At 75.4% G+C, this 56861-nt stretch carries 51 protein-coding genes and 3 tRNA genes (2 of these 54 only partly in view); 15 read left to right on the top strand and 39 right to left on the bottom strand.

Annotated elements, in window-relative coordinates:
• Positions 1-219 carry the 3' end of a dihydrofolate reductase family protein gene (locus ACFFKU_RS14475; protein WP_380138994.1) on the top strand. Its footprint begins 345 nt before the window's first position, so 219 of the gene's 564 nt are visible here — the last part of the coding sequence; its start codon lies off the left edge, out of view; the stop codon is at positions 217-219.
• A gap of 2 nt (positions 220-221) precedes the next feature.
• Here the strand turns inward: ACFFKU_RS14475 and ACFFKU_RS14470 are convergent, their stop codons facing one another.
• The 10 genes from ACFFKU_RS14470 to dacB all read right to left on the bottom strand — a co-directional run bounded on the left by ACFFKU_RS14470 (position 222) and on the right by dacB (position 9610).
• On the bottom strand, positions 222-689 hold the full coding sequence (locus tag ACFFKU_RS14470) for a DUF3180 domain-containing protein (RefSeq protein ID WP_380138993.1): 468 nt from the start codon (positions 687-689) through the stop codon (positions 222-224).
• Positions 686-1216 carry a 2-amino-4-hydroxy-6-hydroxymethyldihydropteridine diphosphokinase gene (folK, locus tag ACFFKU_RS14465; RefSeq protein ID WP_380138991.1) on the bottom strand — a complete coding sequence of 177 codons (531 nt, stop codon included), beginning with the start codon at positions 1214-1216 and terminating at the stop codon, positions 686-688. The genes ACFFKU_RS14470 and folK overlap by 4 nt, the downstream gene beginning before the upstream one ends.
• Complete coding sequence (folB, locus tag ACFFKU_RS14460; protein ID WP_380138990.1) at positions 1213-1626, bottom strand: dihydroneopterin aldolase; 414 nt, start codon at positions 1624-1626, stop codon at positions 1213-1215. Before folB ends, folK begins: the two co-directional genes overlap by 4 nt.
• Positions 1623-2423 carry a dihydropteroate synthase gene (folP, locus tag ACFFKU_RS14455; protein WP_380139351.1) on the bottom strand — a complete coding sequence of 267 codons (801 nt, stop codon included), beginning with the start codon at positions 2421-2423 and terminating at the stop codon, positions 1623-1625. The genes folB and folP overlap by 4 nt, the downstream gene beginning before the upstream one ends.
• 62 nt (positions 2424-2485) lie before the next feature.
• Complete coding sequence (gene folE / locus ACFFKU_RS14450) at positions 2486-3064, bottom strand: GTP cyclohydrolase I FolE (RefSeq protein ID WP_380138988.1); 579 nt, start codon at positions 3062-3064, stop codon at positions 2486-2488.
• Complete coding sequence (ftsH, locus tag ACFFKU_RS14445) at positions 3061-5073, bottom strand: ATP-dependent zinc metalloprotease FtsH (protein WP_380138987.1); 2013 nt, start codon at positions 5071-5073, stop codon at positions 3061-3063. The genes folE and ftsH overlap by 4 nt, the downstream gene beginning before the upstream one ends.
• 143 nt (positions 5074-5216) lie before the next feature.
• Positions 5217-5768, bottom strand: a complete 552-nt coding sequence (hpt, locus tag ACFFKU_RS14440; protein WP_380138985.1) for a hypoxanthine phosphoribosyltransferase — start codon at positions 5766-5768, stop codon at positions 5217-5219.
• Between the two features lie 26 nt (positions 5769-5794).
• Entirely contained in the window at positions 5795-6880 is a 1086-nt protein-coding gene (tilS, locus tag ACFFKU_RS14435; RefSeq protein WP_380138983.1) for a tRNA lysidine(34) synthetase TilS, read from the bottom strand.
• 1 nt (position 6881) lies between these two features.
• Positions 6882-8135: an Rv3626c family coenzyme F420 biosynthesis-associated protein gene (locus ACFFKU_RS14430; RefSeq protein ID WP_380138982.1), complete on the bottom strand. Its 1254-nt coding sequence runs from the start codon at positions 8133-8135 to the stop codon at positions 6882-6884.
• A gap of 53 nt (positions 8136-8188) precedes the next feature.
• Positions 8189-9610, bottom strand: a complete 1422-nt coding sequence (gene dacB, locus ACFFKU_RS14425) for a D-alanyl-D-alanine carboxypeptidase/D-alanyl-D-alanine endopeptidase (protein ID WP_380138980.1) — start codon at positions 9608-9610, stop codon at positions 8189-8191.
• Positions 9611-9808: 198 nt separating this feature from the next.
• Here dacB and ACFFKU_RS14420 point away from each other — a divergent pair, with 198 nt between their 5' ends.
• The 3 genes from ACFFKU_RS14420 to ACFFKU_RS14410 all read left to right on the top strand — a co-directional run bounded on the left by ACFFKU_RS14420 (position 9809) and on the right by ACFFKU_RS14410 (position 12096).
• Positions 9809-10309, top strand: coding sequence for an inorganic diphosphatase (locus tag ACFFKU_RS14420; protein ID WP_380139350.1), 501 nt, complete (start codon positions 9809-9811; stop codon positions 10307-10309).
• A 112-nt stretch (positions 10310-10421) separates the two neighbouring features.
• Positions 10422-10853 carry a MerR family transcriptional regulator gene (locus ACFFKU_RS14415; RefSeq protein WP_380138979.1) on the top strand — a complete coding sequence of 144 codons (432 nt, stop codon included), beginning with the start codon at positions 10422-10424 and terminating at the stop codon, positions 10851-10853.
• Between the two features lie 64 nt (positions 10854-10917).
• A complete protein-coding gene (locus ACFFKU_RS14410) occupies positions 10918-12096 on the top strand; it encodes a bifunctional transcriptional activator/DNA repair enzyme AdaA (RefSeq protein WP_380138978.1) in 1179 nt (392 codons plus the stop codon).
• 13 nt (positions 12097-12109) lie between these two features.
• Here ACFFKU_RS14410 and ACFFKU_RS14405 read toward each other — a convergent pair whose 3' ends face one another.
• Both ACFFKU_RS14405 and ACFFKU_RS14400 read right to left on the bottom strand, forming a co-directional pair.
• Positions 12110-13267 (bottom strand): cell wall-binding repeat-containing protein, encoded by a 1158-nt coding sequence (locus tag ACFFKU_RS14405; protein ID WP_380138976.1) that lies wholly within the window; start codon positions 13265-13267, stop codon positions 12110-12112.
• 181 nt (positions 13268-13448) lie between these two features.
• A complete protein-coding gene (locus tag ACFFKU_RS14400) occupies positions 13449-14330 on the bottom strand; it encodes an SMP-30/gluconolactonase/LRE family protein (RefSeq protein WP_380138975.1) in 882 nt (293 codons plus the stop codon).
• A gap of 80 nt (positions 14331-14410) precedes the next feature.
• Here ACFFKU_RS14400 and ACFFKU_RS14395 point away from each other — a divergent pair, with 80 nt between their 5' ends.
• Positions 14411-15658: an EAL domain-containing protein gene (locus ACFFKU_RS14395; RefSeq protein ID WP_380138973.1), complete on the top strand. Its 1248-nt coding sequence runs from the start codon at positions 14411-14413 to the stop codon at positions 15656-15658.
• Between the two features lie 127 nt (positions 15659-15785).
• Positions 15786-17573: a putative bifunctional diguanylate cyclase/phosphodiesterase gene (locus tag ACFFKU_RS14390; protein WP_380138972.1), complete on the top strand. Its 1788-nt coding sequence runs from the start codon at positions 15786-15788 to the stop codon at positions 17571-17573.
• Here ACFFKU_RS14390 and ACFFKU_RS14385 read toward each other — a convergent pair.
• Together ACFFKU_RS14385 and ACFFKU_RS14380 are read right to left on the bottom strand one after the other, a co-directional pair.
• Entirely contained in the window at positions 17549-18253 is a 705-nt protein-coding gene (locus ACFFKU_RS14385) for a response regulator (protein ID WP_380138970.1), read from the bottom strand. The genes ACFFKU_RS14390 and ACFFKU_RS14385 overlap by 25 nt on opposite strands.
• The gene (locus tag ACFFKU_RS14380) at positions 18250-20070 is read right to left on the bottom strand and encodes a sensor histidine kinase (RefSeq protein WP_380138968.1); all 1821 of its coding nucleotides are present in this window, start codon (positions 20068-20070) and stop codon (positions 18250-18252) included. The genes ACFFKU_RS14385 and ACFFKU_RS14380 overlap by 4 nt, the downstream gene beginning before the upstream one ends.
• Positions 20071-20135: 65 nt before the next feature.
• Between ACFFKU_RS14380 and ACFFKU_RS14375 the strand changes: the two genes are divergently transcribed.
• Positions 20136-21497 (top strand): cation:dicarboxylate symporter family transporter, encoded by a 1362-nt coding sequence (locus ACFFKU_RS14375; RefSeq protein ID WP_380138966.1) that lies wholly within the window; start codon positions 20136-20138, stop codon positions 21495-21497.
• Positions 21498-21586: 89 nt separating this feature from the next.
• Here the strand turns inward: ACFFKU_RS14375 and ACFFKU_RS14370 are convergent, their stop codons facing one another.
• The 4 genes from ACFFKU_RS14370 to ACFFKU_RS14355 form a co-directional block, all read right to left on the bottom strand.
• Complete coding sequence (locus tag ACFFKU_RS14370; protein WP_380138963.1) at positions 21587-23140, bottom strand: methyl-accepting chemotaxis protein; 1554 nt, start codon at positions 23138-23140, stop codon at positions 21587-21589.
• 53 nt (positions 23141-23193) lie between these two features.
• Positions 23194-24381, bottom strand: coding sequence for a homoserine O-acetyltransferase MetX (gene metX / locus ACFFKU_RS14365; RefSeq protein ID WP_380139348.1), 1188 nt, complete (start codon positions 24379-24381; stop codon positions 23194-23196).
• Positions 24382-24526: 145 nt separating this feature from the next.
• On the bottom strand, positions 24527-25888 hold the full coding sequence (locus ACFFKU_RS14360; protein ID WP_380138961.1) for a bifunctional o-acetylhomoserine/o-acetylserine sulfhydrylase: 1362 nt from the start codon (positions 25886-25888) through the stop codon (positions 24527-24529).
• Positions 25889-25963: 75 nt separating this feature from the next.
• Positions 25964-26104 carry a hypothetical protein gene (locus ACFFKU_RS14355; RefSeq protein WP_380138959.1) on the bottom strand — a complete coding sequence of 47 codons (141 nt, stop codon included), beginning with the start codon at positions 26102-26104 and terminating at the stop codon, positions 25964-25966.
• A 195-nt stretch (positions 26105-26299) separates the two neighbouring features.
• Between ACFFKU_RS14355 and ACFFKU_RS14350 the strand changes: the two genes are divergently transcribed.
• The 3 genes from ACFFKU_RS14350 (at position 26300) to ACFFKU_RS14340 (ending at position 28798) form a co-directional block, all read left to right on the top strand.
• On the top strand, positions 26300-26665 hold the full coding sequence (locus ACFFKU_RS14350; protein ID WP_380138957.1) for a hypothetical protein: 366 nt from the start codon (positions 26300-26302) through the stop codon (positions 26663-26665).
• A gap of 92 nt (positions 26666-26757) precedes the next feature.
• Complete coding sequence (locus ACFFKU_RS14345; RefSeq protein WP_380138956.1) at positions 26758-28206, top strand: DUF2079 domain-containing protein; 1449 nt, start codon at positions 26758-26760, stop codon at positions 28204-28206.
• Positions 28207-28210: 4 nt separating this feature from the next.
• Positions 28211-28798: a YdeI/OmpD-associated family protein gene (locus tag ACFFKU_RS14340; RefSeq protein ID WP_380138954.1), complete on the top strand. Its 588-nt coding sequence runs from the start codon at positions 28211-28213 to the stop codon at positions 28796-28798.
• A gap of 8 nt (positions 28799-28806) precedes the next feature.
• Here ACFFKU_RS14340 and ACFFKU_RS14335 read toward each other — a convergent pair whose 3' ends face one another.
• The 13 genes from ACFFKU_RS14335 to ACFFKU_RS14275 form a co-directional block, all read right to left on the bottom strand.
• Positions 28807-29238: a VOC family protein gene (locus tag ACFFKU_RS14335; RefSeq protein WP_380138952.1), complete on the bottom strand. Its 432-nt coding sequence runs from the start codon at positions 29236-29238 to the stop codon at positions 28807-28809.
• Positions 29239-29344: 106 nt separating this feature from the next.
• The gene (locus tag ACFFKU_RS14330) at positions 29345-29968 is read right to left on the bottom strand and encodes a hypothetical protein (protein ID WP_380138950.1); all 624 of its coding nucleotides are present in this window, start codon (positions 29966-29968) and stop codon (positions 29345-29347) included.
• A gap of 35 nt (positions 29969-30003) precedes the next feature.
• Positions 30004-31350, bottom strand: a complete 1347-nt coding sequence (locus ACFFKU_RS14325) for an RNA polymerase sigma factor (protein ID WP_380138948.1) — start codon at positions 31348-31350, stop codon at positions 30004-30006.
• Entirely contained in the window at positions 31347-31676 is a 330-nt protein-coding gene (locus ACFFKU_RS14320; RefSeq protein ID WP_380138947.1) for a YciI family protein, read from the bottom strand. Before ACFFKU_RS14320 ends, ACFFKU_RS14325 begins: the two co-directional genes overlap by 4 nt.
• Positions 31677-31874: 198 nt before the next feature.
• A tRNA-Thr gene (locus tag ACFFKU_RS14315) sits at positions 31875-31950 on the bottom strand.
• A 98-nt stretch (positions 31951-32048) separates the two neighbouring features.
• The gene (locus ACFFKU_RS14310; RefSeq protein WP_380138946.1) at positions 32049-33608 is read right to left on the bottom strand and encodes an alpha/beta hydrolase; all 1560 of its coding nucleotides are present in this window, start codon (positions 33606-33608) and stop codon (positions 32049-32051) included.
• A gap of 59 nt (positions 33609-33667) precedes the next feature.
• Positions 33668-34837, bottom strand: coding sequence for a DNA polymerase III subunit delta' (locus tag ACFFKU_RS14305; protein ID WP_380138945.1), 1170 nt, complete (start codon positions 34835-34837; stop codon positions 33668-33670).
• Positions 34834-37122, bottom strand: coding sequence for a dTMP kinase (gene tmk / locus ACFFKU_RS14300; protein WP_380138944.1), 2289 nt, complete (start codon positions 37120-37122; stop codon positions 34834-34836). The genes ACFFKU_RS14305 and tmk overlap by 4 nt, the downstream gene beginning before the upstream one ends.
• A 101-nt stretch (positions 37123-37223) precedes the next feature.
• Positions 37224-40115 (bottom strand): type I DNA topoisomerase, encoded by a 2892-nt coding sequence (topA, locus tag ACFFKU_RS14295; protein ID WP_380138942.1) that lies wholly within the window; start codon positions 40113-40115, stop codon positions 37224-37226.
• A 120-nt stretch (positions 40116-40235) separates the two neighbouring features.
• The gene (locus ACFFKU_RS14290) at positions 40236-41819 is read right to left on the bottom strand and encodes a DUF7059 domain-containing protein (protein ID WP_380138940.1); all 1584 of its coding nucleotides are present in this window, start codon (positions 41817-41819) and stop codon (positions 40236-40238) included.
• Positions 41816-44254 (bottom strand): sodium-translocating pyrophosphatase, encoded by a 2439-nt coding sequence (locus tag ACFFKU_RS14285; RefSeq protein WP_380138939.1) that lies wholly within the window; start codon positions 44252-44254, stop codon positions 41816-41818. The genes ACFFKU_RS14290 and ACFFKU_RS14285 overlap by 4 nt, the downstream gene beginning before the upstream one ends.
• Positions 44255-44458: 204 nt before the next feature.
• Complete coding sequence (locus ACFFKU_RS14280; RefSeq protein WP_380138938.1) at positions 44459-44884, bottom strand: ATP-binding protein; 426 nt, start codon at positions 44882-44884, stop codon at positions 44459-44461.
• Positions 44885-44895: 11 nt separating this feature from the next.
• Positions 44896-45264, bottom strand: coding sequence for an STAS domain-containing protein (locus ACFFKU_RS14275; RefSeq protein ID WP_380138936.1), 369 nt, complete (start codon positions 45262-45264; stop codon positions 44896-44898).
• A 247-nt stretch (positions 45265-45511) separates the two neighbouring features.
• On the opposite strand from ACFFKU_RS14275, the gene ACFFKU_RS14270 reads away from it, so the two are divergent.
• Positions 45512-48043, top strand: a complete 2532-nt coding sequence (locus tag ACFFKU_RS14270; RefSeq protein WP_380138934.1) for a DNA 3'-5' helicase SftH — start codon at positions 45512-45514, stop codon at positions 48041-48043.
• On the opposite strand, the gene ACFFKU_RS14265 is transcribed toward ACFFKU_RS14270, so the two are convergent.
• The 8 genes from ACFFKU_RS14265 to ACFFKU_RS14230 form a co-directional block, all read right to left on the bottom strand.
• Entirely contained in the window at positions 48019-48405 is a 387-nt protein-coding gene (locus ACFFKU_RS14265; protein WP_380139346.1) for an Rv3654c family TadE-like protein, read from the bottom strand. The genes ACFFKU_RS14270 and ACFFKU_RS14265 overlap by 25 nt on opposite strands.
• Before the next feature lie 23 nt (positions 48406-48428).
• Positions 48429-48803 (bottom strand): TadE family type IV pilus minor pilin, encoded by a 375-nt coding sequence (locus ACFFKU_RS14260; RefSeq protein ID WP_380138933.1) that lies wholly within the window; start codon positions 48801-48803, stop codon positions 48429-48431.
• Positions 48804-48807: 4 nt separating this feature from the next.
• Positions 48808-49071: a DUF4244 domain-containing protein gene (locus tag ACFFKU_RS14255; protein ID WP_380138931.1), complete on the bottom strand. Its 264-nt coding sequence runs from the start codon at positions 49069-49071 to the stop codon at positions 48808-48810.
• Positions 49072-49218: 147 nt separating this feature from the next.
• Positions 49219-49887: a hypothetical protein gene (locus tag ACFFKU_RS14250; RefSeq protein WP_380138929.1), complete on the bottom strand. Its 669-nt coding sequence runs from the start codon at positions 49885-49887 to the stop codon at positions 49219-49221.
• The gene (locus ACFFKU_RS14245; protein ID WP_380138928.1) at positions 49884-50543 is read right to left on the bottom strand and encodes a hypothetical protein; all 660 of its coding nucleotides are present in this window, start codon (positions 50541-50543) and stop codon (positions 49884-49886) included. The genes ACFFKU_RS14250 and ACFFKU_RS14245 overlap by 4 nt, the downstream gene beginning before the upstream one ends.
• A complete protein-coding gene (locus ACFFKU_RS14240; RefSeq protein ID WP_380138927.1) occupies positions 50537-51745 on the bottom strand; it encodes a TadA family conjugal transfer-associated ATPase in 1209 nt (402 codons plus the stop codon). The genes ACFFKU_RS14245 and ACFFKU_RS14240 overlap by 7 nt, the downstream gene beginning before the upstream one ends.
• Entirely contained in the window at positions 51742-52818 is a 1077-nt protein-coding gene (gene ssd, locus ACFFKU_RS14235; protein ID WP_380138925.1) for a septum site-determining protein Ssd, read from the bottom strand. Before ssd ends, ACFFKU_RS14240 begins: the two co-directional genes overlap by 4 nt.
• A 537-nt stretch (positions 52819-53355) precedes the next feature.
• The gene (locus ACFFKU_RS14230) at positions 53356-55386 is read right to left on the bottom strand and encodes a penicillin-binding transpeptidase domain-containing protein (RefSeq protein WP_380138923.1); all 2031 of its coding nucleotides are present in this window, start codon (positions 55384-55386) and stop codon (positions 53356-53358) included.
• A gap of 179 nt (positions 55387-55565) precedes the next feature.
• Here ACFFKU_RS14230 and ACFFKU_RS14225 point away from each other — a divergent pair.
• From ACFFKU_RS14225 to katG, 4 genes are all read left to right on the top strand, one after another.
• Positions 55566-55659, top strand: a tRNA-Ser gene (locus tag ACFFKU_RS14225).
• Between the two features lie 166 nt (positions 55660-55825).
• Positions 55826-55898: transfer RNA gene (locus tag ACFFKU_RS14220), tRNA-Arg, on the top strand.
• Positions 55899-56035: 137 nt separating this feature from the next.
• Positions 56036-56479 carry a Fur family transcriptional regulator gene (locus ACFFKU_RS14215; RefSeq protein ID WP_380138921.1) on the top strand — a complete coding sequence of 148 codons (444 nt, stop codon included), beginning with the start codon at positions 56036-56038 and terminating at the stop codon, positions 56477-56479.
• A 35-nt stretch (positions 56480-56514) separates the two neighbouring features.
• Positions 56515-56861 carry the 5' portion of a catalase/peroxidase HPI gene (katG, locus tag ACFFKU_RS14210; RefSeq protein ID WP_380138920.1) on the top strand. It continues 1894 nt past the right edge of the window, so only the first 347 of its 2241 coding nucleotides appear in the window; the start codon lies at positions 56515-56517; its stop codon lies off the right edge, out of view.

Below are 56861 nucleotides of genomic sequence, written 5' to 3'. Positions count from 1 at the left end.
CCGGGACAGGGGTTGTGGGTGGGCGGCGTGACGCTCCCCCGGGCCCTGGCCGATCTCGGGTTGATCGACGAGTTCGAGTTCCTCGTCCACCCGGTCCTGGCCGGACGAGGGCCCACGCTGCTCGCCGGCCTGCGCGAGCAGATCGACCTCACGCTGGTGGAACGACAGGAGTTCCGGTCGGGCGTGATCGCCGCCCGCTACCGGCCCACGGCGCGGTGACCTCAGGCCAGGGTGGTCGGAGGCGTGTCCTCGTCCTCGGGGACGCGGCACCACCGCTCGACGACCAGACCGGCGATGAGCAGCAGCACCGAGACGAGCAGGTCGACCAGCGCGATCCACAGCTGGTCGCGACGCGCGGCGATCGCGAACGTCGGGAGGAACTGGACCACGTACCCGGTGAAGAACCCGGCCAGGGCGGCTCCCGCGTGCGAACCGGCCTTGGCCAGCGCCGCCGTCCGGGCGGCGCGCAGCGCGTCGATGCGGCGCTGCTTCTCCCCGCGCACCCACTGCCGCACCGGCCATCCGATCCCGAGGACGGCGATCGCCAGTAGCGACAGCGTGACGACGGTGCGCCAGACCAGGTCCGGCTCGGAGCGGCCGGTGTCGACCCAGATGCGCAGCCCGGTCCAGGTGAGGACCCCGACCGCGAGGAAGAGGACGACCAGGACGACGGGACGGGTGGGCCTCACGAGGACGCCTCCGGAGCCGTCGCCGTCCGGACCGCGGCGAGCAGGTCGGCGACGCGGCCGCCGTGCGGGCCGGGCAGCACCGCGTCCGGGTCGACCTCGACCCACGGGGCCAGGACGAACTCCCGTTCGTGGGCGCGCGGGTGGGGCAGGACCAGGCCGGACCCGGCGCCGTCGCGGAGGTCCAGGACGGACTCGCCGTGGGTGACCACGTCGACGTCGATCACCCGCGGCCCGTCGACGACCTTCGTGCTCCGGTCCAGGCCCAGCGCGGTCTCGACGGTGTGCGCGACCTCGAGCAGCGCGGTCGGTCCCAGCGTGGTGCGGCCCAGGACGACCGCGTTGACGAAGTCGGGCTGGTCCGGGACGGCCCCGACCGGGCGGGTGCGCAGGAACGAGGACACCGCGGTGACCTCGAACCCCGGGGCCTCGTGCAGCAACCGGACCGCCGAGCGCAGCGTGCTCGCGGTGGCCCCCACGTTGGCGCCCAGGGACAGGACGACCGGGGTGCTCGCGGGTCCGTCGCTCACGGCCGCACCCGGCGGAGCACCAGCTCCACGTCGTCGAACGGGACCTCGACCGGCGCGGCCGGCTTGTGCAGCACCACGTCGACCGCCGCCACCAGCGGCGAGGCGTCGAGGCAGTACCGGGCGCAGCGCGCGCCGACGGTCTCCAGCAGGTCGGCCGGCTCCCCGGCGAGGATCGCCACCAGCCCGGCCGCCAACGGGCCGTAGTTGACGGTGGCGGTGAGGTCGTCGTCCGCCGCGGCCGCCCGCGTGTCGAGGTGCAGCGCGACGTCGAGGCGGAACACCTGTCCCAGCTCGCGCTCGGCGGCCAGGACCCCGTGCCGGCCGCGGGCGCTCAATCCGCGCAGCACGATGCGGTCCAGGACCCGACCCTGCGCGTCGAGGACCGGCCCCGCGGCCTCGAGCGCGCTCACCGGGCCGCTCCGCGCCAGGCCTCGGCGACCCGGACCGCGGCGACCGACGCGGCGACCTCGTGCACCCGCACCCCCCAGACGCCGTGACCGGCGGCGAGGGCGGTGACGGCGGCGGTCGCGTCGTCTCGCTCGGCGGGGGCCGGCGTGGTCCCGTCCGAACCCGTCAGCAGCGTGCCGAGGAAGCGCTTGCGGGAGGCGCCCACCAGCAGCGGGAAGCCGAGCCCGGCCAGCTCGTCCAGTCCCGCCAGCAGGGCCCAGTCCTGGGCACCGATCTTGGCGAACCCGAGCCCGGGGTCGAGCACGAGCCGTTCGGGGACGACCCCGGCCCCCAGCACCACCTCGACGCGGGCGGCGAGCTCGGCGCGGACCTCGGCGACCACGTCGTCGTAGACGGCGAGGGAGTTCATGACGTCGGAGAACCCGCGCCAGTGCGAGAGCACGTAGCCGCAGTCGAGGTCGGCCACGACGGCCGCCATGCCCGGGTCGGCCAGACCTCCGGACACGTCGTTGACCAGCACCGCACCCGCCTCGACCGCGGCGCGCGCGGTCGAGGCCCGCATGGTGTCGATGCTGACTGCGACGCCGGCCGTGCTCAGCTCGCGCACGACGGTGACGACCCGCTCGAGCTCCTCGGCGGGATCGACCCGGCGGGCTCCGGGCCGGGTGGACTCCCCGCCGACGTCGACGAGGTCGGCCCCGGCCGCGTGCAGGGCCAGGCCGCGGCGGACCGCGTCGTCGGCGGCCAGGAAGGACCCGCCGTCGGAGAAGGAGTCCGGGGTGACGTTGAGGACGCCCATGACCCGGGTCCGCGACGACGGCGCCAGCAGCGCACCCACCCCGGACAGCAGCCCGGGTCCGGTCACCGGTCGGCCATGATGAGGCTCATGGCCTCCGCGCGGGTGGCCGCGTTGCGCAGCGAGCCGCGGACCGCCGAGGTGACCGTCTTGGCGCCCGGCTTGCGGACCCCTCGCATCGACATGCAGTTGTGCTCGCACTCGAGGACGACGATGACCCCGCGCGGGTGCAGCGACGCGACCAGGGCGTCGGCGACCTGGCTGGTGATCCGCTCCTGCAGCTGCAGGCGACGGGAGTAGACGTCGACGATGCGGGCCAGCTTGGACAACCCCGTGACCCGCCCGTGCGGGCCGGGGATGTACCCGACGTGGGCCAGACCGTGGAACGGCAGCAGGTGGTGCTCGCAGGTCGACTGGACCTCGATGTCCTTGACCAGCACCAGCTCGTCGTGGTCGAGGCCGAAGTCGGTGGCCAGCACCTCGGTCGGGTCCTGGAAGGACCCGGCCAGCAGCTCGGCCCAGGCCCGGGTCACCCGGGCCGGGGTGTCCCGCAGCCCTTCCCGGTCCGGGTCCTCACCGAGGGCCAGCAGCAGCTCGCGGACCGCCGCCTCGGCCCGGGGGGCGTCGAAGGCCGCCGTCGTCACCGCTGGTCGTCGTTCGCCGTGCGGTCGACCTGGTGCCCCCGCGACGACTCGGTGCTCAGGGGCACCTGGAAGCCGGAGCGGTGCCCGTTGACGGCACCGTTCTCGCGGGGCCCGGTGACCGGCGGGATGTCGGAGACGGCCCGACGCTCGCTGGACAGCCAGACCGGTCGCTGCGGGCGCTTCACGACCGGCGCGAAGATCTCGGCCAGCTCGGCCTGGTTCAGCGTCTCCTTCTCCAGCAGCGCGACGACCAGGGCGTCGAGGACCGGACGGTGCTCGACCAGGACCTCCCAGGCCTCGTCGTGGGCGGCCTCGATGAGGCGGCGCACCTCCTCGTCGACGATGCCCGCGACGCCCTCGGAGTAGTCGCGCTCGTGGCCCATGTCGCGGCCGAGGAAGACCTCGCCCCCGCTCTGCCCGAGCTTGATCGCCCCGATCCGCTCGCTCATCCCGAACTGGGTGACCATCTTGCGGGCCATCCCGGTCGCCTTCTCGATGTCGTTCGAGGCGCCCGTCGTCGGGTCGTGGAAGACGAGCTCCTCGGCGACGCGCCCGCCGAGGGCGTAGGCGAGCTGGTCGAGGATCTCGTTGCGCGAGGTGGAGTACTTGTCCTCGGTCGGGAGGACCATCGTGTACCCGAGCGCGCGACCGCGGGGCAGGATCGTGACCTTGGTGACCGGGTCGGTGTTCGGCAGGGCCGCGGCGACCAGCGCGTGACCACCCTCGTGGTACGCGGTGACCTTGAGCTCCTTCTCGCTCATCCGCCGGGTCCGCTTCTGCGGGCCGGCCATGACCCGGTCGATCGCCTCGTCCAGCGCGGCGTTGTCGATGACCTTGGCGTCGGCGCGGGCGGTGAGCAGCGCGGCCTCGTTGAGCACGTTGGCCAGGTCGGCGCCGGAGAACCCGGGGGTCCGGCGGGCGACCGAGAGCAGGTCGATGTCGGTGGCCAGGGGCTTGCCCTTGCCGTGCACCTGAAGGATCTTGTGCCGGCCCTCCATGTCGGGGGCCTCGACGGCGATCTGGCGGTCGAAGCGGCCCGGGCGCAGCAGCGCCGGGTCGAGGATGTCGGGGCGGTTGGTGGCCGCGATGAGGATGACGTTGGTCTTGACGTCGAACCCGTCCATCTCGACCAGCAGCTGGTTCAGGGTCTGCTCGCGCTCGTCGTGACCGCCGCCCAGCCCGGCGCCGCGGTGGCGGCCGACGGCGTCGATCTCGTCGACGAAGATGATCGCGGGCGCGTTGGTCTTGGCCTGCTCGAACAGGTCACGGACGCGGGAGGCGCCGACCCCGACGAACATCTCGACGAAGTCCGAGCCGGAGATCGAGAAGAACGGGACCCCGGCCTCGCCGGCCACGGCCCGGGCCAGCAGCGTCTTGCCGGTGCCGGGCGGACCGTAGAGCAGGACGCCCTTGGGGATCTTGGCCCCGACGGCCTGGAACTTGGCCGGGTCCTCCAGGAACTCCTTGATCTCGTGCAGTTCCTCGACGGCCTCGTCGGCCCCGGCGACGTCGGCGAACGTCGTCTTCGGGGTGTCCTTGCTCATCAGCTTGGCCTTGGACTTGCCGAACTGCATGACCCGCGACCCGCCGCCCTGCATCTGGGACATGAGCCACCAGAACAGGACCAGCAGCAGCAGGATCGGACCGATGGTGAACAGCAGCGTCGTCAGGATGCCCTGGCGCGGGACCTCGTCGGTCACCCCGCCGGGGGGCGGGGACGCCTCGAGCGCGTCGACCACGTCGACCCCGCGCTGGGCGACGTAGTAGGACACGACCGTGCTCGCCCCGTTCACCTGCTGACCCTCCTTGAGGGTCAGGGTGATCTTCTGCTCGCCGTCGGTCAGCGTGGCCTTCTCGACCCGGTTCGCCTGGATGATCGACAGCGCCTCGGTCGTGGACACGTCGGTGGTGCCGCGGGACGTCAGGAAGGACGCGCCGAGCGCCACCGCGGCGATCGCGACGAGGATCCAGACCAGTGGACCACGCAGAATGCGCTTGAGATTGGGCATCAGATGGAGGGGTTCCCCCCCGTCCCTCCTGCTCGCACGGACGACTCTTGACCATACCCCGGGCTCGTGCCCGGACTCCTGCTACCGGGAACGGGCGGTGAACCCCCGGTGTTCCGGGGCCGGGCTGGGAGTCGCCTGGGAACTCAGCTGTAGACGTGCGGGGCCAGCGTGCCCACGCACTTCAGGTTGCGGTAGCGGTCGGAGTAGTCGAGGCCGTAGCCGACGACGAACTCGTTGGGGATGTCGAAGCCGACGTAGGCCACGTCCACGACGACCTTGGCCGCCTCGGGCTTGCGCAGCAGCGCGCACACCCGCACCGAGGCCGGGCCCCGCGAGGACAGGTTGGCGATCAGCCAGGACAGGGTGAGACCGGAGTCGATGATGTCCTCGACGATCAGCACGTGGCGCCCGGAGATGTCGGCGTCGAGGTCCTTCAGGATGCGCACCACGCCCGAGGACTTGGTGCCCGAGCCGTAGGAGCTCACCGCCATGAAGTCCATCGACAGCGGGATCGACATCGCCCGGGACAGGTCGGCCATCACCATGACCGCGCCCTTGAGGACCCCGACCAGCAGGACGTCCTGACCGGCGTAGTCGCGGTCCAGCTCGGCGGCGAGCTCACGGATCCGTTCGGCCAGCTGTTCCTCGCTGAGCAGCACGTGCTCGAGGTCGGTCCCGGTGTCCGTGGCGTCCACGCAGTCCACTCCCGTGCGGTTCGGAGTCAGGCGCTGACGGGACCGACCGGCGGCCCTCCTCGGTCCGTCCGGACCGGCGCGAGCCTGAGCCTGCCATACGCGCCGCCCGCCTCGCGCCGGGCCTCGACCCGGTGGCCCGCCGGCCCGGGCAGGTGCAGCGGACCCTGCCCGCGCCAGCGCAGCAGCAACCCGTCGAGGGCGTCGACGTGCCCCGCGGTCAGGTCCTGGGCGGGGCTGCCGGCGGCGAGCGCCCCGCGGCGCAGGTGCCGTCGACGCAGGGCGGCGGGCGCCTCGAGCAGCGTCGCGACCGGGGCGCAGAGCTCCCCCGCGCTCCACGCCCAGGGGTCGGTGGCCGCCGCGAGCGCGTCGAGGGCGTCGGCGTCGTCGCGGGCCGCCCGGGCGGTCCGGGCCAGGGCCGCGGCCACGCCCGGGCCGAGTTCGGCCTCCAGCACGGGCAGGACGGTGTGCCGGACCCGGGCACGGGCGGTGGCGGGGTCGGCGTTGGTCGGGTCCTCGTCGACCTCGACGGGTCCCCCGGGCCCGGCCCCCAGCGAGGACCGGACCAGCTCGCGGGGCAGCGCCAGCACCGGGCGGCGCAGCTCGGCCGCGCACCCCGGCAGGGGTCGTCGGGCCGGCATCCCGGCCAGCGAGCGCGGGCCGGAGCCGCGGGCGAGGCCGAGCAGGACCGACTCGGCCTGGTCGTCGCGGGTGTGCCCGGTGAGGACGGCGCGGGCGTCGAGTGCGGCGGCGGCCGCGGCGAGGGCGGCGTAGCGGGCGTCGCGAGCGGCCCCCTCGGGACCACCCGGTCGGCCCACCGCGACCCGCGGGCTCACGACCGGGTCCAGCCCGACGGCACGACAGGCGGCGACCGCCCGGGCGGCGACCGCGGCCGAGTCCGGACGCAGGCCGTGGTCGACCACGACGGCCCCGGAGCCGGGACGCTCCTCGGCCAGGGCGAAGGCCAGGGCCAGGGAGTCGGCCCCGCCACTGCAGGCGACCAGCACCAGCGCGTCGGGGGGCAGGTCGGCGAGCGCCGCCCGGACGGCGCGGCGCACCTCGAGCCGGTCCCGGGCGGGGACGGCGGCGGAACCGGCGGCCGGGGCGCGGTCCACGTCAGCGCAGGACGCGGGCGACCCAGGCCGGAGGGTCGGCGATCTCGGCGGGTGTCGGCAGGGTCTCCGGCCCGGTCCAGACCGCGTTGAAGTCGTCCCAGCCGACCGTGTCGACGACCCCGCGCACGAAGCTCGCCCCCTCGGCGTACTGGCGCAGCTTGGCGTCGAGGCCGATGACCCGGCGCAGCACCGAGTCCAGACCGCCGCGGCCGCGCCGGCGCTCGGTGAACGCGGCCCGGATCTGCTGCACGGTCGGCACGTACCGGGGTCCGACCTCGTCCATCACGACGTCGGCGTGCCCCTCGAGCAACGACATCACGGCGACGACCCGGGCGACGGCGGCCCGCTGCTCGGGCGTCTGCAGCAAGTCGGTCAGGCTCTGCCCCGACCCCGACCCCGACGCCGACCCCGACGCGTCCCCGGCCTCCTCGTCACGGCTGTCCCGCAGGATCCCCGGCAGCCCCTTGAGGACTGCGGCGAGCCGGTCGGCGAGGTCCTGCGGACGCCCGACGAGGTCGCCCGAGAGCTCCCGGGCCTGCTCGGTGATCCAGCGGCGCAGCCAGGGGTTGGCCCCGAACTGCAGCCGGTGGGTCTCCTCGTGCAGGCAGACCCAGCGGCGGAAGTCGCGCGGGACCAGACCGAGCTCCTGCTCGGCGGCCACGATGTTGGGGGCGACGAGCAGCAGCCGCCCGGGCTCGCCCGCGTCGACCCCGGTGAAGACGTCGAACTGGCCGAGGACCTTGCCCGACAGCAGGCCCATGAGCCCACCCATCTCGACGGCGGTGGTGCGCCGCCCGAGGGCGGTGGTCGCCTGCTCGGCGCGCGCGGCCGCCGCGCCCCGGACCCCGGCGCGCGTCGGCGACGTCCGCTGGGGTCGGACCTGGACCGGGCCGAGCAGGTCGGCGAACGCGGCGATGTTGGCCCGCACCCAGGAGGCGCGGTCGACCACCAGGGCCGGGGGTTCCTCGGCGACGGCCGGGTCGCGACGCATCCGGGCGGTCGCGGCGACGGGTTCGACGGCCTCGGCCGCGGCGGCCCGCAGGTCGGCGACGGCCTCGGCGGCCTCGGCGGGGCTGCTGCCCGGCCCGGGACGCACGACGCGCGCCCCCAACCGGGCCGCGAGGTCGAAGTCGATGAAGTCGCCGATCGGGCGGCTGGGGGCCTCGTCGGGCTCGGCCACCGGGTTGCCGGGGGTCCCGGAGGGGATCTCGGAGAGGGGCGCCGTGGAGCCGGGCGGGACGCTGTCGGCGCGCATGGCAGCACCGTACGGGAGGGTCCCGGCCCGCGGCGGTCGACCCGCCCGTCCGTTCAGAAGGCCCGGCACCCGCACGCGGCCAGCCCGGCGGCGAAGTCGTCGACCAGGCGGCGGGCGGTCCCCCCGGCCCCGAACGGGACCCGGTCGGCGACGACGGCGAAGGCCAGCAACCGGCCGTCGGCGTCGACCACGTACCCGGCCAGCGACGTGACCCCGTTCAGCGTGCCGGTCTTGGCCCGCACGACCCCGAGCCCGCCCCGCTCGGCCGGGGTGCGGTAGCGGTCGAGCAGGGTGCCGTCGACCCCGCCGATGGCCAGCCCCGAGGCCAGCGCCCCGAGCCGGGGCCGGTCGGGTTCGGCGGCGACGCGCAGCACCCCGGTGAGCGTCCGGACCGGGACGACGGCCCCGCGCCCGAGTCCGCTGCCGCCCTGCAACCGCACGCCTTCGACGTCGACCCCGAGGCTCGCGACCTGCTCGACCAGCACGGCGGAGGCCTCGTCGAAGGTCCCCGGACGGCCCAGGGCCACGGCCGCCCGCCGGGCCAGGACCTCGGCGATCGTGTTGTCGCTGGTCGTGAGCATGATCTCGACGACCTCGGCGGTGGTGGCGGAGTCCACCCCCGCGAGCTCCTCCGCCCCGGCCGGGGCGGTGCCCGCGGCGACGGGGGCGTCGGCCCCGCCGGTGACGACGAGCCCGCGCGCGGCCAGCAGCCCGGCGAAGGTCCGGGCCGCGGTCTGCGCGGGCTGGGGGTCGCGGGGGGCCGAGCCGTTGAACTCGACCGGCGGCAGCAGCCGGCCCTGGTCGACGGCCAGCGGGGTGACCGGGCCGACGTAGCCCGCGGCCACGTCGCCGCTGCCCCAGGCCGGGGAGACGCTCGGGCCGGAGAAGATCGAGTCGTCCAGCCGCAGCGTCACGCTGCTGCGACCGGCGGCCCGGACCGCGGCGGCGGTGGCGTCGGCGAGGTCGGTGAGCCCGGCGTGCCCGAGCACGGCGTCGGGGTCCCCCGTCCCGGCGCTCAGCAGCGCGTCGCCCCCGGCCACCAGCACCACCTCGTCCCCCGGCCCGGCCAGCACGCGGGTGCGCGCCCGCGACTGCGGCCCGAGCACCTGCAGCGCGGTGACGGCGGTCAGCAGCTTGGTCGTGGAGGCGGGGGTCCGGGGCACCTCGACGTCGTGGCCCAGCAGCGACTCCCCGGTGCGGACGTCGACCACGCCGACCGAGACCCCCGCGGCGAGCTCGGGCGCGGTGAGCAGCGGGGCGGCCAGCGCGGCCAGGTCGGTCGGGGCCGGTTCCGGGGCGGCGGTCGCGAGCTCGGGCAGCACCGGGGCCGGGGACGACGGGAGCCGGGCCCCGGGCGCCGTCGGCAGCGGGCCAGGGGTCGGCACCGGCGCGATGGTCAGCGGCCCGGGGACGAGGTCGGCGGCGTCGAGCACCCCGTAGCCGCCGACGAGCAGGACCGCGGCGGCGGCGGCCACCCCGATCCGGGTGCCGCGACCCCTGCCGCGACCCCTGCCGCGACCCCGCGCGGACCCGTCCGGTCGAGCGTCCCCCCGCATCGACCCGCTCCCCTCCGGTCCTGACCGGTAACCTCCCGTGCCCGGGACCTGCGTCAAACTAGCGCGGACCGACCTGAGACCACCCGGCCCCTCTGGAGGACGTACGTGAGCAAGCCGATCGAGTTCGACGCGACCATCGAGATCCCCAAGGGGCAGCGCAACAAGTACGAGGTGGACCACGAGTCCGGCCGCATCCGCCTGGACCGCATGCTGTTCACCTCGACCCGCTACCCGCACGACTACGGGTTCATCGAGGGCACGCTCGGCGAGGACGGCGATCCCCTGGACGTCCTGGTCGTCCTGGACGAGCCCACCTTCCCCGGCTGCCTGGTGACCTGCCGGGCGATCGGCATGTTCCACATGCGCGACGAGGCCGGCGGCGACGACAAGATCCTCGCCGTCGTCGCGGGCGACCCGCGCTGGGAGAAGGTCCAGGACCTGACCGACATCAGCGACTTCGACCGCCTCGAGATCCAGCACTTCTTCGAGACCTACAAGGACCTCGAGCCCGGCAAGAGCGTCGAGGGCGCCAACTGGAAGGGCCGCGCCGAGGCCGAGGCCGAGATCGCGAACTCCTACGAGCGGGCCAAGGGCACCTCGTACGAGCACAAGCACTGACGCGTCCCGCTCCCACCCCGCCCACCCCGCCCGCGGGGTCGGGCGGGGTTCGCGTGCGGGGGGCGGGTCGTATGGTGGGAGGCCGTCCCGTCCCGCCGTCGAAGGGCCCCGCGTGTCCAGGCTGATGCAGATCGGGGAGGTCGTCGAGCGGGTCGGGTACAGCACCCGCACCATCCGCTACTACGACGAGATGGGTCTGGTGACCCCCTCCGAGCGTTCGCCCGGCGGATTCCGGCTCTACACCGAGATGGACGTCTACCGCCTGCTCGTCCTCAAGCGGATGAAACCGCTGGACTTCACGCTGGAGCAGATGCGCGACCTCCTGGGCATCCTCGACGCCCTCGACGGGCGCACCCCCTCGGAGGTGGGGCGCGAGGAACTCTTCGACCGTCTCGACGCGTTCCGGGCCGCGGCCGACGCCAAGGTCGAGAAACTCCGTGAACGCCTCGCGATGGCCGAGGAGTTCGCCCAGCAGCTGCGCGACGAGGCCGCGGGCCGCAGCGACGGCGACAGCCCCGCCCCGGAACCCCCCGTCCGCGCCTGAACGCGTCGATGCGACGGCGCTCGGCGGAGTGTTCCGCCCCGGGACGCGACCTACCGTCGGGGTCATGCCGCTGCTCGCTCCCCCGGACCCGGTCCCGACCGTGGAACTGACCGACGACCGGTGGGACGCGGTCGTGAACCGTTCCACCGGTCCGCACGACTTCCTCTTCGCCGTCCGTACCACCGGGATCTACTGCCGCCCGGGTTGTCCGGCTCGGACGCCGTTGCGGCGCAACGTGATCGCCGTCGCTGATCCGGGTGCGGCCGAACTCGCCGGGTTCCGCGCCTGCCGCCGCTGCCACCCCGACGCGGGCCTCGGGACCGACGGCGGGGAGGTCGACCGGGCGCGGGTCGTCGAGGCCTGCCGGGCCATGGACGAGGCCGGGGGGCCGGTTCCGGTGGCGGACCTGGCCGTCCGCACCGGGTGGAGCCCACGGCACCTGCAGCGCCGGTTCGCCGAACTCACCGGGACCACGCCGCGCGCCTACGGCGAGACCGTGCGCGCCGCCCGGTTGCGGCCCGCCCTCCGCGCCGACGGCGGGGTGCTGGACGCGGCGTTCACCGTCGGGTACGGGTCGGTCCGCGCATTCTACGAGCAGGGCGCCGCCCGGCTCGGGATGACGCCGAGCGCGTTCGCGGCCGGGGGACGCGGGGAACGGTTGCTGTACGCCGTCACCGACCTCGACCTGCCCGTGGACCGGCCCGCGGACGGGCCCACGAACCTGGGCGCCGATCCGACCGGGGGGTCGGCGCGGCTGCTCGTGGTGGTCTCGTTCGCCGGGGTGGTGGCCGTCCGCCTCGGGCCCGACGGGGAGGCGCTGCTGGCCGAGGTGCGCGCGGAACTGCCCGCGGCGGAGTTCGAGCGCGCCGACGACGCCCTGGCCGACGTGGTGGGCGGACTCCGCCGGCTGGCCGCGGGCGCGGCGGCCCCGGCGCTGCCCCTGGACGTGCGGGGGACGGCCTTCCAGGCCCGGGTGTGGGCGGCGCTGCGCCGCATCCCGGCGGGTGAGGTGCGCAGCTACGCCGAGGTCGCCGTCGAGCTGGGGCGCCCCTCGGCGGTCCGGGCCGTGGCGGGGGCCTGCGCCCGCAACCCCGCCGCCCTGCTCACCCCGTGCCACCGGGTCCTGCGCTCCGACGGCGGGCTGGGCGGGTTCCGCTGGGGTCTGGCGGTGAAGGAGGAACTGCTCGCGCGGGAGGCCGCGGCCGGGCACGAGGACGTGCCCGGACCGCGGCCCCCACGCTGAGGGTCGACCGAGGTCAGTCCCGCAGACGGAGCGAGCGCAGCGACTGCTGCTGGGTGCCCCCGGCGAGCTCGACCGCGCCGACGGCGGTGGTCCGTCCGGCACCGAAGACGTCGAACCAGGCCTCGATGATGTCCATCGAGTCGGCGCTCTCCCCGACCAGCAGGGTCGAGCGGCCCAGCGGGCCGGAGGCGAGCGCGTCGACGAGGTTGCCGTCGAGCCCGGCCACCAGCACGAGGTCGGCGGGCTCGACGCCGCGGTCCACGCCGGCCCCGGCCAGTTCGAGGGCGGTCTCGTAGCGGTTCTCACCCTCGGCGCGCTCCGGCGCGGGCAGGGCGGCGAGGGCCTCCGGGGCCACCCCGGCCGGGCCACCGGCGACGGTGGTGGAGGTGACGCCCTTGGACCGCAGCAGGTCCCCGACCGGGATCGGGTCGTTGTCGTCGACCAGGACGAGCGGCTCGGCCAGACGGGCGGCGGGGCCGGCCGAGGCGAGCGCGTCGACCAGGTGGCGCTCCTCGCCCGAGGCGACCCAGGCGTGGGTGGCGTTCGGCATGAGGGCGGCGACCGCGCGGGAGGTGGCGTAGCGGTTGGCCCCCTCCACCCGCCCCACGCTGGTGACACCGAGCTCGCGCAGGCGGTCGGCGGTGCCCGCGTCGAGCGAGGAGGTCCCGCCGACGATGAGGACGGAGTCGACCCCGGTGCTGCGCAGGTAGTCGGCGGTCGCGGCCGGGATGGACCCGCGACGGGCCAGCAGGACCGGGGCGGCGAGGCTGCGGGCCAGCGGCGCGGTCGAGAGCGCGTCGACCAGGTGCCCGGCCTCCCCGCTCACCAGCACGGCCACGTCGGCCTCGGGGAACCCGTGCCGGGCCACCTCGACGGCCGTCGCGTACCGGTCGTCGCCGGAGAGCTGGACGGTCTGGTTCGGGGTGCCGCTGGGCAGCGGGGCACCCTTGTACTGCAGGTTGCCGACGCAGCCCGGGTGCACGATCGGCAGCTGCGGCGAGCAGACGGGGGTGAGGGTCTCGAAACCCGGTTCCGGCGCGGCGACGGCGGGCGTCGCGGCGGCGGCACCACCGAGGAGGGCCAGGGTCAGGGTCGCGGCGAACGCCGCGCGACGACGACGGGGGGCCTGTCGAACCGGGGAAGAGTTGTCGGTCACGCGGTGGTCGAGCATTCGGATCCTCCTGAGCGGGTGCACCGGCGCAGCGCCGGTCAGGGCGGAGTCTCGCAGCCACGGTGACGGTGCGTCAGGAATTTCGGCCCCACCCCCCGGTTGGATCAGTGATCCGGCACGGTGAGTGTCTGATCGTCACTGTGGGACAGCGGGAATGCCCTCGCGGGTCCCGCCCCGGAACTCAGCCGGCGAAGGGCAGCGCGGCCAACCCGCGGACGCCGGCCGGGAACCGGAACAGGCTGCCCGCGGCCGGGTCGTCGTCGTCCTCGAGGTTCTCGCGCGACGTCGTGATCCAGAGTTCCTCGAGTTCCGCACCACCGAACGTGCACGACGTCACCTGCCGCGCCCCGACCTCGACGACCTCGCTCAGCGACCCGTCGGGCGCGTAGCGGTGCACGCCGGACCCGCCGAACAACGCGGTCCACACCCCGCCCTCGGCGTCGACGCACAACCCGTCGGGGTGCCCCTCGCTCCGCTCGCCGTGGACCCGCGCGAAGGGGCGACGCTCCCGCAGGTCGCCGTCGACCACGTCGAACACGTCGATCCGACCGGTGGGGGTGTCGTTGTAGTAGGCCAGGGTCCCGTCGGGGCTGAACCCCAGGCCGTTGGAGATCGTCACCGCGGGCAGCACGACGGCGACCACCCCGTCGGCACCGAGCCGGTACAGGCTGGCGCGACCGTCACCCCGGCCGTCGGTCTGGTCGTAGGCCATCGACCCGATGTAGAAGCGACCCTGCGGGTCGCAGCCGCCCTCGTTCATCCGCAGCCCGGAGGTCTCGCCGAAGAACGCGGGCCGCGCCGCCGGGAAGGGGTCGAGCGCTCCCGCGGAGTCCTCCAGAAGCACCCCCCGTTCGGTCGCGATGATCGCGCCGCCCCCGACGCGGGGCCGGACGCACGCGGCGACCGGTCCCACGTGGATCCGGTCCACCGACCCGTCCTCCCGCAGCGTGCAGACGTCACCCGCGTAGAGGTCGACGAAGCGCAGCCCGCCCCACTGCTCCGACCAGCACGCCCCCTCCCCGTGGTGGGTGAGGACCGGGGTGACTCGTTCCGCGTGGACCATGCGCGAACCCTACGGGCCGTCACCCCCACCCCCCGGATGGCGGGGTCAAGGGATCGGCGGAGGATGCCGATGGGGGCGGAGTGAGGTCGTGGGGCAGGTCGTGGTCGCGCCGGGGCACCGGGGACGGTGTCGCCGATCGCGAGACGCTGCTCGCCGCCCTCACCCCCGCGCTCATCTCGGCCGGTCTCGGCGGGACCCCGCTGACCCTGGTCCGCCTCGAGGTCGGCGTCACCGTCCCCGAGGAGACCCCCGACCTGACCGCCCGACTGCTCGCGCTCGCCGCGGACCCCGCGGCCCTGCTCGCCCGGCTCGGCGGCGAGGAGTTCGCGCTGCTGCTGCCGGGGCGGACCGACGGCGAGGCGGTCGCCCTGCTCGACCGGCTGGGCGACCTCCCGGTGACCGCGGGCATCGCGCAGCTGGTGCCCGGCGAGGACCGTGCGACCCTGCTCCGGCGGGCCCGGGCCGCCCGCCCGGGCGACGTCGCGACGGGTCGCCCGACCCCCCGGGTCGGCGTCGCCGACCTCGAGCGCACCCGCCTCGCCGCCGACCTGGCCCGGACCCTGCGGGGTGCGCCCGAGCAGATCGAGGTCCGGCACCGACCGGTCGTCGACCTGCACGACGGTCGGGTCCTCGCCGTCGAGGCGTCCTGGCACTGGGAGCACCCGACCCGGGGGGCCCTCGCGCCCGCCGAGGTCCCGCTCACCGTGGAGGCCGCCGTCGAGGTGGGCCACCTCGTCCTCGGCCGGGCCTGCGCCGACGTCGTGCGTCTGCGGGCCGTGACCCCCGACCTGCACCTGCACCTCACCCTGCCCCCCGGCCACCTCGGCACCGGTGCGTCCGGCGCGGTGCTCGACACCTGCGAGGCCACCGGCCTGCCCCCGCACGCACTCCTGCTCGGCGTCCCGGAGACCACCCTGGTCCGCCCCCGCCCGGCCCTGCTCGAGGAGCTGGGGCGGCTGCGCGAGGCCGGGGTGCGCATCGCGATCACCGACGTCGGGACCGCGACCCCGCTGGGGGCGCTCGACGCGCTGCCGCTCGACGAGCTGCACCTCGGTCCGGCGCTCACCGCCCCGGTGGTCGGGTCGGGGCACCGGGTGGAGGTCGTGCGCGCGGTGGTGGAACTCGGCACCGCGCTCGGTCTCACCCTGCTCGCCACCGGGGTCGACTCCGCCCCCCGGGCCGCGGTCCTGCGCGCGCTCGGCTGCGGCCGCGCCGCCGGGGACCTCTTCGCCCACCCCGAGCCCGTGGTCACGGTCCTGCAGCGGCTCGCCCTCGAGGACTCCCGCAGCCCCGCCGCGGCGGCCCTCGGCGGGCCGTCCCGACCCTGAGTCCCGGCCTCACCCGGGCGGGCGCGACCCGGACGGCGGAGAACAACACGTCCGGGATTGGGACAGTCGGGTGGCCATTCCCCCACGGTTCTCAAGGACTTCCCCCACGGACCCGACCTCTTGTCCCATGAAGTGGTCGAGGTCCGCGCCCGAGGTGGCGACGCCGCGCATGATGGCGCTGACGACCGGCTGGTTGTACCTGGCCGGGGGTCTGACCGCGCTCGTCGTCGGGGTCAGCGACCTCCTCGTCGCCGCGGACGGGGTCCCGCTCTCCTTCCTCCACCTGCTCGCCATCGGTCTCACCGCCATGGGGACCGGCGCGATCGTCCTGGTCTGGGGCGGGCGTTGGCCGCGCGCGTTCTTCCACGTCCTCGTGGGCGGGGGCAGCGTCCTCATCACCCTGGCCACGCTCGCGGCCGGGTCGGCCTCGGGAACCATGGTCGCCGCGGCCATCTTCACCTTCGTGGCCATCGACGCGGCCTTCTACTTCGCGCCGCCCGCGGCCCTCGCGCACCTGCTGCTGCTGCTCACCGGGCTGGTCGTGGCGCTCTCGACCCGCGGGGTCCCCGCCCTGGACATCCTCGGTCTGTTCCTCGTCTGCCTGGCCGTCTGCGCGGTCACGGCCGTCCTGGTCGACCGCGCCTCCAGCGCCGACCGCGACACCCTGACCGGACTGCCCAACCGACGCCGGTTCGAGGAGGCGTTCGCGACCGCGACCCGCGGGCGCAACCGCCACGAGCTCACCCTCGCCGTGCTCGACCTCGACGACCTGGCCGCGGTCAACGACGGTCGCGGTCCGGGTGAGGGCGACGAGCTGCTGCGCGCCGTGGCCCGCACGCTGCACCGAACGGTGACGGACGCCGTCCCCGGGGCGGTGGTAGCTCGTTACGGCGGTGACGAGTTCGTCCTGCTGCTGCCCGGGACCTGCGGCGACGTCGCCACCCGGCTCGTCGACGGCCTCCGGGCCGAGGTCGGGATCGCCTTCTCCTGCGGCCTGGCCCAGCGGGCCCACGGTGAGTCCCGTTCGGCGCTGCTGCGCCGCGCGCTGGCGGCGCTCACCGCCGCCAAGACCGGCGGGGGCGGTCGCACCGAACGCGCCGACGACGCCACCGCCCTGCTGGCCGCCGACCTGACCTCGGCCCTGGCCGAGGATCCCGACCAGTTCCACGTCGTCCACCAGCCCATCGTCGACCTGACCACCGGGGACCTCCTGGCCGTCGAGGCGCTCTGCCGCTGGACGCACCCGACCCGGGGTCCGGTCTCGCCCGCGGAGTTCATCCCGGCCGCCGAGAACGCCGGACTGATCGCCGAGCTCGGCGCGCTCGTCCTGGAACGCGCCTGCGCCGACGCCGTCCGCCTGCGGGCCGTGCAGCCCGACCTCGTGGTCGCCGTGAACGTCTCCGGCCGGCAGCTGGTGCGTCCGGGTTTCTACGCCGAGGTGCTGGACGTCCTGCACCGCACCGGGTTGCCGGCGAGCGGGCTCTGCATCGAGGTGACCGAGAGCGTCGTCGACGGTTCGACCCCGACGGCCCTGCGCACGTTGGAGATGTTGCACGCCGACCGGGTGCAGGTCGCCATCGACGACTTCGGGACGGGGTACTCGGCGTTCAGCCGCCTGGACGCCCTGCCCGCCCACCACCTCAAGCTCGACGCCGCGTTCACCGCCGGGATCACCACCTCGGGGCGGCGCGCCGGCATCCTGCGCGGGTTGCTCGACATGTGCGCGGCGCTGGGGTTGTCCGTCGTGGCCGAGGGGGTCGAGACCTGCGAGCAGGCCACGAAACTGCGGGAGCTCGGCTGCCCGTCGGCCCAGGGTTTCCTGTTCGCCCGCCCGCAGCCGGTGTCGGAGATCCACCGTCGCCTGCTCGAGGCCCGGCCGGCCCCGGCGGTTCAGAGCGCGGCGGTCGGCAGGTAGGCGAGCTCCGGACGTCCGGAACCCCCGTAGCGGGGTTCCCGACGGACCCGGCCCGCACCGGCCAGGTGCTCGAGGTAGCGACGGGCGCTCCCCCGCGACACCCCGGTCGCGGTGGCCGCCTCGGTCGCGGACAACCCGACCGCGGGGTCCACCTCCCGCAGCGCGGCCACGACGTTCTCCAGCGTCGCCGAGGTGACCCCCCGGGCGGGGGCGCTGGTGGTGCGCAGCTCGGCCAGCGCCGCGTCGATCGCCTGCTGGTCCAGCCCCGGGCCCGCGGCCTCCGCGACCCGCGCCACCTCGGCCCGGAACCGTGCGTAGGCCCGCAGCCGGTCCTCCAGGGCGCTGGCCGTGAACGGTTTCAGCAGGTACTGCACGACCCCCATCGACAGGGCCTGGCGCACCACCGCGGTCTCCCGGGCCGCGGTGACCGCGATGACGTCGGCGGGCAGCGCCGCCGAGCGCAGCGCCCGGAGGACGGTGAGCCCGTCGACGTCGGGCAGCGTCATGTCGAGCAGGACGAGGTCCACCCCGCCGACCCCCTGCTTGCCGACCGCGGCCAGGGCGTCGCGCCCGTTGTGCGCGACGGCGACGACCGTGAACCCGGCGACCGCGTCGACGGTGCGGCGGTGCCCCGCGGCCAGCACCGGGTCGTCCTCCACGACCAGGACCCGGACGTTCACCCGCCCACCCCGCTCGCCGCGCGGACCCGCAGGGGCAGCCGGACGACGATCGTGCCACCCCCGTCGTCGACGGTCACCGGTGCCTCGACACCGACCGTGCCCCCGTGCCGGCGGACGACCTGACCGACCAGGGCGAGCCCCAACCCGTGGCCGTGCGCGGCGTCCCCGGCGGGATCGGCCAGCCGCTGCTGCTTGCGCGACCATCCGCGGCGCATCGCCCGGGCCAGGTCCGCCTCCCGCAAACCGGGGCCGGAGTCGGTCACCCGGATCTCCACCGCCCCGGGCCCGCCCCCCAGCCCGACCCGGACCCAGCGCGGCGGTTCGGCCGCGAGCGCCGCCTCCACCGCGTTGTCGACGAGGTTGCCGACGACGGTGACGAGGTCGCGGGGCGGCAGGACGTCCTCGCCCAGCTCGGTGCCCGGCTCGACCTCCAGCTCGACGCCGCGCTCGGCACCCTGCGCGGCCTTGCCGATGAGCAGCGCCGCGATCGCCGGGTCGGCGACCCCGGCCACCACCAGGTCGGTGAGCTGCTGGGCCTGCTCCAGCTCGGCGGTGGCGAAGCCGACGGCCTCCTCGCCGCGACCGGCCTCGACCAGGGTGACCACGACCTGCAGGCGGTTCGCGGCCTCGTGAGCCTGCGAGCGCAGCACCTCGGCGAGCCCGCGGACGGCGTCGAGGTCGCGGGTCAGGGCCTGCAGTTCCGTGTGGTCGCGCAGGGTGACGACCGTGCCGACGACCCGGGTCTCCCAGCGGGCGGTGAGCCGGCTGACCACGAGGACGCGGTCGTCGGTCACCTGCAGGTCGTCGACGACGTCCTCGGAGCGGGCGACCAGGGCGCGGACGGGTTCGGGCACCACGACGTCGCCCTCCGGGGTGGCGGCGAGCAACCGGCGGGCCTCGTCGTTGGCCGCCCGCAACCGGCCGGCGGGGTCGAAGACCAGCAGGCCCTCGCGCAGGGAGTGCAGGACGGCGTCGTTGATCTCCCACAACCGGGTGAGGTCGGCCGGTTCCAGTCCGTGGGTGCGGGCCCGCACCCAGCGGCTCAGCGCGAGCGCCCCGAGCACCGAGGCCGCGAGCGCCGCCGCGATCGAGCCGATGAGCAGCGGGAGCTGGGCCTGCAGGTCCGCGGCCACCGAGCGGGTGCTGACGCCGACGGCGACGGCGCCGACCACCTGGTCGGAGCCGGGGGCGCGAACGGGCACGACGGCGCGGACGGAGGGTCCGAGCGTGCCGGTGTAGGTCTCGACGACGGTGCGCCCGGCCAGGGCCGGAGCGGCGGTCCCGACGAACGTCTGCCCGATGCGCGAGGGGTCCGGGTGCGTCCAGCGGATGCGGTCGCGGTCCATGACGGTGATGAACGTGACCCCGGTACGGGTCCGGACGGCCTCGGCGTGCTCCTGGACCTGGGCGCGTTCCCCGGCCCGCGCGGGGTCGGTGGTCGCGGCGGCGTCGGCCAACCCGTCGCGCACGTCGGGGCTGAAGGCCATCGACTCGGCGACGTCGGTGACGACGGCGACGGCGTCCTCGTGGGTGTCGGTGCGCACGAACCAGACCAGCGTGACCGCCGAGCCGAGGGTCACCAGGCCGACGACCGCGACCTGGAGGACGAAGACGCGCCCGGCCAGGGTCAGGTGCCGACGGCCACCCCAGCGGCGGACCCAGCGACCCGCACGACCGCGGCCGGAGGGACGACCGGGGAGGTCCGCGAGCCCGAGACCGTCCCCCGCGGTACCGGGCGTGACGACGGGTCCACCGGGGGTGGAGGAGTTCCGTCCGTCCGGATCACCGTCATGGACGAAAGGTGCAGAAGCTCCCACGTTCGCCCTCCTGTGAACACCATCACTACAAGTCGTTCCCCCGGTTCCGCCCAAAGGAGGGTCCCATGAGCACCGCTGCTCACGCGCCGGCGAAGAAGAAAGATCGTTCCCACTGGCTCTACATCATGGTCATCATCGCCGTGGTCGCCGGTATCGCCATCGGCCTGCTGGCCCCCGAGGTCGGCGAATCGCTCGCCCCCCTCGGCACGATGTTCATCAACCTCGTCAAGATGATGATCTCGCCCATCATCTTCTGCACCATCGTCCTGGGCATCGGCTCGGTCCGGAAGGCCGCGCAGGTCGGCCGGGTCGGCGGGGTGGCCCTCGGCTACTTCCTGGTGATGAGCGGGTTCGCGCTGGTCATCGGCCTGGTCGTCGGGAACTTCCTGCCCAGCACCGACCTGCAGCTGACCGACGAGCTGCGCGCCGTCGGCGCCGAGCGGGCCGAGCAGGCCGAGGGCGAGGACGGGACGATCGGGTTCCTCCTCGGCATCATCCCCAAGACCCTGATCTCCTCGCTGACCGCCGGTTCCGTGCTGCAGACGCTGTTCGTGGCCCTGCTCGTCGGGTTCGCCATCCAGGCCCTCGGTGAGCGCGGCGAACCCGCCCTGCGGGCCTTCGAGGTCGCCCAGCGCATCATCTTCAAGGTCCTGGCGATGGTCATGTGGATCGCCCCGATCGGTGCCTTCGGCGCCATCGCCGCGGTCGTCGGGGCCACCGGCGTCGACGCCCTGAAGGCCCTCGCGATCGTCATGATCGGGTTCTACGCGACCTGCGCCGTCTTCATCTTCGTGGTCCTGGGTCTGCTGCTGAAGGCCGTCACCGGTCTCTCGATCTTCTCGGTCCTCAAGTACGTGGCCCGCGAGATCCTGCTGATCGTCTCCACCTCCAGCTCCGAGACCGCCCTGCCCCGCCTCATCGCCAAGATGGAGCACCTGGGCGTGCACAAGTCCACCGTCGGCATCACCGTCCCGACCGGGTACTCCTTCAACCTGGACGGCACCGCGATCTACCTGACGATGGCCTCGCTGTTCATCGCCACCTCCCTCGGCGACCCGCTGTCCATCTCCGAGCAGGTCTCGCTGCTGCTCTTCATGATCATCGCGTCGAAGGGTGCGGCCGGGGTCTCCGGCGCCGGGCTGGCCACGCTGGCCGGCGGGCTCTCCTCGCACCGCCCCGAGCTGCTGGACGGCGTCGGCCTCATCGTCGGCATCGACCGGTTCATGTCCGAGGCCCGCGCCATCACCAACTTCATCGGCAACACGGTCGGGACCATCGTCATCGGCACCTGGTCCAAGACCATCGACTACGACCAGGTCCGTACGGTCCTGGCGGGCAACGACCCGTTCGACGAGCGGTCGATGGACCCCTCGGTCCACCACCAGGCCGAGGTCGAGCAGAGCGACCTCGTCGCCGGCCAGCGGTGACGGTCTGAGCGCAGGACCCCCGGAACGCACGACCCCCCGGCCGCGGACGCGGGCGGGGGGTCGTGTCATTCCCGGCCCCGGGTCGGGCCTCACCGCTTGAAGCGGGCGACCTCCAGGGTCAGCTCCTGGGAGCGGAAGGTGAGGGCCTCGACGGCCTCCCGGGACCGGCGGAGGTCCTCGGTCGTGCGCACCGCGGAGTCGGCCACCGTGCTGACGTGCGCGGCGATCTGGCGGCCCCCCTCGGCGGCCGCGGAGATGTCGTGGGTGACCAGCTCGGTCGTCGCCGACTGCTGCGCGATCGAGGAGGCGATGCGGTGCTGCTCGGTGGCGATGCCGGTGATGACCTCGCCGATCTCGTCGATCGCGACCGCGGCCCGCATCGCGTCGTCCTGGATGCGCTGGACGCGGCGGCCGATGTCCTCGGTCGCCCGGGCGGTCTGCACGCTGAGTTCCTTGACCTCCCCGGCGACGACCGCGAACCCCCGGCCCGCCGCCCCGGCCCGGGCGGCCTCGATGGTCGCGTTGAGGGCCAGCAGGTTGGTCTGCTCGGCGATGGCGGTGATCGCGCGGATGACGTCGCCGATCTCGGCGGAGGACTCCCCGAGCTCGCTGACCGTGCGGTTGGTGTCGGCGACCAGGTCGACCGCCTGACCGGCGACCCGGGTGACCTCGGCGGTCCCGGAGGAGATGTCGGTGATGGAGTCGCCGAGCTCCTCGGCGCTGCGGGCCAACGACTGCAGGGCCAGCGAGACGGCTTCGGCGCTGGTGGTGGCGGCGACGGCCCGGGTCGAGGTGGTGCCCGCGGCCCCGGCGATCGAGCCGGTGGTCTCGCGCACGAGCGTCCCGGCCTGGCCGACCGCCCCGGCCGAGGCGGCGACGGCGTCCAGCAGGCGGCGCAGCCCGGCGCGGGCGACCTCGAGGTCGCCGGTGGCCTGACCGATCTCGTCGGCGGAGTCGACGTCCACCCGCACGGTGAGGTCGCCCACCGCGAGCGCGGCCAACCCGTCGCGGAGCCGGCGCATGCGGCGCACCGAGCGGGCGGCGACGACCCACGCGAAGGCCGACCCGCCCAGCAGGCCGACGATCCCGACGACGACGACCACGACGATGGCCTGGTCGGCGGTGGTCTCGGCGGCGGTCATCCGGTCGGTGGTGGCGGTGACCAGCGCCTCGCGCTCGGCCTGCAACCGGCCCGCCAGCTCGTCGGCGGCCGGCCGGACCTGGGTGTTGTAGACGATCGTGTCCATCGACCCGGCGTCGCGCAGCGCGTCCACGGCCGCGGTGTAGCGGTCCAGGGCCCCCGACACGTCCGGCGGCAGCGGGTGCGTCCCGCCGCCGGAGAAGTCGTCCAACGCGCCCCGGACCAGCTCGTCGGCGGCGGAGGCCTGGTCGAGCTCGCTGCGGCGGGTGCCGACGTCCGTCGTGGTGGCCGCGACGACCACGTGCTGGCGAGACTCCTCGAACCAGCGCTGGGCCTCGGCCAGGGCGCGCGCCGGGTAGGCGTCGCTGCGGGCGGTGGCCTGCAGGTCGGCGCGCAGCCGGGCGATCCCGAGCACGCCGGTGAGCCCCACGATCACGGACACGGCGGCCAGCACGGCCGCGAGCCCGAGGATCTTGGTCCGCAGTCCGAGTCTCGACGTCACGGGCCTCCATCGGCCACGGGGCCGGGGAGGTGAGCGGGGATCTTCCCCGGGCCTCAGGCGGTCGCGGGGCCGTCCGGGACGCGGGGGTCGCCGATCCGCAGGGTCTCCTCGACCAGCGGGGCGATCTGGTCGAACTCCAGCAGGAACCCGTCGTGACCGTAGACGGAGCGGATGACCCGCAGCCCTCCGACGGTGCTCGGGGCCCGGTCGGCGATCCGGGTGGAGTCGGGCAGGGGGTAGAGGCGGTCGCTGTCGACGCCGGCCACCACCAGGGGCACGGTCACCCCCTCGAGGGCCACGTCGGTCCCCCCGCGCCCGGCGCCCACGTCCCAGAGGTTCATGGCGTCGGTCAGCACGAGGTAGCTGCCCGCGTCGAAGCGCCGGACCAGCTTGTCGGCGTGGTGGTCGAGGTAGCTCTGCACGGCGAAGCGGCCCGGCTGCCGACCGTCCTGCGGGGAGCTCTCCCCGGGTTGCGGCAGGCGGCCGAACCGTTCGTCGAGCTCGGCGGCGGTCCGGTAGGTGAGGTGGGCCAGCCGCCGGGCCAGGCCCAGCCCGGTGTGCGGCCCCTCGCCGTCCGGACGGTCGTGGTAGTCACCGCCGGCGAACCCGGGGTCGGCCAGGATCGCCGTCATCTGCGCGGTCTGGGTGCCGATCTGGTCGGCGGTCGCCGCCGCGCAGGTGGCCAGCACCAGGGCGGCGCCGACCCGGTCCGGCTGGGCGACGGCCCATTCCAGGGACCGCATGCCGCCCATCGAGCCGCCCAGCACCGCGACGAGCCGGGTGATGCCGAGCTGGTCGAGCAGCCGCGTCTCGGCGGCGACCTGGTCGGCCACGGTGATCCGCGGGAACGCCGATCCCCAGGGCCGGGTGGTCCCGGGGCGACGGCTCGCCGGACCGGTGCTGCCCTGGCACCCGCCGAGGACGTTGGCGGCGACGACGAAGTAGCGGTCGGTGTCCAGCGGTCGACCCGGACCGATCAGGCCCTCCCACCACCCGGCGGTCGGCTGCCCGGGCCCGGCCGCCCCCTGCAGGTGGGCGTCGCCGGTGAGCGCGTGCTCGACGAGCACCGCGTTGGCCCCGTCGGCGGCCAGGGTCCCCCACGTCTCGTAGGCCAGCCGGACCCCGGGCAGGGCCCCGCCGAGCTGCAGGGGCAGGTCGCCGACGTCGGCGAAGCGCCGCTGGGCCACCGGGTCACCCTCCCGCCAGGCGCCCGTGGCCGGGGGGAGCGTGCGGGTCCGCACGTCGGGCCAGACCCGGGCGGAGGTCTCCGCCCCCTGCACCGGACCGGTGGCCTCGCCCGCCCACGCGTCCGTCTCCACCACGTTCAGGATCACCACTCCGCTCGCCGTCCCCTCGTCCCGATTGTCCCCCGCCGCACCACCGGGCTCAGCCGGCCGCGGCGGCGAACCCGTGGGCGAGGTCGGCCAGGATGTCGTCGAGGTGCTCGATGCCGACGGCGAGCCGGACGAGACCCGGGGTCACGCCCGAGGTGAGCTGCTCCTCGGGGTTCAGCTGGCTGTGGGTCGTCGAGGCCGGGTGGATGACCAGGGAGCGGACGTCACCGATGTTGGCGACGTGGCTGTGCAGGGTCAGCGCGTCGACGAAGCGCTTGCCCGCCTCCAGGCCGCCGGCGATCTCGAAGGAGAGCACGGCACCGGCCCCGCGCGGCGCGTAGCGCCGGGCGAGGGCGTGCGACGGCGAGTCGGGCAGGCCCGCGTAGTTGACGCCCAGCACGTCCTCCCGGGTGGCGAGCCACTCCGCGACGGCCTGGGCGTTGGCGACGTGGCGCTCCATGCGCAGCGACAGGGTCTCGATGCCCTGGGCGATGAGGAAGGCGTTGAACGGGCTGATCGCCGGGCCCAGGTCGCGCAGCAGCTGCACGCGCGCCTTGATGACGTAGGCGACCGGGCCGACCGCGTCGGTGTAGACGACGTCGTGGTAGCTCGCGTCCGGCGTGGTCAGGCCGGGGAAGCGCTCGGCGTGCGCGGCCCAGTCGAAGCGGCCCGAGTCGACGATGGCCCCCCCGATCGCGGTGCCGTGCCCGCCGAGGTACTTCGTGGCCGAGTGCACGACGATGTCGGCGCCGTGCTCGAAAGGCCGGATGAGGTAGGGCGTCGCGATGGTGTTGTCCACGATCAGCGGGACCCCGGCGGCGTGCGCGACCTCGGCGACGGCGGCGATGTCGAAGATGCCGCCCTGCGGGTTGGCGATGGTCTCGCCGTAGAACAGCTTGGTGCGCGGCTGCACGGCGGCCTGCCAGCTCGCCGGGTCGTCCGGGTCCTCGACGAAGGTCACCGAGATGCCGAACTTGGGCAGGGTGTGCCGGAACAGGTTGTAGGTGCCGCCGTAGAGCCGCGGGGTGCTGACGACGTGGTCACCCGCCTCGGCGATGTTGAGGATGGCCAGCGTCTCCGCCGACTGCCCGCTGGCCAGCAGCAGCGCCGCCGCCCCGCCCTCGAGGGAGGCGATCCGCTCCTCGACCGTGTTCTGGGTCGGGTTCATGATCCGCGTGTAGATGTTGCCGAACTCGGCCAACCCGAACAGCGCGGCCGCGTGGTCGGAGTCGCGGAAGGTGTAGCTGGTCGTCTGGTAGATCGGCAGCGCCCGGGCGTTGGTCGCCGGGTCGGGGGCCTGACCGGCGTGGACCTGCCGGGTCTCGAAGCTCCAGGCGGCCGGGTCGGCGACAAGGTTCTCGGGGGTCTGGGCGTTGTCGGTGCTGGCGGCACTGTTGGTGCTGTCGGTGCTCACGGGTGCTCTCCTCGGACGGGTGGGGACGCCCGCCCCGCCGGTGCGGAGGGGGCGCTGGCCGCCGGGGCGGCCGGGTCAGCGAAGCAGGAGGCTCCGACAGAACCCGTCGAAGAGGTAGGGCCGACGTCCGGGCCAGAACGGGTCCAGGACCACGAGCCGCGGCATCCGGTCGCCCGGCGCGCGCAGGCGCGGGGCGGCGGCGACCGGGGCGGACATGAAGGGATGGTGCCCGCGCACGGGGGCCCGCGGCAACTCCGCGGCCCCGTCGGATCATGTGGACACACAACGTGTCCCCCCGATCACATAGTGATATCGAGCCCCTCGTGGCACAGTGGTCCCCGCACACATCGCAACCGGTTGATTACGGTGGGACACGCGCGCGTCGCACCGCTGGCTGAACACGGAGTCTCGATGGACGAGCAGCGCCCGCAGCAGACGATCGACGACCGGCCTCGCGTCGACGGCATCCAGGTCATCCGGATCGACGCCCCGGCCTGGGCCTCCCGCGGCCTGGAGGTCGAGGGCGGGTGGCTGCACACCTTCGAGGCGCGCGTCGTCCCCCTCGAGGGCGACGAGGGCGTCGAACGACCGTGCCCGGTGCGCCTCGAGAGCACCGACCTCACCTACACCGAGGACGGCGCCACGATCCTCCGTCGTTTCGGCCCGCGCGTCTTCATCGGCGAGACCGCGCAGCTGTCCGTGACCGAGGCCCGCCGCCTCGTCGCCGCCCTCACCGAGGTCATCGAGCGCGCCGAGGCCACCGACCAGCGCCCCTGACCCTCCACCCCCTCCCCCCGTGATCAAGGAATCCTGCCCTCGGGTCACGGCTCGGGCGGGGTGAACGCCGGGGTGAGGGAGCATGGGCGACCGTGACCGCCCGCTCCACCTCCTCCCCGCCGCCGGGGCCGACGCCGTCGGGGCCCCCGCAACCCCCCACCCGCGCGCGCCGGACCGTCGTCCTCGCGGTCGTGGGGGGCGTCGTCGCGTTCGTGGTCCTGCTGGCCATCGGGGTGGGGCAGTGGAACCGGGGCGCGGCCAGCGCCTACGACCTCGCGATCTTCAGCCAGTCGGCCCAGTCCTGGGCCGGGTTCCGACTGCCGGTCGCCGACGTCCTGGAACCGGGCCGTCCGCTGCTGGGCGACCACTTCTCCCCCGCCGTCGCGGTCTTCGCGCTGGCCTGGTGGGTCCACCCCACCCCCGTCTCCCTCGTCGTGCTGCAAGCCCTGCTGCTGGCCCTGGGTACCGCGGTCGTCGGCCGGACCGCGGCCCGGCACCTCCCGGTCGTCCCGGCCGCGGCCGTCACCCTCGGCGCCGTCGTCGCGCACGGAGCGCTGGCCGCGGCCCGCTTCGACGTCCACGAGATCGCGATCGCCGTCCCCCTGCTGGCCCTGGTCGCGGCCGCCCTGCTGGAACGGCGACCGGCGGCGGCGTTCTGGTGGTCGATCCCGCTGCTGACCGTCAAGGAGGACCTGGGGGCCACCGTCGCCGCCGTCGCGCTGGTCCTGTGGGCGCAACGGGAACGACGCCGGGCCGTCGTGCTCGCGGTGACCGCCGTCGCGGGGGTGCTCGTGGCGTTGGCCATCATGTGGGCGGTCGACCCCGACCACGACCTGTCCCGGCTCGCCTACTTCGGCGGGACGGGTTCGGCCACCGCCGACCCGGTCAGCGGGTGGGCCGCCGTCGGTCCGCGGCTCGGGTTGCTGGTGGCGACGGTCTGCGGCGGGGGGCTGCTCTGGATCGCCTCGCCGATCGCGGTGCTCGCCGTGCCGACGCTCGCCTGGCGCCTCGTCGGCTCGCAGCCGAGCTACTGGTCGACCGGGTTCCACTACGGCGCGGTGCTCGTCCCCGTCGCCGCGATCGCCCTGGTGGACGTGCTCGGCCGGGCCCGCTCCGAGCGCGCCCGGACCCCACTGGCCCTCGGCGCCGCGGCGCTCACCGCGGTGACGACCCTGGTGGTGCTCGACGTCCGCAGCCTCCCGTCCCCGTTCGCGGCCTCGACGTGGACCCCCTCGACGCGGGTCGAGGAACTCCGGGCGCTCGCCGCCACCCTGCCCGCCGGGGCGGCGGTCGCCGCCGACAACAGCACCGCCGCCTACCTCGTCGCCGATCATCAGGTGTTCGGGTTCTCCCCCGGCCGGACCCCGGAGGAGTACCGCGACCTCGGGGTGCAGGTCGTCGTGCTCGACCTGTCCCGGAACTCGCTCAAGATCACCCCCACCGAGAAGGAGGCCTGGGCCGCAGCGGTGCCGACCGAGGGCGGGTACGGCTCGCGGTTGACCGTGGGCCCGTTCACGGCCGTACCCCTCGGGGCAGACTGAGCCGATGGTCGCGTTCGCGGACAAGCCCGTGCACACGTTCGACACCATCGAGGAGTTCGAACGGTTCCTGGAGGCCGACCCGCCCGACGGCGGGATCCGGGTCCGCCTGCGCAAGAAGGGCTCCACGCAACCGGGGATGACCTGGGCCGAGGCCGTCGACGTCGCCCTGTGCTTCGGCTGGATCGACGGCCAGGCCGGTCGCCACCCCGAGGACCCGAAGAACTTCACGCTGCAGGCGTTCACCCCGCGCCGCCGCAACTCCCCCTGGTCGCAGATCAACGTGGGCAACGTCGCCCGGCTCACCGAGACAGGCCGGATGCGCCCCGGTGGCCTCGCCGAGGTGGCCCGCGCCCAGGCGGACGGACGGTGGGACGCGGCCTACCGGCAGAAGGACGCGCCCGTCCCCGACGACCTGCAGGCCGCACTCGACGCGAACCCCGCCGCCGCGGCCGCCTTCGCCGGACTGAACTCCCAGAACCGGTTCGCGATCCTGTTCCGGGTCTCCCAGGCGAAGCGGGCGGAGACGCGGGCGAGACGGATCGCGGAGTTCACCACGATGCTCGCCGAGGGGCGGACCCTGCACCCGCGCTGAACCGGGACCTACTCCGCCGCGTGGCAGACCGCCTCGACGTTGACCCCGGACGGATCCGCGACGAACGCGCCGTAGTAGTCGGCGTGGTACTCGGTCCACACCCCCGGCTCCCGCAAGGTCGTCCCGCCTGCGGCCAGGGCCGCGGCGTAGAACTCCCGGACGGTCGCACGGTCCCCGCAGGTGAACGCCACGTGGGTGTCGGCGTCGTACCGCGGCCCGTCGGCCCCGCTCTCGACCAACCAGAAGAACGGTTTCCGTCCGGCCCCGAACGCGTGCATCGCCTTCTGCCCGGGTGCGGCGGGAACCTCGATCAGGCTGACGACGCCCAACGGGGCCAGGGCGGCCCGGTAGAACGCCACCCCGGCCGCGAGGTCGGGGACCGGCAGGTTGACGTGGTCGATCAGCGAGCCGGCCAGGTCGGTCGTCGGCAGGTCGGTCATCTCTCGGGGTCCCCTCGGGCGACGGCGGTGGCGCGGAACCCGTCCAGCGTCCCGCAGGCGCACGCGTGGGCCAAGGGCCGCGAGGTTCCGGTTCGGCTCCGCGACGTCACTGCCGCAGGTGCCCGGCCGGTCGGCCCGACAACCAGATGTCGGCCTCCGCCAAGGCTGCTCGCAGCGCCTGGCCGGGGTCGTCCGCCTCCCACTCGCTGGCCGGCCACTCCGTCCCCGGCACCGGGATCGCGACCGTCCAGCTCCACTCCCGCGCACCGTGCCCCGGGTCGAAGCCCACGCTGAGGTCGAAGCCCTCGGCGTCGTCGGGCAGGTGGCAGCTCAACCGGGCCAGGTCGACCAGCAGGGGCGACCAGCCTCGCCACAGGTCCCCGGCCCGGTCGAGGCGTTCCGCCACCTCGGCCGGGACCGTGATGGGGCCGTCGGTGGCCAAGGCCAGAGCGAGTTCCTCGACCACCACCGCGGGATGGCCGGCCAGCTCGTAACGCTCGACACCCGTGTGGGGCAGGCCGGTGTCGACCTCCCAGGACAGGTCCACCCCGTCCGCCTCGCCCAGCCCACTGCGCGGTACGTAGGCGAGCGTGAAGCCGCAGGTTCCGGGGGTCCGGGTGATCATCGAGGCCAACGCCGCCACGACGGCCTGCTCCACGTCGGACCAGGGTCGGGGATCACCCCAGCCCTTCACGTCCGACGGCACGGTGAGGTCTTCCCGGTAGGGCACGCCGTCAGCCTGACGGAACCACACCCACCTGGGCATCACCCTTCGGGCGCGCAGGACGCGGCTCGTCGCAGCAGCTGCTCGCGGTCGGGCGGGCTGTCCGTCAGTTCCCCGGCCCGGCGGTAGGCGGCGGCCGCCTCGGCCGGGCGACCGTCGCACTCGAGCAGGTGTCCGCGGCAGGCGTGCCAGCTCCCCGTCGAGGTGACCCCTTTCTGGTCGGCCAGGTCCTGCAGTGCCTGCAGGCCGGCCTCCGGGCGCTCGGCGTGGCCGAGCGCGACCGCGGCGGCCATCTGCTGGTTCGGGCTGGGGTCGATGCGGCTGAGCACGCGGTGCCATCGGCTGATCCGGCCCCAGTCGGTGTCCCGGGGATCCTCGGGCCGTGAATGCTCGAGGGCGATGGCGGCCTGGAGCGTGTAGGTACCGACGGGCTGCCGGCGATGGGCGGCCCGCCGCAGCACTCCCTCGACGAGGCGGGAGGCCTCCAGGATCTGTCGGCGGTCCCACGACCGACGGTCCTGGTCGGCCAGCAGGATCCGTGCTCCGGCGGCGTCGGTGCGGGCCCGGTGACGGGACTCCTGGGCCAGCAGCAGGCCGAGCAACCCCTCCGCCTCGGACGGGTCGACCTCCGCCGCGCCGAGCAGGTCGACGAGGAGGCGGGCGAGCCGGATCGCCTCCCCTCGAAGCTGCGTCGACCCCGGGTCGTCGGGGGAGTTGTAGCCCGTGGCGAACAGGAGGTAGACCACGGCGAGGACTCCGTGCAGGCGTTCCGGCAGCTCCTCCCTCGCCGGGACCCGGTAGGGGATGGCGGCGTGCCCGATCTTGGCGCGGGCCCGGACCAGACGCTTCTGCGTCGCCGCCTCGGTCTGGACGAGCAGCGAGGCGATCCGCGCGACGTCGAGCCCCAGCACCGTGCGCAGGGTGAGCGCCACCCGGCTCGCCAGCGGGAGGGCCGGATGGGTGCACGTGAAGATCAACCGCAACCGGTCGTCGCCGATCGGGCTCTCGTCGTCCGCGTCCGGGCCGGGTTGCGCGTCGGGACCGGGCCCGGGACCGCCCGCCGCCTCGGCGAGCACCCCCCGCCCCACCTCGGCGACGTAGCGCCGGACGGCCGCCTGGTGCCGGCTCTCGCGGCGGAACCGGTCGATGCTGCGCCGGCGGGCCACCGTGACGATCCATCCGGCCGGGTTGTCCGGGACGCCGTCCCGGGACCACACGCTCAGGGCCCGTTCGTAGGCGTCCTGGACGCTGTCCTCGGCGACCTGCCAGTCCTGCACGAGGGCGATGACCGCCCCCATGATGCGGCCGTGCGAGGTCGCGGCGACGTCGGCCAGGGCGGCCGCCGCGCCGCGATCGTCACCCCCCGGCCCGACCGGCGACGAGCTCACAGGGGCCAGGTCGGGCGGATCTCGATGCGACCGAAGCGGGCCATGGGATGGGCGGCGGCGATCCCGATCGCCTCGTCGAGGTCGGCGGCCTCGACGACGTCGAACCCGGCGATCCATTCCCGCGTCTCGGCGAACGGGCCGTCGGTCACCAGTCGCTCACCGGCCCGCACGCGCACCGTCGTCGCATCCTCGACCGGTCGCAGCCGGTCGCCGAACAGGTGCTTGCCCTGGGAGTCGAGCGCCGAGAACCACGCCTCGATGTCATCGCCCGCCGGGTCGTACGGCTCACCGGTCGGGTCGGTGCAGACGAACAACACGTACTGCATGATCTGCCTCCTCGTGCGGCGGCCGGGCGGCCGCCTCTGGTCCATGACGCCCCACGTCCGCGATCGAGGACATGTCCGCACCACTTTCCCGCCCGCAGCACGAGCACCGCGACGCCCGGTCGGGGACGGCGACCGGGCGGGAACGACGAAACCGCAGGCCCTCGACCCGGTACCGGGCCGCTGACCTGCGGTTCTCTGTGGGGCCGCCTCGGGGAATCGAACCCCGGACCTACGCATTACGAGTGCGTCGCTCTACCAACTGAGCTAAGGCGGCCTGCTGCGCGGCCCCTGACGGGGTGGCGCTGAGCAGATCCGAGCCTACAGGACCGGACACCGTGCCCCGCACGCACCGCGACCGCCGCGGGCGGAGGGTCAGCAGGTCGTGCCCTCCGCGGGCAGGACGCCGGTGAGCAGGTAGTCGTCGACGTCGGCGTCGATGCAGGCGCTGCCCCGACGGTAGGCGGTGTGGCCGTCGCCGTCGTAGGTCAACAGGCGTCCGGACTCCAGCTCGGCGGCCAGCGACTGCGCCCAGGCGTAGGGCGTGGCGGGGTCGCGGGTCGTGCCGACCACGAGGATCGGGCCCGCGCCGGCCGCGCTCACCGGGCCGGCGACGTCGACGGACGGGATCGGCCAGTCGACGCAGGGCAGCGACCCCCAGCCGAGGAACGGGCCGAACGTCGGCGCCAGCGCGGTCAACCGCTCGACCTCGGCCTGGACCTCGGCCACCGACCCGTCGGAGGGACGGTCGAGGCAGTTGACCGCGTAGATCACCGTGGCCGAGTTGTCGCTGTACTCCCCGCCCGTCGTGCGGTGGGCGTAGGCGTCGGCGAAGGCGAGCAGCGGGGTCCCGTCGCCGCCGAACGCGGCCGTCAGGGCCTCGGTCAGCTGCGGCCACAGCTGCTCGGCGTAGAGCGGGTAGGCCAGGCCCAGGGTGGCGAGCCCCTCGGTCAGTTCGCGGGCGCCGTCCCCGGTCGGCAGCGGGTCGGCGTCGAGCGAGCGCAGCAACCCGCGGATCTGCTCCCGGCCCTGCTCGACGGTCCCGGTCAACGGGCAGTCGTCACCCGCCTGGCAGTTCTCGACGTAGGCCCCGAGCGCCTGCTCGAACCCCTGCGCCTGACCCTCGTCGATCTCCGCGCCGGTCAGGGCCGGGTCGATCGCGCCGTCGAGGACGACCCGCCCCACCCGTCCCGGGAACCGCTGTGCGTAGAGGGCGCCGAGGAACGTGCCGTAGCTCTTGCCGAGGTAGCTGAGCCGGTCGTCGCCGAGCGCCGCGCGCAGCACGTCGAGGTCGCGCGCCACGCTGCCGGAGTCGACGTGCGCGGCGAGCGCCCCGGCGTCGGCGCACCCCTCCCCCAGCTCCCGGGCCAGCCGCTGCCGGGTGCGGACCTCCGCCGGGGTGTCCGGGGTCGGGTCCTCGGCCAGGAAGTCGTCGGTGTCGCTCGCGTCGAGGCACTGCAGGGGGGCCGAGGACCCGACCCCGCGCGGGTCGAAGCCGACGACGTCGAAGTGGGCGCGGACGGCGTCGCTGAGCGAGACCTCGGCGGTGCGGGCGTACTCGATCCCCGAGGCGCCCGGCCCGCCCGGGTTGACCACGAGGGAGCCGAGCCGGTCCGCACCCCGGCCGGTGGTCGGCAACCGGACCAGGGCCAGGGTGGTCGTCGCCCCGGCGGGGTCGGCGTAGTCGACGGGCACGGTCAGGCGGGCGCACTCGAAGTCGCCCTGGCAGCCGGTCCAGCTCAGCCGTTGGTCGTAGAACCGGGCGAAGTCAGGGTTGCCGGCCTGCTCCCCCCCGTCGGGGGTCACCGGGGTCAGCGCGGTCGGCGTCGGCTGCGGCGCGGGTTCCTCGGCGGAGCAGGACCCCAGGAGCAGGGCGGCGCCGACGCCCAGGGCGAGCGGGCGCAGGGCGCGGGACCGGGGGGACCGAGGTGGCATGGTCACGAAAGGCTACGCGGCGCGACGGTGGGCAGCCCGCTGATCCGCCGCGGGGGTCCTCAGCGCAGGGCCAGGGCCATCGCCTCGACGGCCAGCAGCGGGGCGACGTTCTGCCCGAGCCGCTCCCGGGCGAGCTGCACGGCGTCGGTGCGCCGGACGGTGTCCTCGGGGGTCCCGGCGGCGGCCGCAGCCCGGACCAGGGCGGCGAGGTCGCCGTTGACCAGGTCGACCGGCGCCCCCAGCTGGACGACGAGCACGTCGCGGTAGAACGCCAGCAGGTCGACGAGGGCCCGGTCGAGCACGTCGGTCTGCGCCCGGCGGGCGCGGCGCTTCTGGTCGTCCTCCAGCTGGCGGACCTGGGCCCGCACGGCGGGGGGGACGGTGGCCCCGCCCTCGGCCCCCAGCGCCCGCAGCAGCTCGGCCTTCTCCCGGGCGTCGCGCTCGGCGGTGGAGGAGGTCGCCTCCTCCCCGGCGATCTCGACGAGCTCCCCCGCGGCGACCACGGCCTCGCCCACCGACCGCAACCGCTCGGGCAGGCGCAGCACCTCGCGACGCCGGATCCGCGCCCCCTCGTCGCGGGCCAGCCGGCGGGCGAGCCCGACGTGGGACTGCGCCGCGCGGGCGGCGAAGGCCGCCATCACCGGGTCGATCCCGTCCCGACGGACCAGCAGCTCGGCCACGGCCGGGGCCGGCGGGATGCGCAGCGGGACGTGGCGGGCGCGCGACCGGATGGTCGGCAGCACGTCGTCCACGGCCGGGGCGCAGAGCAGCCACACCGTCTGCGGGGGCGGTTCCTCGATGGTCTTGAGCAGGGTGTTGCCCGAGGTGTCGTTCAGGCGGTCGGCGTCCTCGACGACGATGACCCGCCACCGCCCCACCGACGGCCGCCGCTGGGCGATCGCGATCAGCGGTTCGACGTCGACGCGGCGGATCCAGGTGTGCTCGGTGGTGAACAGCGTGACGTCGGCGTGCGCCCCGGACAGCGCCGTCCTGCACCCGCTGCAGCTGCCGCAGCCGACGCGGCGGCCGTCCTCGCACTCCAGGGCCGCGGCGAAGGCGCGGGCCGCGGTCGACCGTCCGGAGCCCGGCGGCCCGGTGAGCAGCCAGGCGTGGGTCATGCCCGCGGTGCCCGCCCGGGCCGCCTCGGCCGCCCGCAGCAGGGTCGCGACGGCCGGCTCCTGCCCGACGACGTCGGCGAAGACCCCCGCGGGTGCCGGGGCGGACGTCATCGGCGGGCGCTCAGCGGGTCGTCGGAGCCGGGACGCTCCAGCACCCCGGTCACCTCGGGGTCCCGCACCGGCGTCTCGGCCGCTTCGTCCGAGACGGCCGCCGCCGGGTCCGTCGGCACCGGGTCCAGCGGCACGGGACCGGTCGAACCCGCCGGCCGCGCGCGGCGGGCCAACCGGCTGCGCCGCGCGGGCACGGGCCCCTCGGCGGCGGCGTCCTCGGCGTCGGGCGCGTCCAGGAGGGCCTCCAGGTGGGCCCGGACCCGACGCTGCACGGACCGTTCCGAGGTGGTGGCGTCCAGCACCAGGTAGCGGCGCGGTTCGCGCTCGGCCAGCAGCAGGAACTGCTCGCGGACCGCGGTGTGGAACGCCGTCGACTCCGCCTCCAGGCGGTCCTCGCCGCGGCGTCGCTCGTCGGCCCCGCGGCGGGCGGCGGCCGTGCTCGGGTCGACGTCGAGGACGACCGTCAGGTCCGGGACCAGTCCCCCGGTGGCCCACGCCGAGAGCTGTTCGACCTCGTCCACGGACTCGGCGCGCCCGGCCCCCTGGTAGGCCAGCGAGGAGTCGACGTAGCGGTCGGTGATGACGACCGCGCCCCGGCGCAGGGCGGGCCGGATGACCTCGGAGACGTGCTGGGCACGGTCGGCCGCGAACAGCAGCGCCTCGGCCCGCGGTTCGATCGTCCCGCCCTCGTCGCCGACGCCGTCGAGCAGCACCGAACGGAGCCGACGGCCGAGGGCCGTGCCCCCGGGCTCGCGCGTGCGCACGGCCTCCCACCCCTGCCGCGCGACCCAGTCGGCGAGCATCGCGGCCTGGGTCGACTTGCCCGACCCGTCGCCGCCCTCGAACGCGACGAAGTACCCGGGCAGTCCGTGCCGGTGGCTGGCCCGCGCGGTCCGGCCGCGGCGACGCCAGGCCTCGCGGAGGTCGTCGCGGACGCTCGTGCCGCCCTCGGCGAGCGCCCGTACGGCGAGGACGCCGGTGCCGGTGAGCAGCACCCCCAGCAGCAGGACGGCCACGACGGCACCCGGCCAGAAGAGCGGGTCCGCACCGAAGGGCCCGACGGCCCCGGCGAGGGCCGCGGCGGGGACCAGCACGACGACCAGGACGGCCCGCCCGGTGTCGTCGAGGGAACGGCGGACGACCGCGCGGGCCTCCGGCTCGACCTCCAGGTCCAGCAGGGTCGAGGCTCCCGCCCGGGCGGTGCCGGCCAGCAACCCGAGGAGGGCGGCGGCCAGCACCACGACGCTGACCTGGGGGACGACCGCGGCCAGCACCGCGGCCAGCCCGGCACCGGTGACGGCCAGCGCGAACCGCCGCCGCGGCGGCAGCGAACCGGCCCAGCGCGCCCCCCGCGTCGCTCCGGCCAGGCCCCCGACCACGACCACCAGGACGAGCAGCCCGAACGCGCCCACCCCGGCCTCGAGCCCGGCGACCCAGGACGGACCCACCGCGAGCACGACACCGACCGTGGCGACCAGCACGAGCAGGGGCCCGACGACCGGGCGCAGGACCGCGACCCCCAGCACCGTGGCGGCACCGGCCCCCACCCGGCGCCACGGCGCCGCCCACGGCGACCCGGGGGCAGGGGGCGGCGGCGAGGTCGGCAGGTCGGTCCGCCGGCTGAGCAGGACGGCGAGCAGGTGCGCGGCCACGGCCACCCCCAGCACGAGCCGCGTCTGGTCCCCGGCGGGCAGGCTCAGCAGGACCAGCGCGAGCGCCGCGACCGAGGCCGCGACCACCGTCGTCCCGAGCAGCAGCGGGGCGGCGGCCGCCCGGCGGGCCGTGGGCAGCAGACCCGCGGCGGCCGTCGTCGCCGAGCGCGACGCCGCGAGACCGACCACCGCCACGAGCGCCGCGGCCACGAGGGTCCACCCCGCCACGGCCAGCAGGGCCACGGAGAGCAGGAGCAGCGCCCGCAGCAGGTCGGTGACGACGAGGAGGCGCCGACGGTCGACCCGGTCGGCGAGACCGCCCACGACGTCACCGAGGGCGAGTCCGGCCAGCACCCGCAGGGTGAGGACCAGGGCGACCAGGACGACCGGGCCCGACGATCCGGGACCGGTGCCGGTCGCGGCGAGGAGCGTCACCACGGCGAGCAGCCCCAGCAGGTCGGCGCTGCGCGACAGCAGCAGGGCCGGCACGAGGCGTCGCAGCTCGCGGTTGTCGCGGAGCAGCCCCCGCAGGTCCGGGCCGGCCGCCCAGTGCAACCCCGGGGTCGCCCCAGCCGGGTCGGCCGCCGGCACGTCGGGTCCGGAGGATCGGTCGGGCTGGGGGGTGCTGCTCACCCGCGCAAGGGTAAGGGCAGGGTCCGACCTCCCCCGGCCGATCGACCCCTGGAATGCGACCGGGCCCTCACCGACGGTGAGGGCCCGGTTCGTGCGACGCGTCAGGAGTCGGCGGCCACGGTCTTCTTGGCGACCGTCTTCTTCGCGGCGCTCTTCTTGGTGGCGGTCGCCTTCTTCGCCGGCGCCGCCGCCTTCTTCGTGGCCGCCTTGCGGGCCGTCTTCTTGACCGGCCCCTTGGCCCGCTTCTCCGAGAGCAGCTCCGCCCCCCGCTCGGGGGTGATGGTCTCGGGGTCGTCGTCCTTGCGCAGGGTCGCGTTGGTCGTCCCGTCGGTCACGTACGGGCCGAAGCGGCCGTCCTTGACCACCATCGGCTCCCCCGACTCCGGGTCCGGGCCGAGCTCCTTCAACGGCGGCTTGGCGACCTGGCCGCGGCGGGTCTTCGGCTGGGCGTAGATCGCCAGCGCGTCGGCGAGCGTGATGTCGAAGATCTGGTCCTCGGTGGCCAGCGACCGGGAGTCGGTCCCCTTCTTCAGGTAGGGGCCGTACCGACCGTTCTGCGCGGTGATCTCGTCGCCGCTCTCCGGGTCCACCCCCACCACGCGGGGCAGGGACAGCAGCTGCAGCGCCTGCTCCAGCGTGACGGTCTCGACCTGCATGTCCTTGAACAGCGAGCCGGTGCGCGGCTTGACCTTCGCGGCCTTCTTGGTGGCCTTCTTCGCGGTCTTCTTCGCCTCGGCCTGCTGGGCCCGCTCCTCGACCGCGGTGGCCGGGGCGTCCTCGTCGACGATCTCGGTGACGTAGGGGCCGTAGCGGCCGACGCGCGCGACGATCGTGCGCCCGGTCTCCGGGTCGGTGCCCAGGACGTTGTCCCCGCCGGACTGCGAGGTCAGCAGTTCCCGGGCCTTGTCCGGGGTCATCTCGTCGGGCGCCACGTCGTCGGGGACCGACGCCTTGAGCAGCTCACCGGTCTCCGGGTCGGGACCCTCCAGGTAGGGGCCGTACCGGCCGACCCGCAGCACCAGGGCGTCGTCGGGCTCACCGATGACGATGGTGGAGATCTCCCGGGCGTCGATCGAACCCAGGTCGTCGGCCAGACCCTTGATGCCGGAGACGGCGGTGTCCGCCCCCGCCGGGCCCGCGCCAGGACCGTCGGAGCCCTCGGGCCCGCCGGCGGACGCCGCGCCCGGGCCGGCCGCCCCGAAGTAGAACCGGGTCAACCAGTCGACCCGCTCGGCCTCGCCGCGCGAGATGGCGTCGAGGTCGTCCTCCATCTCGGCGGTGAAGTCGTAGTCGACGAGCCGCGGGAAGTGCTCCTCGAGCAGCCGGGTCACCGCGAAGGCGAGCCAGGTGGGCACGAGGGCGTTGCCCTTGTACCGGACGTAGCCGCGGTCGACGATCGTGGAGATGATCGAGGCGAACGTCGAGGGACGCCCGATCCCCTTCTCCTCCAACGTCTTCACCAGGCTCGCCTCGGTGTAGCGCGGCGGCGGGGAGGTCTCGTGGGAGTCGGTCGCCAGGTTCTCGGCCCGCAGCGCCTGCCCCTGCGACAACGGCGGCAGCCGTCGTTCGGCGTCGTCGCCCTCGACCTCGCGGGCCTCGTCGCGGCCCTCCTCGTAGGCGGCCAGGAACCCGCGGAACGTGATGATCGTGCCCGAGGCCGAGAACTCGGCGTCGCGCCCGTCCGCCGTGCGGGCACCGAGCCGGACGGTGGCCGTGGTCCCGCGGGCGTCGTGCATCTGGGAGGCGACGGTCCGCTTCCAGATCAGGTCGTAGAGGCGGAACTCGTCGCCGCGCAGCTCACCGGACAGCTGCGCGGGCGTCCGGAAGCTCTCCCCGGCGGGGCGGATCGCCTCGTGGGCCTCCTGCGCGTTCTTCGACTTCGACTTGTAGACGCGCGGGGACTCCGGGACGTACTCCGGCCCGTAGAGCTCGCGGGCCTGGGCCCGCGCCGCGGTCAGCGCCTGGTCCGACAGCTGGATGGAGTCGGTACGCATGTAGGTGATGTAGCCGCCCTCGTAGAGCCGCTGCGCGGTGCGCATCGTGGCCCGGGCGTTGAGCCGCAGCTTGCGCGAGGCCTCCTGCTGCAGCGAGGAGGTGATGAACGGCGCGGCCGGCCGGCGCGTGTACGGCTTCTCCTCCACCGAGCGGACCTGGAACTCGGCCTGCTCCAGCGCCCCGGCGAGGGCCTGCGCCGCGGTCACGTCGAGGTGCACGACGTCGGCGTTCTTCAGGCGACCCAGGTCGTCGAAGTCGCGACCGGTCGCGACGCGGCGCCCGTCGAGGGCGACCAGCCGGGCCCCGAACGCGCTCTCGCCCTCGGGGGCGAAGTCGCCGGTGAGGTCGGCGTAGGTGGCCGAGCGGAACGCGATGCGCTCTCGTTCCCGCTCGACGCAGAGCCGGGTGGCGACCGACTGCACGCGCCCGGCGGACAGCCCGGCGCGGACCTTGCGCCACAGGACCGGCGACAGCTCGTAGCCGTAGAGCCGGTCGAGGATGCGCCGGGTCTCCTGCGCGTCGACCAGGCGGTCGTCGATGTCGCGCATCTGGGTCACGGCGCGGCGGATGGCCTCGGGGGTGATCTCCCCGAAGGTCATGCGGCGGTAGGGGATGCGCGGCTGCAGGGCCTGCACCAGGTGCCACGCGATGGCCTCGCCCTCTCGGTCCTGGTCGGTGGCGAGGATGAGCTCGTCGACCTCCGTGAGGGCCCGCTTGAGCTCGGCGACCGTGCGCTTCTTGTCGTTGTCGACGACGTAGTAGGGCTGGAAGCCGTTCTCGACGTCGACCGCGAACTTGCCGTACGGCCCCTTCTTCACGTCCTCCGGCAGCTGCGAGGGCTGGGGGAGGTCACGGATGTGCCCGGCGCTCGCCTCCACCCGGTAACCCTCACCGAGGTAGGACGCGATCTTGGCGATCTTGCTCGCGGACTCCACGATGACGAGACGGCGCAGGCCGTCGTTCGTCCCCGCGTCGGTGCGCGCTCCCCTGCCGGCCACTCGGCAACCTGCCCTTCTGCTCGGGGCCGGTCCGTCGGCCCCGCACGTCCTCGTCGTCGCTGCACTGTCGCACGTCGTCGGGCCGGGTGTGCAACCGGCGCGGCGAAGATCGTCGGGCGGTCAGGCCCGGTCCAGCAGCAGCAGACCGTCACCGACGAGGTCGCGGACCGATGCCACCAGGCCCGCGGCGACCTCCGTCGGGTCACGGTCGGTGAGGACCGCCAGGCCGGCGACGATCTGCCCGACGGTCAGCTCCCCGTCGCAGGCGCCGACGACCGCGGCCAGGTCGGAACCCGCCTGCACGGCCCGCTGCCAGCCCCCGCCCTGCCGCAGCAGGATGACCCGCGGGTCGGGCTCCCCGGGGGTGTGGAACCGCTCGTCGGTCACGTCGGGGGCGACGGTCAGGACCCGGTCGAGCAGGGCGGCGTCGTCGAGGCCGGCCAGCGCGTCGTGCGCGGCCAGCCCGGCCGCGAACACCTCCCCGAGGGGGGACGTGATGGTCTGCAGGGCCTCCTCGAAGCGGCGCAACCGCGGACGGGCGGGGTCGAGCGGGCGGCGCAGCGTCAGGATGCCGAAACCGACCCGGGTGATGTCGCGGGCCGCGAAGTCGTCCAGCCAGGCCCCGTAGAGCGCCTCGAAGTCGGGTCCACCCGGCCGGGCCCGGCCGGGGTGCGTCCCGCCGTCGCGGATCCAGGTCTCGGCGTAGAGCGCCGGGTCGGCCACCTCGCGCTGCACGACCCAGGCGTCCAGCCCCGCGGGGATCCAGGCCTCGACGTGCTCGCGCCAGTCCTCCCCCTCGCGCAGCTCCCAGTTGGCCAGCAGCTGCGCCACCCCGCCCGGGGCGAGGACGTCCTCGAGCCCGCCGACCAGGGTCGCGACGAGGGAGTCGCCGGCCATCCCGCCGTCGCGGTACTCGTAGGTGGGGACCGCGCCCGTGCGCGGGGTGATGACGAAGGGCGGGTTGGAGACGACGAGGTCGAACCGCTCGCCGGGACGGACCGGTTCCAGCAGGGACCCCGCCCGCAGGTCGAGCTCGAGCCCGTTGAGGGCCGCGTTGACCGCGGCCAGGTCCAACGCCCGCTCGGAGGTGTCGGTGGCCACGATGCGCCGCGCGTGGCGGGAGGCGTGCAACGCCTGGACCCCGCACCCGGTGCCGACGTCGAGGACGGAGCCGACCGGGGTGCGGACGGTCGACTGGGCCAGCGTGGTCGAGGCGCCCCCGATGCCGAGGACGTGGTCGACCCCGAGCTCCTGACCGGTGACGACCTCACCGAGGTCGCTCACGACCCACCAGGCCGCGTCCCCGGCGGCGTCGGTGGCGGAGTAGGGGCGCAGGTCGACGGCCGCGCGGACCTCGTCCTGCGCGCCGGGACCGTCGGCGGCCAGCAGCCCCAGCCGCAGGGCCCCCGCCACCCCCGCCCGGGGCAGGGCCGCGTCGAGGGCCGCCCGGGTCGCCCCCTGACCGAGCATGAAGACGCCGGCCAGCACCGCGGCCGGTTCGGTGCGACCGCGCAGGGCCCGCCGGGCCGGCAGGAGCTGGTCGCGCTCCAGCGCCAGCCACACCATGTCGCGGGCCCCGGGGTCCACGCCGAGCACGGCGTGGACCCCCTCGACCGTGTAGTCCGCCGCCGTCAGGTCCGCCCTGAGGTCGGCGATGAGGGCGGGCAGCTCGGAGGAACGCGGTTGCGGGGCGTCAGGGCTCACGGGTGCCGATCATCACCGGTCGGACCCGCCCCGGTGGCGGCGGGGTCGGCCCCGCCCTCCTTCGTGAGGTCCAGCGACCCGGCGGCGGAGCCGTTCCCGGCGCCCGACGGGGCGAGCTCGTCGGGGCGACGCAGCTTGCCCGCGAGGATGGCCCCGACCACGACCAGCGTGGCCACCACCGCGATGCCGTAGCGCAGGAGCGGGTTGGCGTCGGCCCCGATGCCGAGGGTGATGACCGCGGGGGCGACCAGCAGCGCGACCAGGTTCATCACCTTGATCAGCGGGTTGATGGCCGGGCCCGCGGTGTCCTTGAACGGGTCGCCGACCGTGTCGCCGATGACCGTCGCGGCGTGCGCCTCGGACCCCTTGCCGCCGTGCAGCCCGTCCTCGACCAGCTTCTTGGCGTTGTCCCAGGCGCCACCGGAGTTGGCCAGGAAGACCGCCATGAGCACCCCGGCCCCGATGGCCCCGCCGAGGAACCCGGCCAGGGGGGCGGCCCCCAGGCCGAAGCCGACCGCGATGGGGGCGAAGGCCGCGAGCAGCCCGGGAGTGGCAAGCTCGCGCAGGGCGTCGCGGGTGCACAGGTCGACGACCCGGCCGTGGTCGGGCTTCTCGGTCCCGTCCATGATCCCGGGCTTGTCGGCGAACTGCTGGCGCACCTCGCGCACGACCGCCCCGGCCGAGCGACCGACCGCGTCCACGGCCAGACCGGAGAAGAGGAAGACGACCGCCGCCCCCAGCAGCACCCCGACCAGGGTGGTCGGGGAGTCGATCCGGGTGTCGGCCAGGGTGACCGAGAGGTAGGCCGAGGGCGTCTCGGTGAGCGTGGCGCTGACGTCGCGGATCGCGGCCTCGACCGCGGCCCGGTAGGAGCCGAACAGCGCGGTCGCGGCGAGCACGGCCGTCGCGATCGCGATGCCCTTGGTCACGGCCTTGGTGGTGTTCCCGACCGCGTCGAGCTCGGTCAGGATCGCGGCCCCCTCGCCCTCGACGTCGCCGCTCATCTCGGCGATGCCCTGGGCGTTGTCGCTGACCGGTCCGAAGGTGTCCATCGCGACGATGACCCCGACCGTGGTGAGCAACCCGCAGCCGGCCAGCGCGATGAGGAACATGGCCAGCGTCAGCACGCCACCGGCCAGCAGGAAGGCGCCGAAGACGGCCGCGGCGATGACCAGGGTCGTGTAGACGGCCGAGGACAACCCCAGCCCGATGCCGCTGAGGACGACGGTGGCCGCCCCGGTCAGGGCGGTGTCGGCGACCCCGCGGGTCGGGCTGCCCTCGGTGCCGGTGTAGTGACCGGTCAGCCAGAGGATGCCGACGGCGAGCAGGATCCCGAGGCCCACCGCGCAGAGCACGACGAGCCGCGGGTCGCCGTCGAGCACGCCGATGTCCTGCGACACCCCGCTCAGCTCGGCGAAGGTGGAGGGCAGGTAGAGGAAGGCGACGGCCGCGGTCCCGACCAGGGCGACCACGGCGGAGATGTAGAAGCCGGTCTGGATGGAGCTGAGCCCGCTGACGCCGACCTTGGCCCGGACCAGCACGACGCCGAGGGCCGCGGTGAGCGCCCCGATGGCGGGGATGAGCAGCGGCAGGACGAGACCGGCCTCGCCGAAGGCGAACTGCCCGAGGATCACGGCGGCGACGATGGTCACCGCGTAGCTCTCGAACAGGTCGGCGGCCATGCCGGCGCAGTCGCCCACGTTGTCGCCCACGTTGTCGGCGATGGTCGCCGGGTTGCGCGGGTCGTCCTCGGGGATGCCCTTCTCGATCTTGCCCACCAGGTCGGCGCCGACGTCGGCCGCCTTGGTGAAGATGCCGCCGCCGACGCGCATGAACATGGCCAGCAGCGCCGCGCCGAACCCGAAGCCCTCGAGCACGGTGGGGGCGTCGGTGCCGAAGACCAGGACCGCCACCGAGGCGCCGAGCAGACCGAGACCGACCGTGGCCATCCCGACGACCCCGCCGGTGCGGAAGGCCAGCCGCATCCCCTCCTCGCGCCCGCCCGGCTGCCGGGCCGCCGCCGCGACCCGGACGTTCGCCTTCACGGCCAGCGACATGCCGAGGTAGCCGATGGCCGCGGAGAAGACCGCGCCGACGAGGAAGGCCACGCTGCGGCCCACCCGCAGGTCCCAGCCGTCGGCCGGCAGCGCCAGCAGGAGCAGGACCACGAGCACCGCGAACCAGGCCAGGGTGCGGAACTGCCGCCGTAGATAGGCGCTCGCCCCCTCCTGCACGGCACCGGCGATCTCCCGCATCCGCTCGGTGCCCTCACCCGCCTTGAGCACCTGCGAGCGGAAGACGACCGCGGCCAGAAGGGCCAGCACCGCGATCACCCCGACCGCGGCCACGAGCACCTGGTCCGACCCCGGTATCGAGGTCCCCCCGCCCTCGACCTGGTCGATCGCCGCTGCCACCTGTGCGAGCTGCTGGGTCATCCGTCCTCCTCGACGTCGACACCTGGTGTCGTCCGAGCCGGTCACCGATGCACAAGGCTTACCACCCCGCACCCCTCGCGGTCAGGGGTCACACGCCCGGTTCTCGTTCCGCCGCACGGTGATCAAGCAATCGCCCGAGAACGCGGAACCGCCCGGTCCCAGGGTGGAGGGACCGGGCGGCGCCGGGTTGCGGGGTGGGGGAGGTCAGTGCTTGTCGAGCTCCCAGGACATCTGGACCGTGCCCGCGGGGCCCCCGCCGTGACGGAGCGAGACGGAGTCCGAGACCCCCTCCAGCAACGCGGTGGCCAGCTCGGCGACGTCGCGGGCCTCGGCCTCGCGCACCGCCTCGAGGTGGCGGCCGGCCGAGGGACCGACGGCGCCCTCGACCGGTGGTCCACCGAGGTCGTCCACCCGGACGTCGAGACGGTCGTCGTCGTCGCACAGGGTCATGCCGACGAGGCCGCCGCCGGAGCGGGTCACGGCCTGCCCGCAGGCCTCACCCACGGCGATGCGGATCTCGTCCAGCTGGTTCTCGCCGAACCCGGCCCGACGGGCGACCGAGACCGCGACGAGCCGCGCGGTCCGCACGTGCTCGGGCAGCGAGCTGAACCGCAGGGCGACGGTGGGCACCGGCGTCCCCGTCAGGAGGTCGCGCCGGCCCCGTCCACGGACGCGGAGGCCGAGATCGCGTCGGCGACGGTGTCATGGATGGGGAAGACCTTGGTGAGCCCGGTGATGCGGAAGACCTTGAGGATCTTCTCGCGCTGGCAGACCAGGTGCAGCGAACCGTCGTGGGAGCGGACCCGCTTGAGGCCGCCGACGAGGACCCCGAGGCCCGTGGAGTCGAGGAACTCCACGCCCTCCATGTCCACCACGAGGTGATGGTGGCCGGACCCGACCAGCTCGTTCAACCGCTCACGGAGGGTCGGCGCGGTGTAGACGTCGATCTCCCCGGATACCTCGACGACCGTCCGGCCGTTCTCCTCGCGGCTGGTCACCGACAGGTCCACGACGCCTCCTTCTGGGCAGCTGGTCACCCGGCTGCTCCGCTGACTGAGCTGACTCCACGTTCTCCGCAGGCCCACAGGAACCCGTCGTCGCATCTAACCATCGCCGTCTGCGGGGGGCACGGCGAGTCGCGCCGAACGTGTGACTCTGCGTGACGGCTTTCGGCTCCCTGGTCACCGGGTGCCCGACACGCACGGGGACTCGAACAGGTGAGCGAGAACAGCCGTCGGCGGGAGGCACACTGGGCGGGTGCCCACGCCCCTCGCCCCCGCCGGTGGGACGGGTCTGCCCGGTACCCCGCCGCCGGGGGCCCTGCCCCCCGGGGTGGCCGGCCTGCTGGAGCGTGGAGCCGCCGACGGGCGCCTGCGCCACCTCGAGCACCTCCCGGCGCGACCGGGGTCGCGAGCACCCTGGCCGACGTGGGCCGACCCCGCCGTCGTGGACGCCCTGCGCACGACCACCGGCGGCGCCGACCCGTGGGGCCACCAGGTCCGCGTCGCCGAGGCCGTGCACGCGGGGTGCAGCACGGTGGTGTCGGCCGGGACCGCCTCGGGCAAGACCCTGGCCTTCCTGCTGCCGGTCCTGAGCGGCCTGCGGGCGTCGCAGGCCGACGGCTCGCGCTCGGCCACCGCGCTCTACCTCTCCCCGACCAAGGCCCTCGCCGCCGACCAGGAGGCCCGCGTCCGCGGGTTGCACCTGCCCGGTGTCCAGGCCGCGACCTACGACGGCGACACCTCGACCGACCTGCGCGGGTGGATCCGCCAGCACGCGAACCTCGTGCTGAGCAACGTCGACATGCTGCACCGCTCGGTCCTGCCCGGGCACGAGCACTGGTCCTCCTTTCTCCGTCGGTTGCGCTACGTGGTGATCGACGAGTGCCACGCCTACCGGGGCGTCTTCGGCGCGCACGTGGCCGCCGTGCTGCGGCGGTTGCGTCGGGTCGCGGCCCGCTACGGCGCGCACCCCACCTTCGTGCTCGCCTCGGCCACCGTGGCCGACCCGGCGACGACCGCCCGCCGGCTGACCGGGCTGCCCGTCCGGGCGGTCACCCAGGACGACTCGGCGCGCCCGCCCGTGGCGGTCGGGCTGTGGGAGCCGCCGACGACCACGGCCCCCGAGGGTGAGCCGGTCCGCCGGACCGCCACGGCGGAGGCGTCCGGGCTCCTGGGGTCCCTGGTGGGCGGCGGGGCGAGCACCCTGGCCTTCGTGCGCAGCCGCACCGGGGCGGAGTCCGTGGCGGCCGGGGCCCGCCGTCGTCTCGCCGAGCACCGGTCCCCGACCGGGGCCCGACCCGAGCACGTCGCCGCCTACCGCGGGGGCTACCTGCCCGAGGAGCGCCGGGCCCTCGAGGCGGCCCTGCGCACCGGGACGCTGCGCGGGCTGGCGACCACGCGCGCCCTGGAGCTGGGGATCGACGTCACGGGTCTCGACGCCGTGGTGGTGGCCGGCTGGCCCGGGACCCGCGCCTCCTTCTGGCAGCAGGTGGGTCGCGCCGGTCGCCGCGACGCCCCCGCCCTCGGTCTGCTGGTGGCCCGCGAGGACCCCCTGGACACCTACCTGGTGAACCACCCCGACGCCCTCTTCGGGACCGGGGTGGAGGCGGCCGTCCTGGACCCCGACAACCCCTACGTCCTGGCCCCCCACCTGTGCGCCGCGGCGGCCGAGCTGCCCCTCACCGAGGCCGACCTCGATCTCTTCGGACCGTCGACGGCCGACGTCCTCGAGCTGCTCACCCGGCGTCGTCTCCTGCGTCGGCGCTCCACCGGCTGGTACTGGACCCGTCGGGACCGGGCGAGCGACCTCACCGACCTGCGCGGCACGGGCGGGACGGTCCGCGTCGTGGAGACCGGGACGGGTCGCGTCCTGGGCACGGTCGACGCCGGCTCCGCCGACAGCGCCGTCCACACCGGGGCGGTGCACACCCATCAGGGCGAGACCTTCGTCGTGGACCGGCTGGACCTCGAGGAGTCGGCCGCCTTCGTGCACGCCGAGGCCACCGACCACACGACGCACGCGACGTCCGACCACGCGGTCCGGATCCTCTCCACCGACGGGACCACGGAGTACCGGGGCCGCGGCGACGGCGCCGGGGGCGGGCCGCTGCGGGTGAGCACCGGGGTCGTCGAGGTCACCTCCCAGGTCACCGGATTCCTGCGCCGCCGCGTCGGCAGCGGTGAGGTCCTCGGACGGTTCCCCCTCGACCTCCCGGAGCGCCGGCTGCGCACCCGGGCGGTGTGGTGGACCCTGCCCGACGGCGTGGCCGAGTCCGTCCTCGACGGCGACCCGGGCCGGGTGCCCGGGGCCCTGCACGCCGCCGAGCACGCCGCCATCGGGCTGCTCCCCCTGCTCGCCACCTGCGACCGCTGGGACCTCGGGGGTCTCTCGACCGCCCGGCACCCCGACACCGGCCGTCCCACCGTCTTCGTCCACGACTCCGTCCCCGGCGGGGCCGGGTACGCCGACCGCGGTCACCAGCTCCTGGAGCACTGGCTGCGGGCGACCCGGGACGCGGTGCGGGGGTGCCCGTGCGAGTCCGGCTGCCCGTCCTGCGTGCAGTCGCCCAAGTGCGGCAACGGCAACGAACCGCTGGACAAGGCCGGGGCCGTCGCCGTGCTGGACCTCGTCGTCGCCCACCTCGGCGGCCCCCCCACCCCCGTCCCGACGGGTGGGGACGACGGCCGACCCGACGACGGACCGGCCGAGGGGCCCGACCACGGACCCGACCACGGACCCGATGGCGGGGTCGGTCCCCGCCGTCACGAACCGGTCCTCGTCGGCTGAGCCCCGGCCCGGGCCGACGCCCGGGCCGGACCCAGACCGTGCAACGCGCCCGGCAGGTCGACCGCCGTGCTCACGTCGACCACGGGCGAGCCGTCCACCACCGAGACCCGGCAGCCGACCAGCCGGGCCGACCCGGCCGTCGCCACCTCCCCCGCCCGGCCGCACGCCGTCGCCGGACCTCCCGGTGACCGCCCGAGGGCGACGTCGGCGGCCGCGAGCGCGGCCAGGTCCGCGGCCGCGGTGGCCCGGTGCCGGGCCGTGGTGGCCGCCCCGAGTCCGGCCACCGTGAGCGCCGCGCCGAGCGCCAGGGCGGTGATCCCCAGCACCAGCGCGCTTCCCGAGCCCGCATCCGGACCCCCCACCCCGGGTCGGACCCGCCCCCTGCTCACGACCCCTCCCCCGTGAGTTCCACCGCGGCCACCGCCCGCGCCGACACCGGCACCTGCACACCCCACCCGAGCGGCGCCACCCGCTCACCGACCTCGACCACCACGGTGCGTCCGCGACCCCCGCCGGCCGGGCCGGTGATGCGGGTCCGGCCGGTGGGCGCGACCGCGGCCACGGTCGCCCGGACGACCGACGGGGCCTCCCCCCGGGCGGCCGCGCGCGCCCCCGCCGCCGCGGCGTCGATGCAGCGCACCTGGGCGCCGCCGACCCGGGCGACCCCGAGGACCAGGGCCACGAGGAGCACCACGACCGGCAGCGCCACCGCGAACTCGACGACCACGGCCCCCTCGTCGCGCGGGCGTCGTCCGGGCACCGCCTCAGCCCAGCGTCAACGCGCTGCGCACGATGCCGGTCAGCAGACCGCGCACCTCGCCGCTGGTGAGCAGCGCGGCCAGCAGGCCGGCGAAGCCGGCGGCGGCCAGCAGGACCATCGCGTACTCCGCCGTGGCCATCCCCGCGTCCCCCGCGCCCCCCGTCGGCCTCACCGCGAGCTCCCGGCCCGCCGGTTCCCCGGGCCGCGAGCCCGCCTCGCTCTCCCGGATGGTCCGCCTGCCGGTCCGCCTGATCGCTCGCACGGTCATCTCCCTCTCCTCAGCCTCAGCCACGTCGACCCGCTCGGGCCGATCTCGATCCTGCTCGTCCCAGCACCCTCGGATCGGCTGCCGCCCAACGGTTGTGGACGACGCCGAGACGACCCGTCGCCTGTGGACGACGCCCCCGTCCGCACCTCACCGCAGGCCCTCCCAGGTGCCGACGGCCAAGTCGAGGACCACGGGCACGACGGCGAGCAGGAGGAAGGCGGGCAACGAGCACAGCCCCAGCGGGACCACGAGCAGGGCGCCCGCGCGCCCGGCGCCCTCCTCCGCGGCCCGGCGCCGCGACCGCCGGGCGCGCGCGGCCTCGGCCCGGAGCAGGTCGGCCGGGGCCAGACCGGTCGTCGCGGACAGCTCCAGCACCTCCGCGAGCGCCGCCCAGCGGGGTCCCGCGTCGCGCCAGGTGGACGGGTCGGCGCCGAGCGCCACCCGGGCCCCCGCCCGCTCCAGCTCCAGCAGCCCCCCGGTGCCCAGCCCCGCAGTGCCCGTCCCGTCCCCGGCCGGCGCCGCGACCTGCCGGACCGCCCGGACGGCCTCGGCCACCGCCGTCGTCACGGGCAGACCCGCGCCGAGGCCCGTGGCGACGAGGTCCAGCAGCAACGGGACGTCGGCCGGCGTCTCGACCGGGACTCCTCGCCCACCGCGGCGGCGGACGCGGAGGGGCCCGACTCCCCGGCCCCCGCTCCCCCGGCCCCCGTCCCCCCGGTGCGCGCTCCCGCGGTCCCCGTCCCGCTCGGTCCCGAGCAGCAGCACCGCCGAACCGAGCAGCACGGCCACCGCGGCGGCCAGCGCCACGGTGCTCACCCGGCGACCCGGCGCTGCGCAGCCCCGACGATCCGCCCGGCCCACCACCGGCCGAGCAGCAGCAGCCCCGTCCCGAGCAGGGCCGACCCGCGCCCCCACGGGGTGGTGAGCAGCGCCTCCCAGGGCGGGGCGCCCAGCAGCCACCCGAGCAGCAACCCCGCCACGGGCAGCCACCCGACGATGCGGGCGCTGGTCCGAGCGCCCGACGTGGCCACCGCGACGGTGGCGCGGGCGTCCTCGGCCTCGGCGAGCGCCGTGGCGCAGGCGAGCAGCGCGGGGACGGGCGCGGCCCCGCTGCGCTCCACCACGAGCCGGACCGCGCGCAGCTCGGGGGCGAGCGAGCCCGGTGGTCCGGCCCTGCCCCACGCGGTCTCGACGGAGGCACCGGCCCGCAGCAGCGCCGCGACGCGTTCGGCCCCGGCCGCGACGGAGGGCCGGGGCCCGGTCCCGGGCCCTCCCCACCTCCCGCGGGCCCGCTGCAGCCACCCCGGCACCCCCGCCGTCGCGCGCCTCGTCGCTCCCGACGCCAGCCCCGACGTCCTGCCCGACGCCACCCGGGGGAGGCGCCCCGGCCGCACGAGGACGGCGGCCCCGAGCCCGGTCCCCACCAGGACCGCACCGAGCAGCTCGGCCGGCGACCCGGGGTCGCTCAGCACGGGTCCGACCCGTCGTCCCCGGACAGCGCGTCCAACCGCTCCCACCCCGGCCCCGGACGGGACCGGCCGTCCGCGTCGAGCTCGACGGCGGTCCGCACCTCGACGCCGCCGGCGGCCGTGGCCGCCACCACGGCGATCGCCACCAACCTGCGTCCCGATGGCCGCCGGGCCACGTGCAGCACGACGTCGACCCCCGCCAGCAGCTGCAGGTCCACGGCCTGCGGGGTCATCCCGGCGGCCGAGGCCAGCGCGTGCAGGCGGGCCACGACGTCGGCCGCGGTGTTGGCGTGCACCGTGCCGGCCCCCGCGTGCCCGGTGTTCATGGCCGCCAGCAGGTCGCGGACCTCCGCACCCCGGCACTCGCCGACCACCAACCGGTCGGGCCGCATCCGGAGCGCCTGCCGGACGAGCTGGTCGAGCGTGACCGCCCCGTGGCCCTCGACGTTGCCGTGCCGGGCCTGCAGCCGCACGACGTGCGGGTGGTCGGGGTCGAGCTCGGCGGAGTCCTCGACCAGGACGATGCGCTCACCGCGCCCCACCTCGCCCAGCAACGCCTGCAGCAACGTGGTCTTGCCCGCTCCGGTCCCACCGCTCACGAGGAGCGAGCGCCCCGCGCGCAGGAGCCCGGTGAGCACCGGGACCCAGTCCGGGGCGACCGTCCCGGCCCTGACCAGGTCGACCAGGGCGAGCCGACGGCGGGCCGGGACCCGCAGGCTCAGGTGCGTCCCCGCCCGGGCGAGCGGGGGCAGCACGGCGTGCAGGCGGGTCCCGTCGGGCAGCCGGGCGTCGACCCAGGGACTGGCCTCGTCCAGGCGTCGCCCGGCCCCGGCCGCCAACCGGGTCGCGAGGGCCCGGACCGTGGCCTCGGACCCGAGGGCCGTCTCGATCCCGGCCTCGGCCCGCCGCAGGCCCGCGCCGTCGTCCACCCACACCTCACCCGGGCCGTTCACCAGCACGTCGGTCACCCCCGCCCGACGCAGGAGGGGTGCCAACGGACCGGCGCCGACCAGCTCGGCCTGCAACGCGCTCACCAGCTCGTGACGGTCGGCCACGCCCAGCACGACCCCCTCGGCGCCGGCCGCCTCCGCCACCGCGGCCGCCGAGGCGGACGGGACGAGCTCCGGACCGGCGGCCTCCACGAGCCGTCGGCGGACCCGGTCCAGCAGCCCCGCGGGCACGGCCGGGGACGTCGGGACGCTCACCGCGGGCCGGGGACGGACAGCCAGCGCCGGGCGAACAGCCGCAGCGGGCTGCGCCGCCCGGGGGGCAGGCCCTCCCCCCGCTCCAACCGGGCGTCGAGGTCGCGCTCGGAGCGCAGGACCCCGACCAGGGGGAGACCGACCGCGTCGGCGATCTCCTCGGCCGCCGGGGCGTCAACGCCGACGAGGCGGACCACCGCGCCGACCCGGCAGTCCGGGCGCAACCGTTCGCGGACCCGGTCGATCGACCCGCAACCGGCGGCGGCCGCGCGGACCGAGGTGGGCAGGATCAGGAGGAGGTCGTCCAGCTCGGGCAGGACGACGGCCGTCTCCCCGTCGTCCGCCCCCACCGGATCCGGACGGGGCAGGTCCACGACCACCAGCTCGTGCCCGCGGCGGGCGGCCTCCAGGACCGAGCGCAGCGTCTCCGGCGCCGGCCCACCGCGGCCGTCGCGCCCCTGGGCCAGCACCCCGAGGTCCGGGCCCATCCGCAGGACCCCGCGCAGCACGTCGCCGCTCAGCCGCCCCTCGACCCCGAGCAGGTCCGACCACCGCAGCCCGGGCAGCTCGTCCCCGCCCAGGAGCAGGTCGACCCCGCCCGAGCACGGGTCGGCGTCGACGAGCAGGGTCGCGATCCCGTCCTCGGCGGCCGTCGTGGCCAGCGCGGCGGCCAGCACGCTCGCCCCGGCACCGCCGCGGCCACCGAGGACCCCGACGACACGCGCGCCCGCACCGGGAGCGACCCCCGGAGCCGGGCCGGGCCCGCCCCCCTCGACGGCGTCGAGCAGCCGGTCCAGCAACCAGCTCCGGGCGGCGGGGAGCTCCAGCGCGGGGACGTCCAGGTCGGCGGCGGCGACCCACCACTCCCGGGCGGCCGGTTCGAGGCCGACCAGGACGACCTCCTCGCCGGCCTCCCGCAGCCCGGCGACCCGGGCGGGGTCGGCGTGCTCGTCGACCAGCCGCAGCCCGGCCCCGCCCGACGGCCGCTCCGCCGACGACCGGCGGACCGGGCACCCCGCCGCCGCGGCCAGGTCGAGGATCTCGCGGGCGAGCTCGGCGTCCGCGGTCTCGAGCACCACCTCCCGGGTCGCGGGCCCGTCGGCCGACGGCCTCGCACCCGGTGGACGCGGTGCGGCGGCGCGCTGGGGCGGGCGGTCCGGCACAGGGATCGGTCGACGGGTCACGGCTCGGGTCATCAGGTCCTCCTCGGCTGGGGAGGGACACCGTGGCCCGTCACCGGTGCTCGGCGGGGCGTCGAGGCCGCGGCTGTGGACGACCCGCGACGAGGAGGCGCCCTGTGGACGGAGGAGGGACCCCAGCGGTGCTCCCGGGAACGTCACGGGAGCCACCGACCGGTGGACGAAGGACGGCCCCCGCTGGGGGGGAGCGGGGGCCGTCGGCGGTCCGGCTCGGGGGGGATGAGCCGGGTCCGCATGTAGCCCTCAGGGCGTACTCGGTCATCTTCACCCCACGGACGCCTCCGTGGCAATTCTTCCGGGCAAGTCCGCCTCAAAAACTTTTCCGAGAGCGCGATTGAGCCCCCCGAAGGGGGGACCTGACCGGACGCGCGGTGCCGGTTGCGTTGTCGCAGAGGCGGGTCGGACCCGCCCGGCTCATCCCTGCGCCGCGGCGACCCGGGTGAGCAGGTCCCGGGCGACGGGAGCGGCCACCGAGCCACCGCTGACCCCGTCCTCGACGAGGACGGCGAAGGCGAGCGAACCCCGCCAGCCGATGGTCCAGGCGTGGGTGGGCGGCGGCGAGCCGGTGCCGTACTCCGCGGTCCCGGTCTTGGCCCGCACCTCGGCCCCGGGGACGTCGCGCAGGACGGTCGCGGTCCCGTCGAGGACCACCTCGCGCATGAGGTCGGCGACGATCGAGCAGTCCTCGGCCGAGGGTTCCTCCGCCGTCCCCGCCACCGGCTCGGGCGCGGGGTCCAGGACGATGCGCGGGGTGCGGCGGGCCCGGGCGGCGACGGAGGCGGCGACCGTGGCCATCGCCAGGGGCGAGGCCAGGGTGCGGCCCTGCCCGAAGCTGGCCGCGGCGCGGTCGACCTCGGAGGTGGTCTCGGGGACGTCACCGCTGAAGGCGTCGACCCCCGTCGCCCACGGCACGCCCAGCCCCAGGGTGGCCGCGGTCGCGCGTAGGCTCGTCGGGTCCAGGCGGGGCGCCAGCGAGGCGAAGGCCGTGTTGCACGACTGCGCGAAGTCCGTGGTGAACGGGACGTCACCGAGCACCTCGCCCTCGAAGTTGCGGAAGGAACGCCCCGACACCGTCAGGGTCGCCGGGCAGCTCACCGTGGAGGCGGGGTCGAAGCCACCGGCGAGCAGGGCCAGGGTGGTGACGACCTTGAACGTGGACCCCGGCGCGTAGCGGCCGGTGAGGGCCCGGTCCCCGCCGTCGGCGGGTCCGTTGGCGACCGCGCGGACCGACCCGTCGGCGGTGTCGAGCACCACGAGCGCGCAGGGGTTCGCGACACCGGCCAGGGCCTCGTCGGCGGCCTGCTGGACGACCGGGTCGAGGCTGAGCTGCACCGTCTGCCCGGGCACCGGGTCGATGCGGAGGAGCTCCACGGGCGTGCGCTCCCCGGCCGCGCTCTCCGGGGGACCGTCGTCGCCGGCCTGCCCCGGGGCCGCCTGCACGACGATCCCCACCCGTCCGGCCAGGCGGGCGTCGTAGCCGGCCTGCACCCCGGACAGACCGGCCTGGTCCCCGGCGACGTAGCGCCCGTCGGAGGCCTCCACCACGTCGGCGGTGACCTCGCCGACGCTGCCCAGCAGGGCCCGGGCGAAGGCCCGCGTCGGGGCCAGCGGGAGCGTCCCGGCTCGGAAGACGGCTCCGGGGACCGCCTGCAGCGCGGCTCGGTCGGCGTCGTAGTCGCTGCGGCGCAGCGTGATGACGGCGACGAAGGCGTCCGGCCGGGCCTGCGTGATGCGCTGCCGGAGGGCGTCGCCGTCCACGTCGAGCAGACCGGCGAGGGCGGCGGCGGTCGCGGCCGCGTCGGTGGTGCGCGAGGGCTGCACCCCGACCGCGACGACGTCGCGCTCGGCGACGATGCTGCCCCCCGCCGCGTCGAGGATGTCGGCGCGGGCCGGCTGCTCCCGCTGCACCCGCAGCACCGCATCGCCCTCCGGGGTCGGCGCGAGCGCCGGGTGGACGACGGCCGGCGACCAGGCGACGACCGTCCGGTCCTCGTCCCGGCGCAGCGCGACGGTGGTCCGGTAGGCGAAGCGGCTGCCGTCGGACGCACCGAGCCGACCGAGATCGAACGCGACGTCGAGCTCGGCGTCGGCGCCCGCGTCGGTCTCGGTCACCGCGACGACCGAGACGGTGGGGCGCAGCCCGGCGAGCCCCCCGGCCAGCCGCGCGTACTCGGCCTCCAGGTCGGCGGGGACGGGCGCAGCCCCGGCGACCACCCCCACCTCGGAGGCGATGGCCCCGAAGCGCCCCTCGCTCCAGGAGCGCGCGACCGCCTCGGCCGCCGACCGCGACGCGTCGGCGTCGTCACCGCGGGTGAGCAGGACGACGGCGGTCCCGGCCGCCACCGCGAGCCCGGCCCCACCGGCCACGAGCACGCGGCGGCTCGGGCCGCGCCGGCTCGGGGCAGGGGCCTCGTAGGGACCGGGGGTCGGCGCGTCGTCACTCATCGTGGGCATGCTCGCAGACCGCACGTCGCGCGAGACGGTCCCCGGCCGCGGCGGGCCGACCCCGCACCCGACGTGCACCCGCCCCCCACCCACCCTCCCCACCCGGACCCGCAGCGGGCCGTCGGGGCGCCTCCGCACGGTGACGCGACCGACCGGTGACGACTGCTAACCTCGCTCACGGAGGTGTCGCCTAGTCCGGTCTATGGCGCCCGCCTGCTAAGCGGGTTGGGGGCTACAACCCCCTCGCGGGTTCAAATCCCGCCACCTCCGCCACGAGGCCCCGTCCCTGCGACGGGGCCTCTTGCGTTCCCCTCCCGGTCAGGAGCAGGTCGCGGCGGACCGGCCCGACCCGGGCGAAGTGCCTCTGCCGCAATCGATTGGTGTCCGGCTGCAGGGCCCGCTACAGTGGACTCCGGCCGCTGCGCACCGCGCAGCGCCTGCGCCCGTAGCTCAACGGATAGAGCATCTGACTACGGATCAGAAGGTTAGGGGTTCGAATCCCTTCGGGCGCACTCGTTGAGACAGCGACGCAGAAGGCCCCCGCTCAGCCGCAAGGTGGAGCGGGGGCCTTCTGCGTTCCCGCCGTCCGCCGTCCGGGGTCCTCGCCCTCGTTCTTGACCTATTCAAGAACAGTTGCCACGATGACCGCGTGCGGGAGAACGAAGATCACGAACGCGCGTTGCGCGCCGCGGGACTTCGGGTGACGCAGCCTCGGCTGGCGGTGCTCGACGCCGTCCACCAGCACCCGCACGCGACCACCGAGGCGCTGATCGGCGCCGCCCGCACCCGCCGGGAGAACCTGTCCCACCAGGCGGTCTACGACGTCCTCCGGGTTCTCACGGACAGCGGTCTGGTGCGCCGCATCCAACCGCAGGGCACCGTCGCCCGGTACGAGGCCCGTGTCGGCGACAACCACCACCACCGGGTGTGCCGCACGTGCGGCGAGATCGCCGACGTCGACTGCAGCACCGGGGCGGCGCCCTGCCTCACCCCCCACCTCGACGGCGAGGGTTTCCTCGTCGACGAGGCCGAGGTCACCTACTGGGGCCTTTGCCGGTCCTGCGCGGAGTCCTCGGACGCACCCACGTCGTGACCAGTTCCACCAGCCCGTCAGCAGAGAGGCACATCGTGAGCGAGCTCGACCAGGCCGGCCCGGCCGAAGAGACGACCAAGGCCCACAGCCAGAGCACCAGCGAGAGCGAGAACCCGGCGATCCCCGGGCCGACCGCCTCGACCGAGGACCGTCCCCGCACGGTGCAGGACTGGTGGCCCAACCAGATCGACCTGTCCGTCCTGAACAAGCCCTCCGCCGACTCCGACCCGCTGGGTGACTTCGACTACGCGGCCGAGTTCGCGAAGCTCGACGTCGAGGCGGTCAAGCGCGACCTCGTCGAGGTCATGCACACCTCCCAGGAGTGGTGGCCCGCCGACTGGGGTCACTACGGCCCCCTGTTCATCCGGATGTCGTGGCACGC

Source organism: Kineococcus gynurae, from assembly GCF_042433995.1.
In the GTDB taxonomy this organism is placed as follows: Bacteria; Actinomycetota; Actinomycetes; order Actinomycetales; family Kineococcaceae; genus Kineococcus; species Kineococcus gynurae.
This window is presented reverse-complemented; position numbering and strand designations above follow the sequence as displayed.

Coding starts and splice junctions, on each gene's coding strand:
- ACFFKU_RS14405 (WP_380138976.1), bottom strand. CDS start 13,267: ATGCTCGACCACCGCGTGACCGACAACTCTTCCCCGGTTCGACAGGCC.
- ACFFKU_RS14375 (WP_380138966.1), top strand. CDS start 20,136: ATGAGCACCGCTGCTCACGCGCCGGCGAAGAAGAAAGATCGTTCCCAC.
- ACFFKU_RS14410 (WP_380138978.1), top strand. CDS start 10,918: ATGCCGCTGCTCGCTCCCCCGGACCCGGTCCCGACCGTGGAACTGACC.
- ACFFKU_RS14400 (WP_380138975.1), bottom strand. CDS start 14,330: ATGGTCCACGCGGAACGAGTCACCCCGGTCCTCACCCACCACGGGGAG.
- ACFFKU_RS14285 (WP_380138939.1), bottom strand. CDS start 44,254: ATGACCCAGCAGCTCGCACAGGTGGCAGCGGCGATCGACCAGGTCGAG.
- ACFFKU_RS14230 (WP_380138923.1), bottom strand. CDS start 55,386: ATGAGTGACGACGCGCCGACCCCCGGTCCCTACGAGGCCCCTGCCCCG.
- ACFFKU_RS14310 (WP_380138946.1), bottom strand. CDS start 33,608: ATGCCACCTCGGTCCCCCCGGTCCCGCGCCCTGCGCCCGCTCGCCCTG.
- ftsH (WP_380138987.1), bottom strand. CDS start 5,073: ATGCCCAATCTCAAGCGCATTCTGCGTGGTCCACTGGTCTGGATCCTC.
- folP (WP_380139351.1), bottom strand. CDS start 2,423: ATGGGCGTCCTCAACGTCACCCCGGACTCCTTCTCCGACGGCGGGTCC.
- ACFFKU_RS14350 (WP_380138957.1), top strand. CDS start 26,300: ATGGACGAGCAGCGCCCGCAGCAGACGATCGACGACCGGCCTCGCGTC.
- ACFFKU_RS14390 (WP_380138972.1), top strand. CDS start 15,786: ATGAAGTGGTCGAGGTCCGCGCCCGAGGTGGCGACGCCGCGCATGATG.
- ACFFKU_RS14340 (WP_380138954.1), top strand. CDS start 28,211: ATGGTCGCGTTCGCGGACAAGCCCGTGCACACGTTCGACACCATCGAG.
- ACFFKU_RS14335 (WP_380138952.1), bottom strand. CDS start 29,238: ATGACCGACCTGCCGACGACCGACCTGGCCGGCTCGCTGATCGACCAC.
- ACFFKU_RS14255 (WP_380138931.1), bottom strand. CDS start 49,071: ATGACCGTGCGAGCGATCAGGCGGACCGGCAGGCGGACCATCCGGGAG.
- ACFFKU_RS14320 (WP_380138947.1), bottom strand. CDS start 31,676: ATGCAGTACGTGTTGTTCGTCTGCACCGACCCGACCGGTGAGCCGTAC.
- ACFFKU_RS14355 (WP_380138959.1), bottom strand. CDS start 26,104: ATGTCCGCCCCGGTCGCCGCCGCCCCGCGCCTGCGCGCGCCGGGCGAC.
- ACFFKU_RS14305 (WP_380138945.1), bottom strand. CDS start 34,837: ATGACGTCCGCCCCGGCACCCGCGGGGGTCTTCGCCGACGTCGTCGGG.
- ACFFKU_RS14430 (WP_380138982.1), bottom strand. CDS start 8,135: ATGCGCGCCGACAGCGTCCCGCCCGGCTCCACGGCGCCCCTCTCCGAG.